General features: G+C 34.5%; 57 protein-coding genes (2 of these 57 only partly in view). 37 read left to right on the top strand and 20 right to left on the bottom strand.

The window, feature by feature from the left end; genetic code table 11:
- The 4 genes from PLI06_01995 to PLI06_02010 form a co-directional block, all read left to right on the top strand.
- Nucleotides 1-458 carry the 3' end of a hypothetical protein gene (locus PLI06_01995; protein HOI76368.1) on the top strand. It extends 523 nt beyond the left edge of the window, so only the last 458 of its 981 coding nucleotides appear in the window; its start codon lies beyond the left edge, outside the window; the stop codon is at nt 456-458.
- Nucleotides 459-468: 10 nt separating this feature from the next.
- On the top strand, nt 469-624 hold the full coding sequence (locus PLI06_02000; GenBank protein ID HOI76369.1) for a zinc finger domain-containing protein: 156 nt from the start codon (nt 469-471) through the stop codon (nt 622-624).
- An 11-nt stretch (nt 625-635) separates the two neighbouring features.
- Nucleotides 636-911 carry an elongation factor 1-beta gene (locus PLI06_02005; GenBank protein HOI76370.1) on the top strand — a complete coding sequence of 92 codons (276 nt, stop codon included), beginning with the start codon at nt 636-638 and terminating at the stop codon, nt 909-911.
- A 96-nt stretch (nt 912-1,007) separates the two neighbouring features.
- Nucleotides 1,008-1,445, top strand: coding sequence for an OsmC family protein (locus PLI06_02010; protein HOI76371.1), 438 nt, complete (start codon nt 1,008-1,010; stop codon nt 1,443-1,445).
- On the opposite strand, the gene PLI06_02015 is transcribed toward PLI06_02010, so the two are convergent.
- A complete protein-coding gene (locus tag PLI06_02015; protein HOI76372.1) occupies nt 1,440-3,029 on the bottom strand; it encodes a GTP-binding protein in 1,590 nt (529 codons plus the stop codon). The genes PLI06_02010 and PLI06_02015 overlap by 6 nt on opposite strands.
- Nucleotides 3,030-3,185: 156 nt before the next feature.
- On the opposite strand from PLI06_02015, the gene PLI06_02020 reads away from it, so the two are divergent.
- The 9 genes from PLI06_02020 (at nt 3,186) to PLI06_02060 (ending at nt 21,978) form a co-directional block, all read left to right on the top strand.
- Entirely contained in the window at nt 3,186-4,385 is a 1,200-nt protein-coding gene (locus tag PLI06_02020; GenBank protein ID HOI76373.1) for a hypothetical protein, read from the top strand.
- A 78-nt stretch (nt 4,386-4,463) separates the two neighbouring features.
- Nucleotides 4,464-9,245, top strand: coding sequence for a hypothetical protein (locus PLI06_02025; GenBank protein HOI76374.1), 4,782 nt, complete (start codon nt 4,464-4,466; stop codon nt 9,243-9,245).
- A gap of 9 nt (nt 9,246-9,254) precedes the next feature.
- The gene (locus tag PLI06_02030) at nt 9,255-13,745 is read left to right on the top strand and encodes a hypothetical protein (GenBank protein HOI76375.1); all 4,491 of its coding nucleotides are present in this window, start codon (nt 9,255-9,257) and stop codon (nt 13,743-13,745) included.
- A gap of 122 nt (nt 13,746-13,867) precedes the next feature.
- Complete coding sequence (locus PLI06_02035) at nt 13,868-14,665, top strand: hypothetical protein (GenBank protein HOI76376.1); 798 nt, start codon at nt 13,868-13,870, stop codon at nt 14,663-14,665.
- Nucleotides 14,656-15,813 (top strand): hypothetical protein, encoded by a 1,158-nt coding sequence (locus PLI06_02040; GenBank protein HOI76377.1) that lies wholly within the window; start codon nt 14,656-14,658, stop codon nt 15,811-15,813. The genes PLI06_02035 and PLI06_02040 overlap by 10 nt, the downstream gene beginning before the upstream one ends.
- On the top strand, nt 15,810-18,200 hold the full coding sequence (locus tag PLI06_02045; protein ID HOI76378.1) for a hypothetical protein: 2,391 nt from the start codon (nt 15,810-15,812) through the stop codon (nt 18,198-18,200). Before PLI06_02040 ends, PLI06_02045 begins: the two co-directional genes overlap by 4 nt.
- A 71-nt stretch (nt 18,201-18,271) precedes the next feature.
- Nucleotides 18,272-20,158 (top strand): type II/IV secretion system ATPase subunit, encoded by a 1,887-nt coding sequence (locus tag PLI06_02050; GenBank protein ID HOI76379.1) that lies wholly within the window; start codon nt 18,272-18,274, stop codon nt 20,156-20,158.
- A gap of 4 nt (nt 20,159-20,162) precedes the next feature.
- Nucleotides 20,163-21,137, top strand: coding sequence for a type II secretion system F family protein (locus tag PLI06_02055; protein ID HOI76380.1), 975 nt, complete (start codon nt 20,163-20,165; stop codon nt 21,135-21,137).
- Nucleotides 21,138-21,150: 13 nt separating this feature from the next.
- Entirely contained in the window at nt 21,151-21,978 is an 828-nt protein-coding gene (locus PLI06_02060) for a type II secretion system F family protein (GenBank protein HOI76381.1), read from the top strand.
- Here PLI06_02060 and tgtA read toward each other — a convergent pair.
- Genes tgtA through PLI06_02080 form a run of 4 tightly spaced genes read right to left on the bottom strand, consistent with a single transcriptional unit; the run spans nt 21,953 to nt 24,622 of the window.
- Nucleotides 21,953-23,707, bottom strand: coding sequence for a tRNA guanosine(15) transglycosylase TgtA (tgtA, locus tag PLI06_02065; GenBank protein ID HOI76382.1), 1,755 nt, complete (start codon nt 23,705-23,707; stop codon nt 21,953-21,955). The genes PLI06_02060 and tgtA overlap by 26 nt on opposite strands.
- Entirely contained in the window at nt 23,708-23,962 is a 255-nt protein-coding gene (locus PLI06_02070) for a MoaD/ThiS family protein (protein ID HOI76383.1), read from the bottom strand. It lies immediately after the preceding gene.
- A 23-nt stretch (nt 23,963-23,985) separates the two neighbouring features.
- Nucleotides 23,986-24,471 carry a hypothetical protein gene (locus PLI06_02075; GenBank protein ID HOI76384.1) on the bottom strand — a complete coding sequence of 162 codons (486 nt, stop codon included), beginning with the start codon at nt 24,469-24,471 and terminating at the stop codon, nt 23,986-23,988.
- Nucleotides 24,464-24,622, bottom strand: a complete 159-nt coding sequence (locus tag PLI06_02080; GenBank protein ID HOI76385.1) for a hypothetical protein — start codon at nt 24,620-24,622, stop codon at nt 24,464-24,466. Before PLI06_02080 ends, PLI06_02075 begins: the two co-directional genes overlap by 8 nt.
- Before the next feature lie 143 nt (nt 24,623-24,765).
- On the opposite strand from PLI06_02080, the gene ade reads away from it, so the two are divergent.
- Nucleotides 24,766-26,412 (top strand): adenine deaminase, encoded by a 1,647-nt coding sequence (gene ade, locus PLI06_02085; GenBank protein HOI76386.1) that lies wholly within the window; start codon nt 24,766-24,768, stop codon nt 26,410-26,412.
- Between the two features lie 167 nt (nt 26,413-26,579).
- On the opposite strand, the gene PLI06_02090 is transcribed toward ade, so the two are convergent.
- The 11 genes from PLI06_02090 to PLI06_02140 all read right to left on the bottom strand — a co-directional run bounded on the left by PLI06_02090 (nt 26,580) and on the right by PLI06_02140 (nt 34,976).
- Nucleotides 26,580-27,497: a hypothetical protein gene (locus PLI06_02090; protein ID HOI76387.1), complete on the bottom strand. Its 918-nt coding sequence runs from the start codon at nt 27,495-27,497 to the stop codon at nt 26,580-26,582.
- Nucleotides 27,498-27,569: 72 nt separating this feature from the next.
- Entirely contained in the window at nt 27,570-28,475 is a 906-nt protein-coding gene (locus PLI06_02095) for a thiamine pyrophosphate-dependent enzyme (GenBank protein ID HOI76388.1), read from the bottom strand.
- 2 nt (nt 28,476-28,477) lie between these two features.
- A complete protein-coding gene (gene porA / locus PLI06_02100; protein HOI76389.1) occupies nt 28,478-29,656 on the bottom strand; it encodes a pyruvate ferredoxin oxidoreductase in 1,179 nt (392 codons plus the stop codon).
- Nucleotides 29,656-29,943: a 4Fe-4S binding protein gene (locus PLI06_02105; GenBank protein ID HOI76390.1), complete on the bottom strand. Its 288-nt coding sequence runs from the start codon at nt 29,941-29,943 to the stop codon at nt 29,656-29,658. The genes porA and PLI06_02105 overlap by 1 nt, the downstream gene beginning before the upstream one ends.
- A gap of 7 nt (nt 29,944-29,950) precedes the next feature.
- Nucleotides 29,951-30,493: a pyruvate ferredoxin oxidoreductase subunit gamma gene (locus PLI06_02110; GenBank protein ID HOI76391.1), complete on the bottom strand. Its 543-nt coding sequence runs from the start codon at nt 30,491-30,493 to the stop codon at nt 29,951-29,953.
- Between the two features lie 98 nt (nt 30,494-30,591).
- Nucleotides 30,592-31,059 (bottom strand): MGMT family protein, encoded by a 468-nt coding sequence (locus tag PLI06_02115; GenBank protein HOI76392.1) that lies wholly within the window; start codon nt 31,057-31,059, stop codon nt 30,592-30,594.
- A 27-nt stretch (nt 31,060-31,086) separates the two neighbouring features.
- Nucleotides 31,087-32,004 (bottom strand): bile acid:sodium symporter, encoded by a 918-nt coding sequence (locus tag PLI06_02120; GenBank protein HOI76393.1) that lies wholly within the window; start codon nt 32,002-32,004, stop codon nt 31,087-31,089.
- 53 nt (nt 32,005-32,057) lie between these two features.
- Nucleotides 32,058-32,480: a hypothetical protein gene (locus tag PLI06_02125; GenBank protein HOI76394.1), complete on the bottom strand. Its 423-nt coding sequence runs from the start codon at nt 32,478-32,480 to the stop codon at nt 32,058-32,060.
- A gap of 34 nt (nt 32,481-32,514) precedes the next feature.
- Nucleotides 32,515-33,159, bottom strand: a complete 645-nt coding sequence (locus PLI06_02130; protein ID HOI76395.1) for a metallophosphoesterase — start codon at nt 33,157-33,159, stop codon at nt 32,515-32,517.
- A 144-nt stretch (nt 33,160-33,303) separates the two neighbouring features.
- Nucleotides 33,304-34,059 (bottom strand): class I SAM-dependent methyltransferase, encoded by a 756-nt coding sequence (locus tag PLI06_02135; protein HOI76396.1) that lies wholly within the window; start codon nt 34,057-34,059, stop codon nt 33,304-33,306.
- Nucleotides 34,060-34,292: 233 nt separating this feature from the next.
- Nucleotides 34,293-34,976 carry a peroxiredoxin gene (locus PLI06_02140; protein ID HOI76397.1) on the bottom strand — a complete coding sequence of 228 codons (684 nt, stop codon included), beginning with the start codon at nt 34,974-34,976 and terminating at the stop codon, nt 34,293-34,295.
- A gap of 289 nt (nt 34,977-35,265) precedes the next feature.
- Here PLI06_02140 and PLI06_02145 point away from each other — a divergent pair, with 289 nt between their 5' ends.
- The 11 genes from PLI06_02145 to fen all read left to right on the top strand — a co-directional run bounded on the left by PLI06_02145 (nt 35,266) and on the right by fen (nt 44,795).
- Nucleotides 35,266-36,060 carry a hypothetical protein gene (locus tag PLI06_02145; protein ID HOI76398.1) on the top strand — a complete coding sequence of 265 codons (795 nt, stop codon included), beginning with the start codon at nt 35,266-35,268 and terminating at the stop codon, nt 36,058-36,060.
- Nucleotides 36,061-36,359: 299 nt separating this feature from the next.
- Nucleotides 36,360-36,584: a HypC/HybG/HupF family hydrogenase formation chaperone gene (locus tag PLI06_02150; protein HOI76399.1), complete on the top strand. Its 225-nt coding sequence runs from the start codon at nt 36,360-36,362 to the stop codon at nt 36,582-36,584.
- Nucleotides 36,584-37,654: a hydrogenase formation protein HypD gene (gene hypD, locus PLI06_02155; GenBank protein ID HOI76400.1), complete on the top strand. Its 1,071-nt coding sequence runs from the start codon at nt 36,584-36,586 to the stop codon at nt 37,652-37,654. Before PLI06_02150 ends, hypD begins: the two co-directional genes overlap by 1 nt.
- A gap of 4 nt (nt 37,655-37,658) precedes the next feature.
- On the top strand, nt 37,659-38,207 hold the full coding sequence (locus tag PLI06_02160; GenBank protein ID HOI76401.1) for a DapH/DapD/GlmU-related protein: 549 nt from the start codon (nt 37,659-37,661) through the stop codon (nt 38,205-38,207).
- The gene (locus PLI06_02165; GenBank protein HOI76402.1) at nt 38,207-40,297 is read left to right on the top strand and encodes a hypothetical protein; all 2,091 of its coding nucleotides are present in this window, start codon (nt 38,207-38,209) and stop codon (nt 40,295-40,297) included. The genes PLI06_02160 and PLI06_02165 overlap by 1 nt, the downstream gene beginning before the upstream one ends.
- Nucleotides 40,298-40,328: 31 nt before the next feature.
- Nucleotides 40,329-41,153: a DUF63 family protein gene (locus PLI06_02170; GenBank protein ID HOI76403.1), complete on the top strand. Its 825-nt coding sequence runs from the start codon at nt 40,329-40,331 to the stop codon at nt 41,151-41,153.
- A 38-nt stretch (nt 41,154-41,191) separates the two neighbouring features.
- Complete coding sequence (locus tag PLI06_02175) at nt 41,192-42,232, top strand: NAD(P)-dependent glycerol-1-phosphate dehydrogenase (GenBank protein HOI76404.1); 1,041 nt, start codon at nt 41,192-41,194, stop codon at nt 42,230-42,232.
- Nucleotides 42,229-42,657, top strand: a complete 429-nt coding sequence (locus PLI06_02180) for a UPF0179 family protein (protein HOI76405.1) — start codon at nt 42,229-42,231, stop codon at nt 42,655-42,657. The genes PLI06_02175 and PLI06_02180 overlap by 4 nt, the downstream gene beginning before the upstream one ends.
- Before the next feature lie 472 nt (nt 42,658-43,129).
- Nucleotides 43,130-43,540, top strand: coding sequence for a helix-turn-helix domain-containing protein (locus PLI06_02185; GenBank protein ID HOI76406.1), 411 nt, complete (start codon nt 43,130-43,132; stop codon nt 43,538-43,540).
- Between the two features lie 78 nt (nt 43,541-43,618).
- Entirely contained in the window at nt 43,619-43,792 is a 174-nt protein-coding gene (locus PLI06_02190; protein ID HOI76407.1) for a DNA-directed RNA polymerase subunit K, read from the top strand.
- A gap of 4 nt (nt 43,793-43,796) precedes the next feature.
- Nucleotides 43,797-44,795 carry a flap endonuclease-1 gene (gene fen / locus PLI06_02195; protein ID HOI76408.1) on the top strand — a complete coding sequence of 333 codons (999 nt, stop codon included), beginning with the start codon at nt 43,797-43,799 and terminating at the stop codon, nt 44,793-44,795.
- Here fen and PLI06_02200 read toward each other — a convergent pair.
- Together PLI06_02200 and mcrC are read right to left on the bottom strand one after the other, a co-directional pair.
- Entirely contained in the window at nt 44,792-45,601 is an 810-nt protein-coding gene (locus PLI06_02200; protein HOI76409.1) for an HAD family hydrolase, read from the bottom strand. The two genes, fen and PLI06_02200, sit on opposite strands and share 4 nt — an antisense overlap.
- On the bottom strand, nt 45,573-46,184 hold the full coding sequence (gene mcrC / locus PLI06_02205; protein ID HOI76410.1) for a methyl-coenzyme M reductase I operon protein C: 612 nt from the start codon (nt 46,182-46,184) through the stop codon (nt 45,573-45,575). Before mcrC ends, PLI06_02200 begins: the two co-directional genes overlap by 29 nt.
- Nucleotides 46,185-46,423: 239 nt before the next feature.
- Here mcrC and PLI06_02210 point away from each other — a divergent pair, with 239 nt between their 5' ends.
- The 3 genes from PLI06_02210 to pheT are packed head-to-tail and all read left to right on the top strand — an operon-like array spanning nt 46,424 to nt 50,086.
- Complete coding sequence (locus tag PLI06_02210; GenBank protein HOI76411.1) at nt 46,424-46,927, top strand: hypothetical protein; 504 nt, start codon at nt 46,424-46,426, stop codon at nt 46,925-46,927.
- Between the two features lie 5 nt (nt 46,928-46,932).
- Nucleotides 46,933-48,423 carry a phenylalanine--tRNA ligase subunit alpha gene (locus PLI06_02215; protein ID HOI76412.1) on the top strand — a complete coding sequence of 497 codons (1,491 nt, stop codon included), beginning with the start codon at nt 46,933-46,935 and terminating at the stop codon, nt 48,421-48,423.
- A gap of 4 nt (nt 48,424-48,427) precedes the next feature.
- Entirely contained in the window at nt 48,428-50,086 is a 1,659-nt protein-coding gene (gene pheT, locus PLI06_02220) for a phenylalanine--tRNA ligase subunit beta (protein ID HOI76413.1), read from the top strand.
- Here pheT and PLI06_02225 read toward each other — a convergent pair.
- Nucleotides 50,064-50,630 carry an SEC59/DGK1/VTE5 family protein gene (locus tag PLI06_02225; GenBank protein ID HOI76414.1) on the bottom strand — a complete coding sequence of 189 codons (567 nt, stop codon included), beginning with the start codon at nt 50,628-50,630 and terminating at the stop codon, nt 50,064-50,066. The two genes, pheT and PLI06_02225, sit on opposite strands and share 23 nt — an antisense overlap.
- Before the next feature lie 64 nt (nt 50,631-50,694).
- Here PLI06_02225 and PLI06_02230 point away from each other — a divergent pair, with 64 nt between their 5' ends.
- The 8 genes from PLI06_02230 (at nt 50,695) to rpl12p (ending at nt 56,036) form a co-directional block, all read left to right on the top strand.
- A complete protein-coding gene (locus PLI06_02230; protein HOI76415.1) occupies nt 50,695-51,534 on the top strand; it encodes a D-aminoacyl-tRNA deacylase in 840 nt (279 codons plus the stop codon).
- Between the two features lie 138 nt (nt 51,535-51,672).
- Nucleotides 51,673-52,794 carry a cell division protein FtsZ gene (ftsZ, locus tag PLI06_02235; GenBank protein HOI76416.1) on the top strand — a complete coding sequence of 374 codons (1,122 nt, stop codon included), beginning with the start codon at nt 51,673-51,675 and terminating at the stop codon, nt 52,792-52,794.
- A 24-nt stretch (nt 52,795-52,818) separates the two neighbouring features.
- Nucleotides 52,819-53,022: a protein translocase SEC61 complex subunit gamma gene (locus PLI06_02240; protein HOI76417.1), complete on the top strand. Its 204-nt coding sequence runs from the start codon at nt 52,819-52,821 to the stop codon at nt 53,020-53,022.
- A gap of 75 nt (nt 53,023-53,097) precedes the next feature.
- A complete protein-coding gene (locus PLI06_02245) occupies nt 53,098-53,556 on the top strand; it encodes a transcription elongation factor Spt5 (protein ID HOI76418.1) in 459 nt (152 codons plus the stop codon).
- A 10-nt stretch (nt 53,557-53,566) separates the two neighbouring features.
- A complete protein-coding gene (locus PLI06_02250) occupies nt 53,567-54,046 on the top strand; it encodes a 50S ribosomal protein L11 (protein ID HOI76419.1) in 480 nt (159 codons plus the stop codon).
- A 12-nt stretch (nt 54,047-54,058) separates the two neighbouring features.
- Nucleotides 54,059-54,703 carry a 50S ribosomal protein L1 gene (locus tag PLI06_02255; GenBank protein HOI76420.1) on the top strand — a complete coding sequence of 215 codons (645 nt, stop codon included), beginning with the start codon at nt 54,059-54,061 and terminating at the stop codon, nt 54,701-54,703.
- On the top strand, nt 54,700-55,710 hold the full coding sequence (locus tag PLI06_02260) for a 50S ribosomal protein L10 (GenBank protein ID HOI76421.1): 1,011 nt from the start codon (nt 54,700-54,702) through the stop codon (nt 55,708-55,710). Before PLI06_02255 ends, PLI06_02260 begins: the two co-directional genes overlap by 4 nt.
- A gap of 17 nt (nt 55,711-55,727) precedes the next feature.
- Complete coding sequence (rpl12p, locus tag PLI06_02265) at nt 55,728-56,036, top strand: 50S ribosomal protein P1 (protein ID HOI76422.1); 309 nt, start codon at nt 55,728-55,730, stop codon at nt 56,034-56,036.
- Here rpl12p and PLI06_02270 read toward each other — a convergent pair.
- Nucleotides 56,016-56,645, bottom strand: coding sequence for an RlmE family RNA methyltransferase (locus PLI06_02270; GenBank protein ID HOI76423.1), 630 nt, complete (start codon nt 56,643-56,645; stop codon nt 56,016-56,018). The two genes, rpl12p and PLI06_02270, sit on opposite strands and share 21 nt — an antisense overlap.
- Before the next feature lie 50 nt (nt 56,646-56,695).
- Between PLI06_02270 and PLI06_02275 the strand changes: the two genes are divergently transcribed.
- Nucleotides 56,696-57,671, top strand: the 5' portion of a protein-coding gene (locus PLI06_02275) for a tetratricopeptide repeat protein (GenBank protein HOI76424.1). The gene runs 485 nt beyond the window's last position; the window shows 976 of its 1,461 coding nt (coding positions 1-976); the start codon lies at nt 56,696-56,698; its stop codon lies beyond the right edge, outside the window.

The raw sequence follows: 57,671 nt of genomic DNA on the forward strand, positions 1-57,671 counted from the left end.
TGATAAATGCCAGAAAAGTCTATGTAGTAGGGCCGATGATTTCAGATAATGTTGTAAAAAGTCTCACGTCGAAAGGAATAGCCGTAGAAAGACTTGGGAAAGATATTAATACATCAGATGTGATTGGTCTTGAAGAGGAAGGATTGAATCTCAAGGTAGACATACTTTCAATGCTAGCTGGATTATTTTCTGGAGCTCTGGCACTATTACTAATTTATAGGTTTAAGAAAGACAATTCTATTCCCGTATTTGTCTTAACGGAAGATGAGAGGAAACTTATCCAGGCACTTAAGAATGGTGAAGACAGGCAGGAAAAACTGCCGGATGCTACTAACTTTTCTAGACCAAAGGTCACAAGGCTTGTGATGGACCTTGAATCAAGAGGAATTATCTTCCGAGAAAAGAAAGGAAAGACATATAAAATAAAGCTAGATAAACCCATCAAGGATACCCGATAGGAGGATTATCATGAAATGTACATCATGTAAGAGGGAGATTACCTCAAATGAGCAGGCCGTTCAGTTTCCCTGCCCTTCTTGTGATGAGATTGTAATAAGATGCGAAAGATGCAGAGTACTTGTAAATAAGTACCAGTGCAAATGTGGAGAGTTTGTAGGCCCATAAAAGGTGTTTTGATGGCTGATTTTAATTTAAGTATCACGGCAATGATTATGCCAGATTCCCCGGATGTCGATATAGGGGTAATGAAAAAGGCAATCGAGGCTGCAATACCTTCCAATATGAAGCTTCACAAAATTGAAGAAATTCCTATTGCATTTGGTCTTGTATCTTTGAAAGTCATGTTATTGGGCAAGGATCAGGCCGGCGGAACTGACGAACTTGAAAACAACTTCACAAGTATAGCGAATGTTACTCAAGTGGAAGTAACTGACGTCAGAAGACTATTGTAGGTTAATTTTTTTATTTTATTTACAAATTGTTTCTATTCTTTTTTCTAAAACCACAACTTTTATAATGAATAAGTATTAAAAATAATTGGTGATTTAATGGGAGATGATGTCTATACTTATGAAAATACAGTCACCTGGAAGAAAGAAAAGATAGGAGACTTATCCTGGGAAGGAAAGCCCACAATAGAGATCGCAACACCGCCTGAATTTAAAGGGCATGAAGGTATAATAACACCAGAAGATCTCTATGTTGCAGCAGAGAATGTTTGTATATTTACTACTTTTCTTTCAAGGGCAAAGCTTGTCAATTGTAACTTTAAAAGTTTTAAAACAGATGCAAAGGGATTTTTAGAAAAGACAGAAACTGGTTATGTTTTTACCAAGATAGTACTAAATGTCCATGTAACAGTTGCTACAAAGGAAGATATCCCAAGGGCTGAAGAAGCTATAAAACTTGCAAAAGAAAGATGCTTCATTGGGAACTCAATTAAAACAGAGGTAGAACTTAAATCATTCATAGAGGTATCTTCATAATACTTTTTTTATTCCGCCTATTCCCTTTGATTTCGCTTCCCTGAAAATAAACTTGTCACCCTCGCTAAGATAATAACTATTATATTTAAATTTCATTTTTATTAAAGCCCTGTCTCCTGTAGACAGATACTCCTGATTGTAAATCTTTTCAAAAGTGACTGTTTCAGATACCGTCTCAAGATGTATTATCGGCTCGTAACCTTCTTTTATCCTTGTTGGGTGATTTAGTATGAACACTTCGGCTAAGAACTCTCTCACAGATTTACTTTCGCCGTTTTCATCCTTTATTACCATCCCTCTTTTTATGAGGTCGGCATCTACACCTTTAATAGCTATGCCAAGGATGTCACCGACTTCACCCTTAGCTTGAACAAGATGGTGCTGTTTTATTGACTGGCATGACACCGTTTCATATCTATCGTTTATTGGCCCTAAAAGAAGCTCCTGGCCTTTTTTCACAATGCCTTGCTTGACCCTTCCACTAACAACAGTTCCTGCACCTCTAACTTTGTAAACTTTATCAATGTACATCAAAAACGGTTTTTTGTAGAGCTCATCATTTGTTTTTTCTGGGAGATTCAAAAATAGTTCATTTAGTATATCAAGACCTTCTAAGGTAATTGAAGAAGCTTTTATTATGGGGATCAAAAATCTTTCGGATACCTTCTTTGAAATATTCTGCGCAGTTTCTTTGTCCTTAACAGTAAGGGGAACTTTCCCAACTCTTCTCAAAAGTGCCGAGACATCTGATATAACTTGTTTTGCATCTTCATAGGAAACTTTGTCTATCTTTGTTATTACTATGATAAGAGGGATATCCATTGCGAGAGCAATTCCAAGGTGCTCCTTTGTTATTGGTGTTACTCCGTCATCTGATGCAACTATCAAAAGCACATAATCTACCCTCTGCCCGAGGATCCCTCTGACAGTAGTCCTAAGCCATGGTGCATGACCTGGGCAATCAACAAATGAAATAATCTTTGTTGACCTATCAATTAGGTCGGCCACTTCTTTTTTGTTAAGGGGATTTTTTAGGTATATTCTTTCATCGCCTTTAAATCCAAACACAGAATGTGTGATCTCAGCAGTCAACCCTCTTTCTATTTCATGCGGGAGAAAATCAAGAAATATTCTGGTCTTTCCAACGCCATCATCTTCCATGCCTGTAAGTAGAGTACCGATGAGTGTCGATTTTCCATGATCGACATGGCCGATAGTGCCTATAGTGATGTGCTCTTTTATGCCTTTTTCAGAATTTGCTTCTTCAATTGTGACCCTCGCATAAAAGCCATTTTCATTATATCTTTCTATGTCAGTTATCTTAGCACCTATTCCCTCGGCAAGTCGCTTTATAACGTCAAGTGTTTTTTCAAACTCTTCTTGAGATTGACAGACAACATCACCATCATCTGATACACCTATTATATAGTAGGCCTTTCCACCGCCTGTTTTTAATCTGTACTTCATCTGGGCGGACAACCTCTCCCTTCTGTCCTTTAAGAGGTGCTCATCTCCTAGCGCTGACTTGAACTCTATGTTCTTTCTCTCACCTTTTTCAAGGACCTGGTGTATACTCTCCTTCATTCGAAAGTATTACCTGAAAATACCATAAAAAGGTAACTACTATTAAAAAATGAAAATCGGTAAGCAATATTTAGAAATATACATTTTTTCATAGAAAACCTTTAAATAGTAAAATTTATAAGTTATAATGTATATTAGCATTAATGAGATGATAGAATGGTTGGCAATGATTATGATGACCTCAAAATGGAGTATGTCAAGCTTAAGCAACAACTTGATACCTTCATGCAGATCATGCCTCGAATGGGATACAGTGGCGCTCCGGTAGAATCAAAGGAGATTGTCACAAAGCTCGACGAGATAAAAGAAATATTAAGTGCGGCGGCAGTTGAGGAAGGAGGGGTCTATGAAGACCCCATTGTCGGAAAACTTGAGAAGCTGATAAATCTCTTGGAATCAAGCATGGTGGTCGAAGGTGCAGAAGGCGAAGAGGACAAATTGATGGACTCGCTATCAAAAGTTGCCACAACAATGGAGCAGGTAGCTGAGTCAATCAGGATGAACACAGAAAAGCTTCAGGAGATGGAGAAAACCTTTAAGACGATGGGTCAGACTTATTCAACAAAACAGGAGCCACTAAAAAAGATGCAATATGAACCGGAAGAGCGGTTTGAGAGAAAGATAACAGAGGAGAAAAAAGAGCCTTCAAGCAGGGAGAAGCATGAAGCCCTGATTGATGAAACGCTAGGTGAATTTTCTGAAAGTGAATTCCTAAGAAAGGTAAACCAAGTACTTCCTGAAGAAAGGATAGAAACCATTTTTTCAAAAAAGGGTATGGAACCTAAAATGGAAACAGGGCTAATAGACGACGAGCCCTCTATGGAAGATATCTTAAGGGAGGCCCAGGAACTTGGAATTGATACAAAAGAGCTTATGAAGGATATAAAGGGAGGTAGCACAAAAACAAAATCCTCAGGATCTATATTTGCTCCCATAACTCTTTACATTCTTGGTATATTTTGGTTGGTATTTGCCGTACTATTTTTGTTCAATAATATGGGGATGCTCCCAACAAACAATCCAATTTCTTCGGTATTCAATATTTTGAGAACTGGGTTTATGGGTTTAATATTCTATATAGTAATGATGGTTACAGGTATACCGCCCATACTATTTGGAATGAAAGCAAGAACACCTTCAGGTTCAAAGGGAAGCGATAATGGTGTATTCTATGTAGTAGGTGCACTGTGGCTTGTTTCAGGAATACTGTTCCTAGTTTTCAAAGGGCTTCAAGGGCTTCCTTTACCAGACCTTGGTATAACTCTTGATCTAGGACTTTCACTGATACTAATATTCTCTTCTGCCCTTGCAATAGTTATGGGGACAGAGTTTTCAAGAAAGAAGATAGTGATATGATCTTTGAGATATTCGCAAATCAAAGGATAACTATTAAATAATCTTTTATTATTTTTATTATATACTCAAGGTATTCCTATGAGTTTTAAGCTAATAAGAAAAAGAGGGCCAGTATCAAAAAAAGCCCAAGTAGAAGTAATTACAGTAATGTTAATTCTAGCTATTACAGTCGCAGCTGTTTTTGCCGCATACCGTTTTGCTGGACCCCAAATTGAAAGGTCAAGAGATGTGTCAAGGATTACTTCAATGCAGAATGCTCTTTTAGAACTTGATAAAAAGATTAGAGAAGTCAGATTTGAAGGAGAAGGAGCTCAGCGTTATATTGACATTAATTTTGACAAGGGAAACATCAGCGTTGACCAGAACGATGATACAGTTTGGTTTTATATGGACGCACCTGGAATTGAAATTGCTCCCCAACAAATGGGAATGGATACTTATTTTAATGGAAGAAGTATTAATATTAAACTTCAATACGGTGGAGAAATAGATATTCTCTCTCGATTTGAAGTGTTGAACTTTGGACAGTATAGAATTTATATAAAGAATGAAGGTGCAAATGATGTCCTTCTAAGTCTTTCTCCAGAAATTCCTGTAACTGGGGATACTTGGACTTTGCAGGGATATGTTTATGATAATACCGAAGGTCAAACAACAGAGAGCAACCCTATAATGAATACTACAGGTGATACTATTGACCCGCCTCTTGCTAATGCCGAAATTGTTTTTATTAATGATAAGCTTGAGACAATTGCTATTACAAGAACTAGTTCTCAAGGGAGATATGCAGTAAAACTTCCTAAATCTGACGGTCCCAACGATTTGAAATTGTATGTCTGTGTCAATTTATCTTCTTATGTGATGAAGGAAATTGAAGTTGATAAGTATGTAAATACTAATCAATATGAAAAAGGTTTTATCCTAAATTCTGGGCCGTGGGAAGTAAATATGTATGATCTCATTGCAACTCCAAAAAATGATTTTGAAATTTATTATGACGATAACGACTTCTTTAACATCCCTATGTACAAATTAACAAAACAGGACATATTTGAATCAGTACCAATTGCAGTAATTCTATATACAGGTGGAACAATTTCTGGAGAGGATTATCGGTTAAATAATGATTTAGACTATCTTCTTTATGATGTAATGGATGCTTTCGATAGTTCGTCTACAAGTAACTATCACTGTAGTTATTTTGTTGTATATGGGGGTTTTGATGAAAATACATATCCAAATGGCCTCGGACTACAAAATAGTGATGGAAGTCCAATAAATTATATAGATACAGGAAACAATGTTAGGATTTACCCCATCTCTTGGCTCTTAGATCCTACCAAAAGAAAAAGCCCTTCTGATTACAGTCCATTGGATTCAACTAAATTTAGAGATATAGCAATGATCGACGGTAACCCAGATATATTAAATTATAGGGACTTTTCGCTTATAGTTGTAAGCTCAGGTGCAACCAATGATTCCAACTTATTGCCAAAACTTAATGCTTATAGGGGCGATTTGTCAAATTTCTTGGCCCTTAACAGATTATCTTTCAAGGGAGTAGATTATTCTAGGGGCCTTATCACTTTTGGTCAATTTTCTATTGTTGATGGAGTTGATCCAGATAGTCTGAACTATTTCCCTTATCCTTCTCTTGTAAATGACCTTACTCCCCCAAGGGTAACAAATGTTAACATTGTTCCAGATGGTCAGAGTGTAGGCGCTCCATTAGTTCAACATCCGTATGTATGGATTAATGGTGATGGGGGAAAGGTAAATCTATATTCCAATATAAAAGATACGAGTAGTATTATCCATGCCGGAGCTAATGTTAAAAAAGACGATGATATCGTTGCAGGAACATTTTTGTTTGATGATGGACGTGCACCGGATAGGATTTCAGGGGATAGTACTTATTCAGCAGAGTTGATACTTCAGGGGGGCTTATCAGAAGGAATTTATCAAGTTTCAGTTGAATCAACTGATGAATATGGGAATGTTTTTAATCCTTCTGATACACTCTCAACATATCAATTTGAACTGAAAATAGATACTTCTCCGGCAAATTCTTCGCTATTGACATCTTCAATACTATCTCCAACAACAAGTCCTTATACTAAACTGACTTATTCAGTTTCAGATGATTCAAGCGGAATTGATAGGTCAACTTATAACGATCAAGTCTTGAGCTATGAAGGCAATCCGTTGAGAAACGATCCTCACTCTTATTATCATTATTTAACTTTATCCGATTATTCATTTAATTATTCTGTAATAACATATGATAAAGCTCAAAACCCATCTCCACCTCTAAATATTGTAATAATAAAGGATACATCTCCACCAGATATTTCCGATCAATATATCCCTCAAGGAACAATAACTACTGGCACTCCTGAGATTAGGGTAGATTATAATGATGATGGCGCAGGAATACGCGGATCTAGATTGTATCTTGATGGGGTCAATACCAATGCAAATGTTTCTGGAAGTAGTATGATTTCGTATACCCCTCTATCTGATGAAGCCAATGGTAGCCACACAGCTTCAGTGTATATTGAAGATGATCTGGGCAACTTTTTAGTTTTTCCTTGGAGTTTTGATATTAAAATGCCTGGACCAAATTTGAATATTAATGACCCTCAACCATTTTTGACATTTACAAATAATCCTTCAAAAACAATTTCAGGAACTACATCGACAGATAGAACTATATATCTTGATATAAATGGTAGCCCTGTATTTTCAACAGCTGGTCCAAATTTTAATTTTGTAGGGGTAAGTTTAGATAATGGATTAAATATAATCGAATTGAAAGCTGATGGTTTTCCTGATGGAGACGAAAATAATACGGTTGTAACTAGGTGGTTAGTTCTTGATAATACACCTCCTTCAATTAGTATACTTGATCCTACCATAGGAAATCCTCAAAATGTAAAAACCGGAGGTAAAGCATATGTCACCTTTACATATACTGAAAAATATCCAGCTTCATACACAATCAAATTATTAAATGGCGGAACTTTTTTGGGGCAAACTTCAACTGCCATAAAAGATCCAAACGTTGATTCTGTTCAAGCGGGGGGAACTCATATAATAATGGGTATAATTGATATACCAAATACAGTTTCCGATGGGCTTTACGATATTGAGATAATAATGACAGATTTGGCAGGAAATGTAAGTCTTGCGGCAACAGCAAATGATATAATCCGGGTTAAAAATTCTGGGCCTTCCATATCGAATCCATCCCCTGCAAATAATGCACCAGCACTTCCTACGGACCCTATTTCAGTAACAATAACAGATGAATATGCCGGAGTTGATAGAAACTCAATTAGGATGTTTATATTAGGACAATCTAATGATAATGTGAGTGTTATTAATCTAGACGTAACTGATAATCTTGTTATTGGTGCAACTATGGATGGGTATGGGTATACAGTAACGTATCAACCGACATGGGCTTGGGAGAATACTAAAAAAATTAATGTTTCAGTCGAGGCATCTGATAAACTTGGGAATAAAACTTCTGACAGTTGGTATTATATCACAAGTTCACAAGTGCCAGATATAAATAATTTGTCTTTAGATAATAGAGCCGCAGAAAAAGATGAAAATGGAGATCCTTATATTGTAAGATTAAGCTTCGATGTAACTCAATGTTCAGACAATCCTGATACATATGACGCAATAAAAGAAATAAATATCTCTATAGGAAAACTTGGATATATTAAATATGTATCCGACGGAGTTGCAGGAAAGTCAAAGCTTGTAAGAACAGATGATTCTTTAGCAGGTGACCCACCTTCTATCACAGTTGATCATATAGTTGGTGGATGCACAGGGAGTAACTTATTTACGTATAACTTTAAAAACTTGAATCAAGTAACTTTCACAGTCCCTGAATATGCAGGAGACCTTAATAATAAAGTATTTATTACTGCAGTAAATAGTGAAGATTGGCAATCTACTTATGAAACGTATCTAATAACTTCAAAACAAAAATATGTTTCTTCACCAAATACATACTATTATGGGAAATACTCGTGGCTTCCAACATTCCAAGGACAAGATTTGTCTATCGGAAGGGTATCAAACGAACCAGTTGGATTGAACTATAAGATTTACGGGCAAGTGAATGATGCACATAGAAATATTCCTGTAATGTACACAGCATGGCAAAAAATAAAACATGGTAACACTATCGAAATGGATCAGTGGTCAGGTGGCCTTTACATAGACAAGGACGATAATAGAATTGAATGGGACCACGGAAGAATTCCTAGTGTATTTAAGTTTGATATTGAAGGTCGACCTGGGTCTGTATGGCCACCAGGAAAGCCATTTCAACAGAATACTTGGCTTACCCTAGACATGAATCTTGGACTATCTAATCGACAATATAACTTACAGAAATCTTCTTTAGAAAGCCCAATTGTAAATAGAATGTACAATGAATTTGCAATGTGCACTCATAATTATTTTGATATAACTGATACTGGGTGGACAAATAATAATGTCATAATCAGTCTAAAAACTTTTGAGAAGATATATCAAGAGAAGGGAGATCCATTAACAGTACCGATATCATCTAACAAGACATACTCTGGAGGAACTATTTTCGCGCCTCAAGCAGCAGGAGGTCCTGTCCTTTTAGTAAAAGAGCGAAGAAATATCTTTAATAGTCTTGAATCTACAATTGTAGTCACAACTTTGGACTTAGATAGGTATAAAAATAATAGAAATGCTACATACGGTAAAAATATGCATCCAAATGAAGTTTATTCTGGCGATGCAAGAAGATTACAACAGAATATTATTGTATATGCATGCGGCCATGAGTTATTAATTGATTGAGATGTGCACATGAAAAAAAGATGTATATTCAATAATAATTTTATTAACTCTAAAAAATCCCAAATGCATGTAGTCATGGCCATAATGTTAATTGCCATATTGCTGGCAACTGTTGTATTCTTTTGGAGAACATCTGAAGATTTTTCTCAAAGTTATTCAGAAAGTATAGATGAAAAAAGTTTTCAAAATATAGCTACATATATAGAAAATACGGTAGCCCACAACGAAATTGCTTGGATTGAAAGAACGCTTGTTCAAACAAATATGGTTATACCTTTAGCATATGATGGCCAAGAATATATTGGAGAAAACGAATTTTTTAGAATTGAATATAATACTTCAAAACCCAATCTATTATCCTTGTCTTCAAAAGACATATTGGCAGAAATTAAAGACACAAAGAACGTATACTTAAATACAAGATTTTATCTTGATGGCAGTTATAATATATACTCCAATCCAACAATTCCTGCATTAAAAGACAAAAATATAATAGGTGATTTCTTTTTATATAAGATTGAACCGATGGTATCAGGAAGAAGTCAGGAATACATAGTTCATTTGACCCCCACATTCAAATCTGCAGTAATTGGAGATGCAGGTCAACCACCTGAATCTCTGGCAAAGTCCTGTTTTCTTTTAGAATACCCTAAAAGTTATTGGAGCGAATACTATAATAGCGGGGAGAATACTTATTCAGTTTATCCTTCAAACTATTTTATAGTCAACACCAAAAAAAATGGGATTGATAATAGATACATTAATTATTATACTAATATTTTCATCCCTTCTAATTCTGATATGATTGAGTCATTGTCTGAAAGTCCTACTAAGGACATCTTAAATGACTATATAAAAAGTGGTGGTTCATTAATAATGCTTTCACAAAGTCCAACTTCAAAAAAGAAATATGATTTTCTTCCAATCAACATTACATTCGACAAAGGTAAATATGATACCATTGGAGTTTCAAAACAACACAATATTACCCAGAACTTAGAACCTTATGAAATTGCGGGAAGTTATTATTCTGCAAATGCAACAATACTCGATCCTTTTGTTGATGGGCCAGCAAATGAAATTTTATTGAGAGAGGTACCATATGCGCCATACCTCAATAACAATCCTTCCCTTATTCTTTCAACTTGGGGAGCAGGCAAGGTAGTTACAACAACTGTTCCAATAGATATTCACTCTATTGTGGATAATACCTTTAGTGTGTGTCCATGGTGGGACCCTGGTGAACTTGGCAATCCGCCTGATTGGCATTTTAGAAAACTTGTGGCAGTTAATTCTACAACAATTACCCGAGTAAATGAGCCAGTTAAAATAATAATTGATCCGACTTTTGATATTAATAAACTTGCCAAAGAGGGTTTTTTAGACCTTGAGGATACTAGTATTAATTTTGACTCTATTCGGGTAGTTGAACTTATAGGTGCAGATCCAGTTAGGGGGATATGTGGAAATGCAATCGAGATATCTAGTCAAAGTTACCCATTTAGGCCTAACCTTGAGGAATCGGGTTACAGAGCTGTACCAAAAGAATTTCACGAGCATACCATTTTTTTTGAATTAGAAGATTCAAAAGATTTAAGATTAGAGATAGAAATTCCTGTTGGAGCTCAGCATAAAGATGAACCTTTTGGGTCACCTTACGATATTAATAATCGAGGAAGTGACACAGATTTTAATATTACTATAAATGATATACCTGTTAGGGAATTATTGGAGCATTTGTCTCCTTTACCAGCATATCCAACAAATATCCCTGGATATTGGGACCCTTATGATGGTGTATCTAAAGGATATGCCAAATACAGTGTGGTCTTACCTCAAAAGTATTTCCATAAAGGTGAAAATAAAATAAGATTAAAAATGAGTGTTCCAGATAATCAAATTTATACGTGGTACCAGAATGTAATTTTTAGGCTTTATGAAAGAAGGTATCCCAACGAAGATGTATTGTTTTGGCAAGAATATCCGCCATTCTATGTGTATTTCTCTTTAGGGGTATCAGAACAAACACAAGGCATCTCAGATTCTAATACTTCTCCTGGACAAATAAGATATTATTATATCTATTTTGATATAGAAAAAAATGGAGATAAACCAACACCAGATTATAGGGAAAAACTTTCTTCACCGATACCAAAATGGTCACCTCAATTGGATAATCAGTATGCTTTCAAAAAACCCAAGTATAATGATAACTACGATATAGCGCTAGATAAATATCCTATTTTTATGAATGTTTCTTCCCCTTCAAGTGCTGATGTTGATAATAATGGTATTATAGATGTTCTAATCGGTTTAAGAGATGGAAATGTAACTGCAATAAAAGGTTCTGATGGCAGTATACTTTGGAAAAAACCTGTTGTTACAATAAATAATCCATCTAGATCTGGAAATACTTATTATAATTATGCAGGAATAGCTGGATCTCCTACAATTGGAGATATTAATGGTGATAACGATTTTGAGATTGTTGTGGGTGGTGCAACAATACAAGCTACTTTTACTCGAAATAACAATAGAATGGAAATTGATACTTTACCTTCCACCGTTTCTATACTAAGGGGACAAGATGGATTGTTATTGTGGAGCTTGGAGATAGATGGAGCATTAATGTCTTCACCAATTTTAGCAGATATTAATCAAGATGGATATAAAGATATTATACTTATTGATACAAAAATAGCCGATTTACGGTATAATGCAAATACTAAATCATTTACAAATAATCCTACAATTACAAGTACTCTATATGTTTTCAGCGGAAAAGAAATATTTAGTGGTATTAATCCACTTGATCCAAGATCACTTTTGTTGAAACATTCGGTAACGGTAGCTAATCCTCCTTATGACGCACGTTTCTTTGGGAGAAATGTATCCGGGTCGCTTGAATTTATGATTCCTAACTCTTCACCAGCCGTAGGCTATTTCAATGGGGGCGGTAATTTGGATTCTAAAGGTGACGGAGAACTTGATGTTGTATGGGGAGCTATTGATGGAGTCGTCAGAGTTTATTTTGGAAAAAGGAATTCTTCAGAGATTTATTATTTAAACAATAGTCCAGATTGGAGCACATCACTAGGAGTTCCTAGTGTTATACCAAATCCCCAAATGCCTTTGTCTTATATTTGTTCATCTCCCGCAATTGTACAGACAGACTATAAAAATGATTATGAAGATATTATAATCTCTATTGTTCGCACTAGAAATAATCAAAACTTTATCGACACAGTAATGTTGGACGGAAGTAACGGAACACCCATCTCCCGACCAATTATTACAAATGCTAATGATCCAACTAGAATAAATTCAAATGCTAATGAAATAATTGGGGGGCATCCTGTAATACATTCGCCTGAAGGTCAATCTCATAGAGGCCCTCAAGTATTTGTTCCAGTAGGATCAAACATAAAAGTTGCACATTTAGATTTTACCCACATAATTAAAGATGAAGCAATAAATGGTGGATGGGGGTCAATTCCTCAGAATAATCATACCTATGCAACCCCTGCAATTGTCGAAATAAATAATTATTCTACATATGTCAGAGAAGATGATTCCTTTTTTTCAGATATATTAATAGGAAACGAAGCAGGAGATTTATACTGTCATTCTTACAGAGATACAGATCAGAATAGTCAGAATGCCATTGTGAATAACTGGAAATACGCCCCTCTAAATCCAAGCCCTATACGTTCTTCAGTTATCGTAGATGACATAAATAATGATGGGAGATCAGAAATAGTGTTCATGACTTTTGATGGAAGATTAATCGCACTAGGTGCAGGAAATAATTACACACGCTGGAATTTTAACAGACACGACCTTAATGGAACAGCAAATACATTAACTAATCTTAACCCAATATCTTATACTTTTTCTGAACTTGAAGCAATTGAATTTGGAAATCCTACAGACCCTTATGATGATAAATTTAGATTACTATCTAAGTTTACAATTGGAGCTTCAAATAATTTCAAGACATATATGTCTGAGAAATGGATAACGATAGATACCAATAGAAATAATTTGTTTTCCGATGAGAGAGTTCTTTATGAAAAAGATCTTACAAAATTTAATATGAATACTTATGAAGGAAGGCCAATAGAAACTACATATGGCATTGAATCTATTTATGGGAACATAATTGATAACAATTTTATAATTAGTTTTATTGATAGAGGCATGATAAGACTGTTCAATAATATTATGGCATATACCTCTGCGCCAACAAAGAACATCCAAATTGAAGAAGGTATATGGGTGAATCTAGATTTACCAAATACTATTGGGTCAAGAGAATATATTATTGAAGGAACTGGAACTCATTTAACTATTTATGATCCTTATAATGCAGACGTTAAATACATTAAAGAACTTAGGGGAATGAGTATATATGGAACAATCTCAAGTTCTTCAAAAAATAAATATGTTGTTATAACTAGCTATGGCGCTTATTTGTCGCCCAACCCACAGGAGGGTTAAAAATAAAAATCTTCTTTAAATTTAAAAAATCTAGGAAAGGGCAGGATATAATTGACAATATAATAGCCCTTGGGATATTTACCATAGCTTTTCTTTATGTAGTATATATTGCTGCAAACTCATTGAATCCTTATCTTGAAAAAACTGAATATGTGGATGTCCAACTAACTGCAATTACTTCTATAGAAAAAATAATGTCTGACCCAACTTATGGTCTTGTTTCAAGAAATCATGTGTTATCCTACGACAAAATGGTTGACTTTGTAGCAAATGAAGATACTTCTAGATATCCAATATGCCCTCTTGAAACTTCAACTAATAGTTATATTTCACTATTAAGAAAACTTGGACTATTAGATTATTCAAATAAAAGATCTGTTTATGATCTTCAGATAGTGATATCTTCTACCCATACAGAAGTTAGTACTATAGCTATAATGACGCAGAGGGACAAGGATGATTACAATTATACACTTCCTGATGGCACATATCCGCCACATTTTAATACTGAACCTACGCCTTTAGGAATTAGATACTATGAGTTTTTAATTGTGGATAAAGATCAGGACGGAGAATATGATCATCTTTTCATAGACGTAAATATGAACAAAGATTTCCAAGACGAAATAATCAATGAGATCTATGGTCGTGATGAAAACAATGATCCAAAACCAGGATTTATTAAGGGTGATAATTTCATACTTGATTCTAGAAGTTATATAGTTACAGACATCTTTAAATCAGGAGATGGAGCACAGATTCTGAATATTGACGCAGCTGATATTATTCTGGGTGCAAATAGAAGTTATTCAAATATAGTTCTTGTCATATCTAGACTTGTCTTAGTGGAAGAATTTGGATACTTATCCGAAAAGAGACTTACTCTGATTATGTGGGAGGGAAATAGATTATGTTCATGAATAACAAATCTGTAATGAGAACATTTGAGGCCATAATTGCAGCAGTTATAATGATACTGGGCGTTTCATTTATACTAAGTGATGCAGGGACAACATTTTCTTCAAATCCCTCGTGGGAGGTAATTAATGCAAGAAATTCTGCAGAAGATGTTTTAGTAATATTAGAAAAAGGAGTAATCAACAATCAAAGTGAACTTGGTTATTATATCACAAATCGAGAGTTCAATGCCCTTGAAACGAAACTAAGGTCTCTTATACCATCAGGCTATGCTTACAAATTTAATATCTTTGAAATTTCAAATATAGTATATATAGGCACGCACGGCGAAGCCAGTGAAGATACTATCAAGCCCGGATTTCTTACAAATGGCTACAAAGTTGATACTCTAAAAAACGACAGTGCTATTTGGAAGTTCCATGAAACGCAAACAGGATGGCCAGGGGATTACACAATATATTTCCCCGATGGGGGTAGTGTAACGATATATGGTTTGTTAATAGTTGACCTAATCGATGAGATTCCAGGATACGATACAGTGTATTTAAAACTTGAGAGAGGAGACCCTTCAAATCCTATAGATTTTTCTACTTCAACGACAAAACTTTCAAGTAAAACTCCTCTAAAGGTAGGTGATTTAGTTTCTTTTTCATCGTATTATGGCGGTGCCACTTATGAGTATACTTATCAGATATCGAACATTGCAAGAGATGGTAATTCTATATCCTTTGTATTACTTGATGAAACAATGTACATTGATCTAATTGGAACTACAAAAACAGTCAATATCTTTAAGGATACTTTTAGATTCACTGCTCATGACAGTGTTAGTGCAGATACACTTGACATTGAAAAGAAAATCGGCGAGCCAAACCAATTTTCCACTTATACTAAAGGCTTAAGACAAGGAGACTGGACCGTTTTTGGAGATTATTCAGGGAACATTAAAACTTTGTCATATAATGGGATTAATAATAATGGCCATATAATTATCAACATTATCCCTTATAAGGAGGATATAATTATCCTAGAAAAACCTGGAGAGATGGATTCAATTATTTCTGCCAAAAGAATTGTTTCTACTATTGACACTAGCGGCAATGTTCGGGCCTATTATGTATCTTTAATAATGGGGAGGGAGAAATTTTGAACAATAAATCCCAATTTTTTATCTTTGCTGCAATCCTTGTGGTTATATCTCTTTTAGCTATTCAATATTCACTTTTATCCTACAAGCAAGTATCGCAGTCTGTAGAAGACATAAGATATTCGGATATCCCTTTTATCTCTAGCTATATTGAAAGTTCTTTTAGAGATACTTCTAAAAATGCATTCGAGGAAATATATAGAACTGGAAAACTTGATTCAATACATAATGCATTTGCAGGTATATATTCTGCACATTATGCAATCGAAGAAAAAGAATTGAATTACTACCTCTCAAGGCTTGATGTTGGTATAGAAGTAACTAAATCAAGTAGCATAACTTTCGATGATGATGTTTTATTTATTGGGCCTTCAATATTTGAAGTTGGGAATTTCAATAGAAAAATATTAGTTGATACGAGAAAAATTTCAGATTCTCCTAAAAGATATCTGATGAGTTCAGACATAGGAGAGTTTGAAGTCGCACCATTAAATAAATTAGTTGATGCTACACCTCTAAATCCTTATGTAATTCATGGGAATGGACAAATAATATACAAGGAAGGGAATTATTCGTCTGGTTCAAGAATAGTATATAGTAATAGAGCATACACTTTGGGAGAGTATAGAACTACATATGCAGGAATGAATAATATTGAAAACAGAGCACCTTTCTTAGAAAACTATTCTCTTAATATAGGAAATGATGGAAGTAACTATGTAAATATTCTAGACCAGAATGGGAATCAAATCAATGTCGACGGCGTTTCTAAATTTTATGAGGGAAATGTCTTCTTATTAGATAATTACCTAATTAAAATCACAGATATTAATTATGTCCCAAATGGGCAAAAGGATGACTATGTCAAATATACAATATTCAACATACAAGTTTCTCTTCAGGAAACTGAGAAAAGAAAACAATCATTTGATCCTAACGAAGCGCCAGGATTAAGATATGGGCTAATAGATGTATTGGCAATTAAAGAGAATGGCATCAGAACTACAGAGATTGTAACAGGGGATACAGTCATTGTTTCTTCTTCTATCCATAATGACCTTGAAAGCCCTATTACAGACAAGGATATCAATGGCTCAAAAAAACTTGGAAGTTCAATAAAGATGTGGGAAATAATTAATGTTTATTTAGTCCTTGATGAAGGAATCTTTGAATCAGAGGGTTCTAGATATAAAGTAAAAATAAATACGCTAACTAGAAAAATAGAAGGGATTTATGAATTGGATGGAACTAATGAATCACTTATTGATATTCAAAGATGCAGAAGAGATTCATTAGGAAATCTAGTATGTGTTCCTGCTTATCCGATTGAAGAAGGATTTGAATTTAATTTGAGAGGAGAAGAATATATTGTCAGGAGTATCTCTAATAATCTAGTGAGTTTTCTTAGGAGGAGTACTGATACTTTAGATTCTAAGATTGATGTTCCAGGAAAACCGGATTATGGAGAATTTAAATTAAGTAGTAGTACATATGAACTTCGTTTGGTTAGAGATGAATTTGGAAATATTGATCCATATCAAATAACTCTTGAAACCCTCTCAGGAGAAGATATATCCTTAGAAATTGGAGACCCAGTGGTATTAGGTAATTACGTTCTAGTATTGGATGGTGTTACTTTCTTAAATAAAGACGGTAAATGGCACGTTTATTTTAAGTATTTTGATATGACTCCAGAAATGAAACAATTTCCCATTGGAAAAACAAGACTTTTTTACGGATGGAATCAAGAAGAATACAAAGTGGTCAATACATGGAAGTATAGCTATAATGATACAACTGAGAAAATAATAATTGAATCCAAAAGCCCTTCTTTTTCAAGTGATACCAATGGAGCGGTAATAACAGACGATGGGATACTCGCATGCTTCTCATCCATTAACAGCGAAAACTTTTTTGAATATGATATGTATTATCCTGCGCAAAATCAATATATATGGCTTAGCGATACAAGAACATTATTTGAAGAAATAAACACTTTAAACAAATATATAAAAATCAGGATAGATGAAAACAAGAACGGAACTATCGATGACGGTGAAGGATATATTTATGTGAATGGGTCTAATAAAATTTTAGAAAATGATGTATTCTATTGTGGAGGAGTTGGATTCAAAGTAATATCTATAATTCCATACCACAAAGACGAACCTGCAAGAGTTTTACTTAAAAGAGTTCCATATTACCAATACACCCCAATCCTAGAGCGGTCAGGAAGATCTAATATCGAAGAATTTACTACTTTGTTATCCACATACAGATATAATGTAAAAAGGCCAGGCGATTACCTGCTTGTATTTACATATTCATTTGAGATTGACGGCATAAAAAAAGAAACAAGCCAGTATTATAACTTTAAAGTTTATCAATAATTTAAAATTATCTTCCAATACCGATAACTATTTATATGCATTAATAGAAACTAATAATAGAGGAATGAGTTATGAGAAAAAGAGGGGCTCTCAAATTAATAAAAAAACTCAAAGAATCTGACATTTTATTAGATAGTGAACCAAAATCTAATTATGAGAAGCTCAAGAAAAAGAGTGAAGTTGACTTTTTAAAGAAAGAAGGCGCAACATTAGGTGGATTTGGAGCAATTTCGTCCTCAGAAGATATTTTAAGTGAAACAAAGAAGGAAATATCTGAAAAAATAAAAAGTGAAGTCACAGCTCACGTTGCAAAAGAAGTCGCATCAACAGTAGGCAGTGCAACTTTTGTCATATCTGGTCCTGTTACTATCCAAGGTGGTAGACTCCCCTCAATGGAAGAAGAAAAGAGGGTAATAATGAAGGATCAAGATATACTCGTCATCCCTCAGAAATGGAAAACTCAAGATTATACGGGTTTTAATGAAAGATACCCTTTGATAGAGCCATATGCTTATGCAAGGATTAAATGGGATGAAAAAATAACTAAACTGGTATATTTAATTGAAGAACCTGAGCTCTCTGAAGATGAAAAAACTAGGCTTATGACCATTCAAGGGATAATTCAAGAAGAACTCGAAGTAGATTTCAAAAGTCTTCAAGAAAAGAGCGAATTAGTTGATTATTTGGAAAACAAGGCTTTGGAAGTTGTTGATGAATTAAATCTCAAGTTATCCCCTGACGCTTTTGAAAAAATCATGTATTATTTAAGAAGAAATTATATTGGGCTTGGCTCAATAGAACCTTTATTTCATGATGTTTTAATAGAAGATATAAGTTGCGATGGAACAGGAATCCCAATTTATGTTTATCATGCAAAATATGGATCTCTCCCTTCGAATATCGTTTTCAAATCAGATGACGATGCCAACAGCATAATCATTAAGATGGCACAAAGATGTAATAGGCATATCTCAGTTGCAGAACCTTTACTCGATGGAAGATTGCCAAATAACTCAAGGGTCCAGGCCACATTTGGAAGAGAAGTCACGCAACACGGTCCTACTTTTACTATTAGAAGATTTAAAACAGATCCAATGACACCCGTGCAATTGATTAATTACAAGTCCTGTCCACCAAGAATATTTGCATATATGTGGTTGGCGCTTGAACACTCTTATACAGCTTCCACAATTATCTCTGGAGGGACAGCAACAGGTAAAACTTCTATGTTAAACGCCCTTGCTATATTTTTGCCACCAGAAGCAAAAATAGTAACAATTGAGGACACTCAAGAGTTAAATCTCCCCCAAGAACATTGGTTGCCTGCAGTCACTAGATCTGGATTTGGCGCCTCTACTTCTGAAGGAAAGAAGCAGGGAGAGGTTGACATGTTCGACTTACTAAGGGCAGCATTAAGGCAAAGGCCTGATTACCTAGTAGTTGGTGAAATTAGAGGGGCTGAAGCTAACGTTATGTTTACGGGTATGGCTACAGGGCACCCTGGTATGGGGACAATACATGCCGATTCAATGGAAGCTTTAATCAATAGGCTTACCACAAGGCCCATTAGTCTCTCTCCAGCACTTCTTCAATCATTAAATATTTGTTTCTTATTAACTCATGCAAAAATAGAAGGAAAAGCAATCAGAAGAGTAAAAGAAGTTGTTGAAATAACTGGAATGGATTTGAAAAAAGGAGAACCTATATATCAAACTGTTTTTAGGTGGGATCCAGGGTCTGATGAATTCATATATGATGCAAAAGAGAGTAGCATAGTAAAAAGAATATCTATATCTCGAGGTATGACACAAGAGGAAGTATGGGAAGAAATAAACAGAAGATCTCTTGTTTTAGGCTGGATGGCTGAGAATAATATAGTTAACTTTAGAGATGTAGGAGATATAATAAAGGTATATATGAGAGATCCGGATTCAATCTTAGAAAAAATAAAAAGTTGAGCCTATGCTGGGCAGAAAAAAAGAGAAGGACATTGCAGTCCAAGAAATCGAAAGATACGAAAAAAGGGGCTTCTTCATGAATTATGGAAAGATGGCCCATAAAAGATTTGGTTTTTTGGTAGACAAAAGGCTAAAAAGTTTTGAAGAACTCCATGGCCCTTTAAGAAAAGGTGATATACCCTTAAATCTTGGTGCTTATGTCAGTGCAATGATTCTTAGTACTGCAATTGCCGGTATTATTGCTTTAGTAGTATCGATAATTATTGTCCCTCTGTTTTTGGGAAATTTTATAAATGAAATTATATCCCCTGGAAAGCCTGTTGATTTTGTCTTTAACTTAGTCTTAATTATTTTAATTTCAATTCTAACTGCCGTTACAACTTTTCTAGTGTTCTGGGTTTATCCATCGTTTAAAGCTGGAGAAAGATCAAGAAAAATTAATCTTGCACTTACAAACGCTGTCAATACAATGGCAACAATAGCTGGAACAGGGGTACCCCCTGCCGTTATCTTTTGGTCGCTTGTAGAGTTTAGGCGATATGGCGAAGTATCAAGAGAATCTGAAAAAATTTTAAATGATATTGAAAACTTTGGACTCGATTTAGTTCAAGCTCTTCAAAGGGCGGCTAACAGATCTCCTTCTCCTCTCTTCAGTGAACTTTTATGGAAGATGATAGCCACCATAAGAACAGGTGGAAATCTCAAAGAGTATTTGTATCTTGAAGGAAATAGATTAATGGAAGTTGAAAGAATGAAAACTGAAGCTGCAATTGAAACTATCGGTTTAATAGCAGAAACTTATGTTACAGCTTTAGTTGTAGGGCCAGTATTTATTATTATCATGACAACAATTATGGGTATAATGGGAACCCCAATGTCGCAGGTAAATTTGATTAATAATATTGTTGTATATTTTGGGCTGCCTATAGGCTATGCTATATTCATAATAGCGGTGGATCAGGTGGCTCCAAAGAGATAATGCAGGTGAAAAATTGAGGAAAAAAAATTATAACGTGTATGTAACGATTGGCAGTATAGCTGCAGGGATTATTCTTAGCTTGATGGGATTTTTCATTTTAAACTTAAGTGAACTAGCTATTGCAGGTATAGCCGTTGCGGTTGGCCCTTACCTTTTCTTAAAAATGAGAGAACAAGCATGGATTACTGAAATAGAAGATCAGTTCCCTGAATTTCTAAGAGCACTTGCCGATTCTCAAGCTGCAGGAATGACCCTTCCCCAAGCCATAAAGATGGCGCAGGAGGATGATTACGGGAGACTTACCGATGAAATAAAGATTATGGCTTCAAAGATATCTTGGGGGGTCCCATTTGATGAGGTCTTAACATCTTTTTCAGATAAGGTAAAAAGTGAAAATGTACAAGGTACGGTATCTCTTATTGTTATCGCTCATCATGCTGGGGGAAATATCATAAAGATTTTGGAATCTGCGGCAGAAAGCGCAAGAATGATGAGGGGTCTTGCAAAAGAGCAGGCTTCTAAATTAAGCCAGTATACAGGCATTATTTATATTTCTTATCTTGTATTTCTTTCAGTAGTTTTCTTACTTCAGACCCAGTTCGTTGAAATATTCTCAGAAATAACACTTCCAACTGCCAAAGAGTCAATAAATAAAGAGGCATTTAAGACTACATTTCAAAACATGCTTATCATACATGGTGCTTTAGCAGGGCTCATGATTGGAAAGATGACAACAAATTCTTTATTTTCCGGGATCAAACACAGTATTATTTTAACTGCAATTGGATATCTAACATTTAGATTTATTATCGGCTCTAGTCTTCTATCTGGTCTTCTTTGATATTATTTTTTTCTATTCCCCATCTTGTTCTAACGGCCATCCCTCTTTCAAAAGCTTTAACCTCTCTCGGAGAAAGCATTAAAGTTCCTGTTCCTAAAAGATTGTCATTTGAATCCACAATAAGAACTTCTTCATATGCCCTAAGATTTTTATCAAGATTAATAACAAACTTTGAAAATACATTTGCACCGTCTTTAATGAAAGGTGCAGCTTCGTCATCCACAATTATTCTGTATTTGGGATATGGGATTATATCCTTCAATCTTTTTAGACCCTCAATATTTGGAGTAAATAATCCATCTCTAGCCCTTATAGTTGCAAGCATAGTTCCATTTTTATCAAAGACATAACGGATCATTCCAGTTTTTGATCTCTTAACAACGACATCATGGAAAAGTTTTTCTCCAACGTTTGGGCCAAACTGATATTCCGCAATTACTTTTACTATATCCTCGTCATTTAGTTCAGAGTCCCCTCTATCTTTTCTTTCTTCCTCCATTTCACATTGGCCAAAAGGATAAGTAAACTCAAGTTCTTTTGGGAATTTTCCAAAGAAGAGATGCTCATCGTATTTTTTAGATTCTATGTTTTTTATTCTTTCCTTAGTTCTTTGCATTATTGGCCTTAAATTGGATTCTGCACCAGTATAGAATATCGAAGACCTTTTCGTAAAGGGGTCATATTCTTCTAAAAGACCATAATAATCTTTGATTCTCCTATATGCGAGTAGTAATCTCGGATGACTTCTAATCCTAGTTTCAACAAGTTCAAATAAATTTCCTTCATGTACGGCTTCCTTGATTATTTTGATTTCTTCAAAAGTTGCATGCAAGTTATGGCTTGAAAGAAGTTCTAATCTTTTTTGATCATTTTCATTAATTAGCTCTTGAGCAGTATATTTCCTGCAAACTGGGCAGTTACATGGTAAATATTTCATTTCATTAAGTTTTTTTGTACCATAAGAAGTTAGATATCTTGAATCCTGTGCATAGAGAACATACGCCGCGGAATCAAAAAGGTCGCAACCCAAAAGAACCGATAATGACAGTAACATTGGGTGTCCAGCACCAAAAAGATGAACTGGCCTTGAGGGTGAAAGACTTCCTTTTACCGTTAGGATAATATCCACCAATTCACTAAATCGGTATTCCATCATCAATGGAACAACACCGCCTATTGGATTCACTGTAAAAGGTAATTTACTCATCTCCTCTGCCGATTTTTTTCTTAGATCTAGGTGAGTTCCCCCTTGGATTGTTCCATTTAGGTCTAGGTCAAATCCGATTGCTTCTCTTGCCCTTTCTAGAGTTATCTCTAGGTCTGAAAGAGTCTTTCTGTGAGGTTCATCGGGATGAGTTGGTATATCAAGAAACGTTCCGATATCAACTCCAATGTCTTTTTGAAATTGTAGTATCTCTTTGTTTTCTATTTCTATATCGCCATATGCGGCCATCTGAAAAGAGCCGGAATCAGTTTCTATAACTCCGTTAAAATCGAGCATTTTGTGAACTCCTTTTTCAAGAGAATCTTCTTTGAGTTTTGGAGTTCTGTAAATAATATATGAATTTGTGATTAGCATTTCTGCCCCATAATCGGCCATATCTTTTGGGGCAATGACTATCTTATTGGGATTAATAACTGGCATCAGTGTTGGGGTCTCAACTTTTTTTTTGCCTATCGATAGTTTTCCTATTCTGCCTAATCCATCTTTTGCTTTTATTTCAAACATTTATCCGCCCCCTACTGGAGAAAAAAGAGCTATCTCAAATCCTTTTGAAACTAGAGTTTCATCTCTACCTGTAAAAGAATAGTCCTTTCCATTTACTATAATCCTTATCTCATCCTTTAAAAAAGATTCCTTCAATAGAGGATATTTTTCTGAAAGAAGATTCTTTAGGTTGCCAATTTTAATTGATTCAACTTCAATAATTTCTTCTCTTTTCAAAGTGATATCTTTTAAATCTCCAAAATAGAGAACCCTCATACTATTTAATATACCAAGTGATTTTATAATCTTAACTCAAAAGGCATCCTTTCTATTTCTATTTTTCTCTTAAGAGGATCAATTATCTCAATACCTTCTTTTCTTGATAATATATAAAGTCTTGATAAAGCCTCTGTAGAGCAAAGAAGATGCTGATTTGGATGAGTACCCGCCTCTATGCAAGAATCTAGAATTATTTTATCCCCGCATCCAAAGACCAATTTAAGCCTCTTGGAAGCAGGATGGCCCTTTTTTAGGATTATAAGTGGAAAAGCTAACTCCCGCAGGGAGTATAATGCTGATATCATGATTGCTTTAATTTTTGTGTCTTTTGCGAAAGAGGAAACAGCAAGAATATCATCATTTCCCGTTCCAAGAACTATCTCTTCTTTATCAGTTTCCAACAAGAAGGATTTACCTTTAGATTTTACTATCCCTAAGAAGTAATCTTTATGGGATAGGAACAATATCTCCTCATCGCCCAAAGGAAGAAATAAATTATTATCCAATTTTTATAACCTTGTCTGAAGAACATTTTGGGCATTTTGGATTTTTTCCAATTCCTTTATACTGTGTACCGCATTCGGTACAAACATAGCCTTCTGGACCTTCGGGCATATCTACATCAAAACTTCCACCAACACTGCAAATATCAATCACCAAAGCCTGATAATGATTTTGTTCTTATATATATTTTGATGCGCCCTTGCTTTATCAAGATAACATGCAATCCATAATATCTCTATTTTGTAGATATCTCAAAGCAATTCAAAAATTTTATATATTGTCTTGATTTTTAGATTATGGATTTCATGGATAAAAATGTGAATGTTATTTCTGGAAATATTGTAGATCCAATTAATCATGAAATATACCCTGGCAAAATAACAATTTCAAACGATAAAATCTCTGAAATTCAAAGAGACGATAATATTTATTCTAATTTCATTATACCGGGATTTGTAGATTCTCATATACATATAGAAAGTTCAATGTTAATCCCTTACGAATTTTCTAGAATTGCAGTTATCCATGGAACTGTAGCAACTGTTTCAGATCCTCATGAAATAGCCAATGTCTTAGGAATAAAAGGAATACAATATATGATTGAGAATTCTAAACTTTCTCCTCTAAAATTTTATTTTGGGGCATCCTCCTGCGTTCCGGCAACATCTTTTGAGACTAGTGGCGCTTGCCTTAGAGCTAGAGAGATTGAAGAGATATTTAGTAATGACAATGTTAAATTTTTAGGAGAGGTAATGAATACATTTGGTGTCATAAATAATGATAAGGATCTAATAGAAAAAATAAATGTCGCAAAAAAATATTCTAAAAAAATTGATGGACATGCTCCAGGATTATCCGGAGAAGTACTGGAAAAATATATTAGCAAAGGGATTACTACAGATCACGAGTGTGTTCGTAGAGCTGAAGGTCTTGAGAAGATAGAAAAGGGGATGAAAATACAGATTAGGGAAGGTTCTGCTGCAGAAAACTTTGAAGCTTTAATCCCTCTTGTCGATACACATTATGATTCCTGCATGTTTTGTAGTGATGATAAACACCCGGATGACTTGGTTAAGGGGCACATTGACCAGATGGTTAGGCGGTCAATAAATTACGGCATCGATATTTTCAAAATATTAAAGGTTTCTTCTGTAAATCCTGTTAAGCATTATGGGCTTGATGTTGGGCTGCTTCAAGAAGGTGATCCGGCTGACTTCTTAGTTGCAGATAATCTAAAAGAGTTGAATATCCTTGCAACATATATTAATGGAAATGTCGTTTCCCACAAAGGTAAAACAAACATTGAACACAGGAGTTTTGAAACGATAAATAACTTTAAAGTAGAAAAGAAAAAGATATCAGATTTTTGTTTATCTTATAAAAGTGGCAATATAAACGTTATTGAAGCAATTGACGGTCAACTTATTACAAATGATATAAGCATTGAACCAAAAATAGTCAATGAGAATTTAGTATCTGACATAGAAAGAGACATATTAAAAATCGCCGTTGTGAATCGTTATAAAGATTCAGAAGTTCCAATTGGATTTATAAGAAATTTTGGCCTAAAAAAAGGGGCAATAGCTTCTAGCATAGCCCATGATTCCCATAACATAGTTGTCGTTGGTGTTTCTGACGAAGACATATGTAACGCTGTGAACATGATTATCGAAAATAGGGGTGGCATTGGATGTGTTTGTGGAGAGAATAAAATCTTTTTAGAACTCCCCGTTGCTGGCATAATGACATTTGAAGAATATTCTAAAGTTGCAGATAGCTACAGGCATGTTACTAACTTTGCCAAGTCTTTGGGATGTACATTAAACGCACCTTTCATGACTCTATCTTTCATGGCATTACTAGTTATACCAAAAATAAAGATTGGAGATAAAGGATTGTTTGATTCTGAAAAATTTAGATTTATTGATTTGTGCGTAAGCTAATATTTAAATATAATTTTTAATTATTGCTTATTTATTAGAATATAAATTAGGATAATAATTATTTATTATGTATATATACAAATGATTTATGCCTTTATAATCCTAGTATAATAATGTCTATTACCCCTTTATTTCTACTGGAAGTTCCTCCAGTTAAATAATAATTTCTAGTTGTGCTGTTTTTTGTTTGATCTATTGACATAAAAACTCTTGTCTATATAATCCAAATAGATATCTCTATCTCTCCCAGTAAGCTCATCTTCTGTTATGTAAAGATCTTTGTTTTTTCTGATATCAACCCTAACAAATCTAAGCCTGTTCTTTTTGTAGAATCTTTTCTTTCCTATTTCATCAAATATTTTTTGATTTATCTCCATTGAAGTCCTTTCTATATGAAACGCCATATTTTGGTAACTTATAATTGTATAGATGACCAAGAAGATAATTGGAGGGAATAACATGAGGAGGGCCAAATTAATAAAATTAGAAGTTGGAACTGAAAGTGTAAGTAATATTATGACTGAGGAAAGGGAGGCAAGTAAAAGCCATCGTAAATATCCGAATTTATCTCTGCCCACGGTGTTGAGTTTTCTTGAGAATTCATTTATTTCATTTATTGTATCAAAAAATATCCTGTAGTTTGTTGAATCTTTATTACTTATTATTTCCGTTTCCTCTAAAAGACAATATAGATTTCTGTAGTAAGGCTCTTCAATATACCCTTCGCTCCAACCGCACAACTCTTTAATAATGGCTATATCGCTAAGTTTTTCGTATACCTTTTTTGAAAGAGTTTCGCTATTGGTGAATGAGCTCGATATATCTATAAGTGAAATGCATCTTGAATGTCTTGAAATATGATAGTCTCTAATCATAATATATCTTCCATAACGTGAATTGAAGTAATGGCCTACTAAAAACGAAAAAAGTAAAGTTGTCACAGTCAGCATATAGCCTTGAGAATCTCCATCAAGGTAATTTAGTGGTATATTGATTTTGATAAGTATAAATAGGGCCCAACTTAATAAGAACAATATTGTTATTAATATTGATACTAAGTAAGGCCTAATATGTAGAAATCTCATCAATAAACACATCTAAGATATTTTTAATATACAATAGTAGCATATGTTCTATAAAAATCTTGCTTTAATATTCTATAATTTTTGCCTGTTACTGCATTCTTCTTTATCTTGAAGTCTTTGCCATTGTTTATCTATGATCGTTTGAACTTCTTTAACGAAATCCTCTGACAGATGTCTGAATCTTCCCTGTAGTTTATAGTATTCAATGACTTGCTTTGTCTTTTTCTTATAATTTATGGTGTAGGTGCCATTTTCAATTTCATATAAGGGGAATATTCCAGTCTCTGTTGCAAGTCTCCCTATTTCTAGGCCAATTTCTGGTTGGTACCTCCATCCAGTCGGGCAAACAGAATAAGCGTGGATATAAGAAGGTCCTTTGATGCTTTTTGCCTTTTCTATTTTCTTAATGAAATCCATTGGATAAGAGGGATTAACTGTAGCTGCATAAGGAATATTGTGCGCTGCTACTATTTCCATCATATTCTTCTTATTTCTAGTTCTCCATCCCCCATGCTTCCCAACTGGATTTGTAGTAGTTGTAGCACCCATTGGAGTGAGACTAGAGGTCTGCATCCCGGTGTTCATGTAAGCTTCATTATCATAGCATACATACATAATTTCATGACCTCTTTCTATGGCACCAGAAAGTGCCTGAATCCCTATATCGGCGGTGCCACCATCGCCTGCAAAGCCAACAACTGTGATTTTTTCTTTTTTACCTTTAATCTTCAAAGCCGCTTCAACACCTGAAGCTGTAGCAGCAGTCGTTTCAAAGGCATTATACAATAAGGGTATACCTAAACAGGTATCAGGAAAAGTTCCTGGTATTGCCGCAAAACAACAAGCAGGTATGTTCATTATTGTGTTTTTCCCCAAAACTTTTAGGAGATATCTAGCAACTAGCATAGCTCCACATCCGGGGCATGCTGTGTGACCGGAATAAATAAATTCTTCAGTGGGTATACCTGCTCTTTTCATAATTACACCTTAATATCAATCCATTCAACTGGATTGTCAATTTTATTATTCTTTAAACAATTGAAACAATTATCATAAACTCTGCTAATGGTGTCCATAGTAATATCTCTGCCACCTATCCCAAGAATAAAATTCTTAATCAGGGGCGAATTCTTTACCCCATACAGAGATGCTTTCAACTCAGAAAAAATTGCACCTTCGTGCCCAAAAGAGAATGATCTATCAATTACCCCTACAAAAGAGACCTTTGATAATGCTTTATTTAGTTCCTCTGAAGGAAATGGCCTAAACATTCTCAATCTAATAAGCCCAACTTTTACTCCTTTTTTTCTAAATAAATCTACAGTTTCTTTAACAGTTCCAGCAGCCGCACCTGAAACAATCAGGACAACTTCTGCGTCATCAACATTATAAAGTTCCAGTGGGCCAGTATATTTCCTTCCAAATTCTTTATAGAAATCTTCTTCAATTTGATTCAATTTTGGTATTACTCTGTCCATGGCTTCTTGTATTTTGTACCTGAATTCAGAATACCACTGGTGAGGCATTGAAAGAGACCCAATGCTGAGTGGGTTTTCTATATCTAGCGAGTACAAAGGATCATATTGTGGAAGAAAATTATCGACTAAATCTTGATCAGGGATATCAACAATCTCGGAGGTATGGGATAAATAAAAAGCATCTAAGCCCACCATGGCTGGCAAATGGATTTCTTTGTCTTCGCATAATTTGTAGGACATTATTACGGTGTCTAGTACCTCTTGGTTACTTTCAGCATAAAATTGTATCCATCCTGTATCTCTTTGAGACATCATATCTGTATGTTCAACCCATACATTCCAAGGTGGGGCCAAAGCTCTATTTACATTTGCCATGACTACGGGGGTTCTTGCGCCAGAAGCCCAATGAAGGAGTTCATGCATTAATACTAATCCTTGGGAGGATGTAGCTGTAAATGTTCTGGCTCCTGTCTGAGAAGCTGCGATGCATGCGGCCATTGCAGAATGTTCTGATTCCACGTGAAGATATTCAGCTTTGAGCTCTCCGTCTGAAACAAATTGTGCAAGTTTCTCAACGATAATTGTCTGAGGTGTTATGGGATAGGCGGCTATTACTTCTGCCCTAGAAAGCCTTGCTCCCCAAGCAGCTGCTATGTTGCCAGTCATTATCTTCTTTACCATTATTTTCCCTCCCTCCCCATTCTAATCGCAGTTTTAGGGCATTCGTGAGCGCATATCCCACATCCCTTACAGTAATCATAATTAATAATAGGGAATCCTTCTTCATCAACATATATGGCTATATCGGGACAACATCTCCAGCAAATGCTGCATTTGATGCATTTGCTTTTATCTACCTCTGGTCTAAAGACCCTCCAGGTTCCAGTTTTTTGATTAAGTGACGGAACATTCGACACAGAGGCTTCGGGTAAATCCTTTATTGATGATAATTTTTCAAATTTTTTCATATGATCATTACATTATAGTTTTATTATAGGCCTGAGTTGCGGCCTTAATGTTCTCCTCTTTTTTAGAAGGAATATTCTCCTTTATCGCTAATAATATAGATTCAAGCATAACTTCTCCGGATATTTTGGCAAACGAGCCAAGAATAGAAGTATTTACAATAGGTGCCATTTTCGAGCCCAGTTTGTTTTCTAATGCAATTGATGTTGCATCAACAGTTGCTGTCTTAAAAGAAAGATTGTAATCTTTGGGATCTTTGTCGGAATTTATGAGAACTACTCCTCCTTTTCCCAGACCAGAAGTTACATCTGTGACATCCATTAGTGTTGGGTCAAGGACAACAATATAATTTGGGGTATAGACCTGACTTCTTATTTTAATGGGATTTTTATCTATTCTTGTAAACGAAGTAACGGGTGCACCCCTTCTTTCAACACCAAAGTATGGAAAAGCTTGGACATATTTTCCTTCTCGAAAAGCTGCGTCGGCTAGAATATTTGATGCGACTACAGCGCCTTGCCCACCTCTCCCATGAAATCTTATTTCTATCAAAAAATCCCTCTAGATTATAATGATTTTATATTTTTAAAAAGCTTTTTACTGCTAAGTACGAAGATAAATAAGTTAACTTATAAAATAAGGTCCATTAACTAAATTAACATTTTTTCATAATCCTGGACAATGTATTTTTTGCCTTTCTGAATTACTTTATGGCCCTCTCTTTCCAAAAGCTGTTTCTGATAGTTAATGCCACCAGGGTAATTTTCATTTATTATCCCTCCTGTTTTTAGAGTTCTCCAATAGGGGGTAATATCTGCCTTCCCCTCCAAAGCGGCCTCATTTGCAGCATGAGCACTAATCCATGCAAAAATTCCAGTAGTCAAAGGGCACCCTATAGACGCATTGTGTTTTTCTGCAAGTTTTTTCCTAATTTGATCAATCGTAATTAGCTTTCCTTCTGGAACAGTTCTCATTATTTCATTGACTTCAATAGGGGCAGGAATAACAACTGTACCCTCCCCCCATCTTTTAGACATCTTCTCGGTTATTATTTCAACTTTTGGCAAATCTTTGCTATCTTCTAATTTTTCTCTCCATGATTTATTTCTTGTACTCATCTTAATTCCTGTATACCATCATTGTTTTTATTTTAAATAATTTATTGATTTAGATCTTAGTTTTTTTATTTCATAATAAAGTGGGGAAAAAAGCTGTTCAACAATATAGTAAACAACTGGGAAGAACACAACTTCAGGCTCGAAAAACGAAACAACAATTATTGCAAGGCTTATATTCTTAAAAAAAGACGGTATAAAAATTGATTCTTTTTCTTCCATTTTCAATTTTAAGATATTAGAGGAGATTGTCATAAATAAAATTATAACGATGATGAAAAATAGGGATAAGAATATTGAAAGAAATAAATAATCTTTTACTAAGTCGAGCCTTTCAACGCTTTTGGAAACTGCGATGTATATTATGATTCCCATAACAAAAAAAGAAATATTTGAATTCAAAATTTTTGTAAGTTTTTTCCTGACAATAATTGAAATCAACACAGGGATGAAGATTATTAGTGCCATCTCCAAGAACATCTTTTGGGCGTTGACGTTTATTTCATCCCTTAGAATTAGATATATGTAAGTTGGAGTTATTAGAGGAGATGCTAGTATAGTTGTTACTATCAAAAGTAAAGTAATCTCAACTTTCCCGCCTAGCTCTTTGGACCATACTAGAGTAGACCCTGCGGCCAGAGGCACAGATCCTGTGATGAAAATTCCAATAAATAATGGAAAATTGATTAAATTCATTTTGAGGAGGGATATCCCTATAATAAAGAATAGTACCGGGATGAAAGCATAGCATGTGAAGAATCCCAGCAAAAAAGGCTTTAAGAGTTCTATGTATTTTTTATAAATCTTAAAATCGACTTTAATTGTGGATAAGAAGATTAGGATGCTTTGTAGAAGTGGCACTATTGGGGATATCTCTTTTCCATATGAAGGAAAATAGATGCCGAGTACTATAGAAGAAATAATTATAATTAAAGGAATCCCAAACATCAAGGATTATAAAATAGATTAATATTAAAGTTTATTGTAGGTAAAAGTCTTATCTAATATCTGAATTTTTTATCAATTAGACTCCTTGCATATAAAATTCTTTCATCCATTCTTTTTACCATATGATCCCTTAGAAACGGGCGGAGTCTTTTTTTCATTTTGACATACTCGCCTTCAATATCCTGAAAATTACTAATTACTTTAGGATCACGTACTCCTCTCGAGTTTTCAAGGAACTTTACAAAATTCTCAACCCTTTCCTCATAAGCATCCCAGATCATTTTCATCCCAAATAGTTCATCTTCCACTACTACCTCTCCTTCGGAGTAATAAGGAACTGAACTAACGTCTTTTCTTGGAATTGGTCTTTTGGCAGGATCTTTTGGGATGCCTTCCTTCTTTGGGGCATAAAAGAAATAGATTACACAAAGGATTGCTATTAAAACAACTGCACCTATCAGAATCTCGTAAATCATGCAATTAATTTATTTTACCTGTATTTAAATATATTTAATCGATTTCTTTTAGTTCGACTTTTACCACTTTTGCATCTATTCTTATCGTTCCGTAATAACCTTCTTTTAAAGGCCCAGGATTTAGCAGTTGAGTATTGCCAATAGAATCAATTGCTCTTGATTCATGAACGTGCCCAGAAACTGCAACAAGCGGCTGCATTTTCTCTATGATACTTCTAACTGATGTACTTCCTATTGATTTGCTATTCCCAATCCTGTCCAATTTAGTTCCATATGGCGGTACGTGAGTTACTAGAACCATATTCTTAAAGGAAAGTTTTGAAAGTCCTGCCATTATTTGATCTTCCTCATACTCAGAAGGAGTTCCAAAAGGAGACTTATTTGATCCCCCAAATCCCCCTATAGCATAATCTGCTACTTTGACTTCCTTTTCATGGAGTGAAATCCCTAATGATTCTATATGGTCCTTGACTTCACTTTTGTCGCAGTTTCCAAAAATAGTATAGAATTGGATATTTGGTATAAGTTCCAATACTTCTTTGGCCTCTTTTTCTCCGCCAAATGAAGTGATATCCCCACAACAGAGTAAAAGGTCAAATTCTCTTATATCAATAGAATCAAACAATTTCTTTAAAGAACTTTTCTTTCCATGTATATCCGTTATTGCACAAATATTCATAAAACAGAAGTCAATAATTTCTATTTAAAGATTTTGAAGGAGAAGGTAATAAAAAGCATACTGGCGATATGGCTGAAATAATACCTCCTCCTCAACTCACAATCAATAATTGTATTTTTAAATCTTGCGTAATGTAGGAATAACTCAATACTCGGCAATTACCAACATCTCAAAATCTTCAGTTGTTAATTTATCTTTTCTGCTAAACGCTCCTTGCTTGCAGCCGTATATATCAACTTTTTTAAATCCCAATGATTTTAATAACCATGTTATTTCAGAGGGAACATAATATCTTTCATCACACTTGATCTTCTTTTTATTTCCATCGTCATCTGTAAACTCTAATACTGATTTATCTCTGAAGGTCATTAAATCAAATGTATTCTCCAGATTTTTTCCATCGACAGAATTGGAGTTGATAAAATCTTTAACAGAATGAAATAGTGGGAAAAGACCATTTAGAGTAGTCAAGATTAATTTTCCCCCATCCTTTAAGGACTTAGCAGCATTTTGAAGAATCATAAAGTTCATTTCATCGGTCTCCATTAATGGAAATCCACCTTCACAGATGATGAGTGCAAGATCAAATTCTTTTTCAAATTTTAAATCTCTTGCATCTGCTTTAATGAAATCAACTTTTACTTTAGATTCCTTAGCCTTTTCTATCGCTCTCTCCAACATACATTCAGAAAGGTCAATCCCAGTTACATTATATCCTCTTTTTGCAAGTTCTATAGAATGCCTACCTGTACCGCAACCGATATCTATAATTTTCTTAGATTTATCTTTTTTAATTTCTTTTTCAATGAAATCTATTTCTCCCATTGTTCCTTTAGTATACCCTTCTGTTTCGTAAGTTTCAGCATAATTTTGAAATAATTCTTCGTACCATTTTGCCATGAATAAATTCATTCTACTTTTCTTTATATTATTTTTGTCAATTTCCTGAAAAGTAAAATCTCGTCAATTAAAATAATAATTCTCGGATAGTAGTCTAATATGTATTAATGAGTCTTTTATGCTACCCAGAATTTGATAATACAAAATGGGTCTAATCCTATCTGGATAATTATGTCTATAGATTTACCAAAATTTAAAAAAAATATATTAAAAAAATAAATAATTTTTTAAATTTATTTTTCTTTTCTAAAGCACATAAACCAGTCAAGACAGTATTTGCCTTCTTCTTTTTTCTCCATCCTTTCTTTAGCCACGCCACAAGATCCGGGAGGCGGAATTATTACGTCGTCGCCCGGTTGCCAGTTGGCCGGAGTTGCAATTTGTTCTTTGTCTGATTTCTGCATTGCAAGAAGTAATCTCTTGATTTCTTGCATATTTCTTCCATTTGATAGCGGATAATAGAGCATTGCCCTTACTTTTGCTTTAGGATCTATTAGGAATACCGCCCTTACCGCCTGAGTTGTAGATGCATTTGGTTGGACCATTCCAAATTTCTTTGAAATATCCATCTTTAAGTCTTCTATTACGGGGAACATAATTTCAACATTTTTCATGCCTTTATATTCGATCTTTTCTTTTATAGTTCTTAACCAAGCTATATGGGCATAAATACTATCTATCGATAATCCTATTAACTCACAATTTAAATCTTTGAGTTCTTTCTGCATTGATGCAAAAGTCATAAATTCAGTTGTGCATACGGGAGTAAAGTCTGCCGGATGACTGAAAAATATCACCCATTTACCCTTGTAGTCTTCTGGAAAATTTATTTCTCCCATTGTAGTTTTTGCTTTAAATTTAGGTGCGTCATCACCTATTAATGGCATACTCATTTGTTGTTTAGATTCTTCTTCCATTTATTCACCAACTCAACATTTTATTTTATGTTGCTAGATTTATTGGAAATTGAATATATATAACTTTATACATTTTGAAATATAATCTTAAAGATAAATAATTTAAAGAATATTAGTTTTTATATAATAATTAATATTAATTAAAGATTCTCTTATTTTCCTAAATATTTTTTTTAATAAAGACTTAGTAATCATTCAGCTTAACTTAATAAACTATGAATTAAATCGATAAGCAAATGTTTATATATTAACTACCAATTTATTTTGGCAATTATAACGGTGATTTATTGTGAAAAAAATAATAAAGATATTTCTGATTATCTCTGTTCTTGTATTTACCACGATTTCTGGTGTTATGGGAACAAAAGTTCTTTCTGAAAAAATGATAACTAGCGATACACATAATCAGCAGCGTCCTGCAATATACGGCGACATAGTGGTCTGGGAGGATACTAGAGACTACAATACTACTGGAAATGACATCTATGGTTACAATCTAAAGACTAAGGAAGAGTTTGCCATATGCACAGAGGAAAGAAATCAAACGAACCCAGCCATATACGGCGACATCGTCGTCTGGATGGACAATAGAAGTAGTCCTAACTGGGACATCTACGGCTACAATCTAAAGACTGGGGAGAAGTTAACGATATGCAAGTATGCAAGTGCTCAGCGATATTCTGCAATATACGGCGACATCGTCGTCTGGATGGACTATAGAAGCGATAACTGGGACATCTACGGCTACAATCTAAAGACCCAGCAGGATTTCCCTATATGCACAGCTGTAAATACTCAGTATTTTCCTGCAATATATGGCGACATCGTCGTCTGGGAGGATAAGAGAAGTGGGACTACAGATATCTACGGCTACAATCTGAAAACTAAGCAGGAGTTCCCTATATGCACATATACAAGTGCTCAGTCTTTTCCTGCAATCTACTGTGACCGGGTGGTATGGGAAGACTCTAGAAACGGTAACGCCGACATTTACCTTGCATATCTAGACGTCGTATGCAGAGAATCAAAATCCCTTCCAATGCAACAGTTCATGAAGATATTGGGCCTAGGCAAGGAAGAATAGATTTATTTTATTTATTAAAGCTCTTTTCTTGGATAAACCATTTCGTTTATTTTAATCTTATATTCCAATTCCCTATAACATTAGTAAAATCATTCAGTTAAAGTTAATAAACTATGCTAGTTAATAAGTAGTTTATGATTTTTTGTTAAGCTCTATAGTCAAATCTATAAATAAATGATCTTATACAAAAAGAAAAAATCTTGAAAACATTTAATAATCTATTTTATAAGTGAAGTCTAATCAATAAAATAAATCTATACAAAGAAAGACTTTTTAATCGATATACTGAGGTAAAAATCATGTGTCTTGCAGTTCCAGGTAAAGTTATTGAAATAAAAGACAGTGTCGGAATAGTTGATTTCAACGGAATTAAAAGAGAAGTAAGATTAGACCTTGTAGATGTTATTATTGGAGACTATGTAATTGTCCATACTGGATTTGCAATTGAAAAAATGGACGAGAGAGAAGCTCTGGAATCTTTGGAGATCTGGAAAGAACTCCTAAAAGCTCAGGAGGATTTTTAGTGGATTTGTACAAAGACCGTAACGCTTCAGATACACTAATAAGAAAAATATCTGAAATCTCTAAAGACTTGGGTGAAATAAAACTGTGCCATGTTTGTGGAACGCACGAGCACGTGATTACTCATTATGGCATTAGAGCTTTGTTACCAGAAAACATTCAAGTTGTTTCTGGTCCTGGGTGTCCAGTTTGTGTAACAACACAAGGTGAAATTGAAGCCGCTGTTAAAGTTGCCGAAAAAGGGGCTATTGTAACTACGTACGGAGATATGATACGGGTACCATCTAAACGTTCTTTGTCAGATGCAAAAGCATCTGGGCTTGACATTAGACTGGTATATAGTATTAATGATTCAATTAATCTTGCTATATCCAATCCTAATAAAAAGATTGTTCATTTTGCTATTGGATTTGAGACCACCTGTCCAACAACTGCAGTTGCAGTTCTTAATTCTCCAGATAATTTTTTTGTTTTATCGGCACACAGGGTAGTTCCTCCTGCTATGGATTTGTTATTGAGCAGCGGGAAAATAAATCTTTCAGGATTTATAGATCCAGGGCACGTTTCTACGATAATCGGAACAAAACCATATGAGCCGATATCTAAAAAATTTCATGTGCCTCAAGTGATATGTGGATTTGAACCTAACGATGTACTTATGGGAATTTACCTCCTAGTAAAACAAATTAAAGAAAAAAGAGCTGAAGTTGAAAATGAGTATGTTCGTGGTGTAAGGACAGAAGGCAATACTAAAGCCCAAAAACTTATGGAAAAGGTATTTGAACCCTGCGATATACGCTGGAGAGGATTTCCAGTAATACCAGAATCGGGGCTCTCTTTAAAAAGTGAGTTTTCCAACAAAGACGCATACAAGGAATTTAATATTGAGATAGAGGATATCCCTGAAGAGAAAGGGTGCAGCTGCCCGGAAGTTTTGAGGGCAGAAAAAATCCCAAGCGAGTGCCCATTATTTGGAAATATATGTACGCCACAAAGTCCTAGAGGCCCATGCATGGTTTCTAGAGAGGGTGCTTGTTACATATCCTTTAAATATGAAAAATCTTTTAGGTGAAGATATGGCAATAAAAGAAAATCCAACTTGTTCCTTTAATAAGGAGTGTAGATATCCAAATATTGACAAAGAAAGTTTTTGCGATGAAATGTCTTCAGTGATTGGAGATGTGAGAATTGGAAAAGAGGTCTATGTCGCACCTTTTGTATCTTTAAGGGCGGACGAAGGCACCCCCATAATTATAGGGGATAAGAGTAACTTACAAGACGGCGTTATAGTCCATGCTTTGGAACATACATCTGTAGAAATTGGTAAAAAGACTTCAATAGCACATGGCACTGTAATTCACGGCCCTACAAAAATAGGAGATAATTCTTTTGTAGGATTTAGGGCAGTAGTTCATAGCTCAGAAATTGGAAAAGAATGCTTCATAGGTCACGGTGCAATAGTTGTAGGTGTAAAAATTGGCGATAATAAATTTGTTCCACATGGGGCCGTAATAACAGAGCAAGAAAAAGCTGACAAACTAGCAGATTCAACTAAAGATCAATTCAAGTTCAACGAAGAAGTATTATGTGTAAACTGTGAATTCGCAAGGGGGTACAGGCGTTAATGGATATTTGCCAAATTTTAGGGGAAAAAGGTCTTGAAAAGGCTTTAGAATATTATTCAGAAGATGAATTAAAAAGCATAATAGAAAAACTAGAACTTGAAAAGCTATTAAAGGTCCCTGGATTTGGTAAAAAGAAAATATTACAGATCCAAAAAGAAACATTTGAAGAGATTACTGGTAAAAAGTATGAAGAAGTTCTTTTTGGGGACGCTTGGGAGATATATGAAGAGATAGTGTCCATCCTAGTTTCATACCCTAAAACAGAGAGGTCAAGAAATAGATTCTATCTTTATATGCCTCTTAGAGATAAGGAATTGATTTTAAAGAGATTAAATTACTGTTACAAGGCAAAAAAATTTGTAGAGGGTCTAACTCAAGAAGAAATTAATAAAATATTAGGCTATTTAGATGGTATATCTGATTTGAAAATCCCCTCTCTCAAAAAATTTAGAGACAGAGTTTTAATAACAGACGACGAAGAACTATCAACGAAAACAAAATCAGAATATTATGATTCTATATATCTTACATCGCCTCATGAGGCAAGAGGGATCAGAGATGATTATCCATTGATATTTTACTTGTATGGAAAAAATTCATCTCTTTATGACACACTCTCTGAAATATCCGATTTTTCAATCAATATCGATGATTTCTCTATTCGAGATATAGTTCCTGAGTTATTCATTGAACGCTTCATTGATAATTCTGAAAAAATTGAACTGATACTTGATATGTATAAAGTTCTTTTTGAGATTAAAAATAGCCGGGATATAGCTGCTGACGATGGTGCAAAATTATCTGATTACGTTCAAAAACTCCAAAAAATATCGGATAGAGTGGACTCTTTTTCTAAAGGAAATTTTCCCGACGAGAGGCTAAATAAGCTAAAGGAAGCGCTAAATCTAGAGGAAATGGTTAAAACAATAGAGAAGGATATTAATGAAAGATTTTCTAAAATAATTGAAAGCCAGGATATTGGTATCGCTGGTAAGGATATATTATCAATGCTCTCGGACATAAAACATTCTGATCCTTTGAAAGCTTTTCAGACTTATATTCCAAAACAACTTGAGGAAGCATATAGAAAAATAGTCAAGGAATCTGTAGAAAGCCTGAACCAAAAAACAGGTTTAGATGTTTCAGGATTATTCCCTGAAGAAGTATCTTTCCCAATAGAGGCAAACAGAAATGAATTATTTGAAATCAAAGAAAATATTAGAAAAGAAATATCAAGAAGGGAATTTGAACTAAAAAAAGAAATGATGGACATCTCAGAATTATGGGATTTCTTGAATCATAGAGTTGAGGAATGTTACGACATTGATTTCTTTGTGGCTATGGGGAGATTTGCCGTTGAAAAGAATCTTCTGATGCCAAAAATATCTGAAAAAGGATTAAGTTTTAGAAATGGTAAAAATGTTTTAATTCAAAATCCCATTCCAATTAATTATAAGATTGGGACTACAAATGATACTATGGCTGGAAATGAAAATGTTATTATATTGACAGGTGCAAACTCAGGAGGTAAGACCACTCTTTTGAAACTTGCACTTGCCATTCAGATTCTTTTTCAGATGGGGTTCTTAGTTCCTGCTGACGATTCATATGCCTCAATCTTTGATGAAATTGGATTCTTATCAAAGCACAGAGGAGAGTCAAGAGGAGCATTTGAAACAAGTCTAAAAAGGCTTGTACCGCTTGCAATTGAAGAAAAAAAGAGATTGTTGCTTGTAGACGAACTCGAAGCTATTACAGAACCTGGCTCTGCAGCTAGGATTATAGGGACATTCCTAAATTTTTTGAGAAATTCTAATACCTTGTGTGTTATAGTTACGCATCTTGGTGAAGATATAATCTCTTCGATTAAATCGATAGAAGGTAAATTGCCAGAAGACATGAGAGTTGACGGTATAGAAGCAAAAGGATTGGATGAGTCATTAGAGTTGATTGTTGATAGACAGCCAGTATTCTATAAAGCTGGAAAAAGTACACCTGAGCTAATTGTCGAAAGACTTTCCAAAACTACGGAAGGGAAAGAAAAAGAAATATACCAAAAGATGGTTGATATACTAAGGAAAAAACCATAAAGCTTTTTAATTAATTATTTCGTGTCTTTGTATGGGAGTTTATCAGCCTCAAGACTATGTTATATACATAGGAATTCTTCTCGTTCTATTGACACTTGCATTGAAATTTCTTTTCAATAAAATAAGAATTGATAAAACCTTCATAATTGCAATTTCTCCTTATATGATAATGGCCATAGCCATAAGAGTCTTGGCAGACGTCGGATTTTATGAAAGATCAAAACTTTGGAATATTACACCAGGGGTATACATAGTTGCGTTTGTTCTAGCATTTACTATGATATTAATTGGATTTCAACTTGAAAAGAGAAATATCCTATCTTATTGGAAACTTCCATTTGCAGTTGGAATTATGGGCACTATTTATTTTTTAGCTAATTTAATTCCTTTTTTTAACTATCCCTTGAGGATTATAGTTCCTCTTTTGATGGCGGCTGGAATCACATTGACAGTATACATAATATCACCTCTATTCTACAAATCTATTAGAGAGTTTGAAAACACAGCAATACTATTTGGGCATTTGCTGGACGGGTGCGCCACATTCATTGCTATTGATTATTATGGATTTGGAGAAGAACACTTGTTACCTCTTTTTTTGATAAATCTCACTGGCACTGCTTTAATCATGATACCCTTAAAATTATTATTAATCCTTGTAGTAATCTATCTACTTGATACTCTATACAAAGAAGAGAGAAAAAACTTCAAGGAAAAGGAAGTTACCATATTTAAATATAAATTTATGATTACAACATTGATGATGCATAATTTTTACCTTTCAATAAAAGTACTGGTTTTCATACTTGGATTCGGACCAGGATTCAGAAATACATTATTGCCTTCCCTTTTTTGATTCAAAAGACTTATTAATAGTATAAAACACTTATTTTTATGGAAAATCCTATCCATATCATCAATCTTTCAAGAATGGTTGTGATGGGCTCAGACCTCTGGAGCTCAGTTAAAACAACAGTTGAAAAGTTAGGGTACAAAAATCCCGTTGTTCTTGATGATCCAATAACAAGAGGGATTGTCGGAAAAAAAGTATCTGATGATTTGAACTGTGACCATTATGAAGTTAAAACTGCTTCAATGGCTGAAGTAAATTCTATTGCAGATATTCTGAAAAAAGAAAAATATGATATAGCTGTTTCAATAGGCGGGGGATCAGTTATAGATGTTGGAAAACTGGCGTCCTTTAATATCTCTATTCCTTTTATTAGCTATCCAACAGTTGCATCTCACGATGGGATAGCTTCGTCTAGAGCATCTATTAAGGATGGTGAAAAAAAATTATCAATAGAGGCACAACCTCCTATTGCAATAATAGCCGATACTAAGATAGTGTCCCAAGCTCCATATAGATTCCTAGCGTCTGGGTGTGCGGATTTGATATCTAATTATACAGCTGTTTTGGATTGGCAACTCGCCCATAAATTAAAAGGCGAATATTATAGTGAGCATGCAGCATCTTTATCATCAATGAGTGCCAAGGTGACGATTGACAACGCCGATGTAATAAAAGAAGGTTTGGAAGAATCTTCCAGAAAAGTCCTGAAAGGACTTATATCTTCTGGAGTCGCTATGAGCATAGCAGGATCCTCTAGACCTGCTTCAGGTGCAGAACACGCATTTGCGCACGCACTAGATATGGTTGCGGAAAAACCTGCAATGCACGGGGAACAGTGCGGAGTTGGTTCTATAATGACTATGTATCTACATAGAGAAGACAAGTATAAAACAATAAAGGAAGCGCTTGAAAAGATAAAAGCCCCTACAACTGCTGAAGAACTTGGAGTCACAGATCTAGAATTAATAAAAGCACTAACAATGGCACATAAAATTAGAGATAGATATACAATACTTGGTGAGAGTGGGCTTACTGAGAGGGCAGCTACTAAACTTGCTAAAGTTACGGGGGTAATAGATTGATTCTTACCCTCCTCCCTAAAAATCTTGCAAAACCAGGATTTTCTTTTGTAGCGGGGAAGGGGGATGATGAGTGCAAAGGATGTAGATTTTATAAAACATGTGTTGATAATCTAAAACCTGGAAGGATATATACCGTTTCTTCAGTAAGAAATATTGAGCATCCTTGCAAAATTCATGATTCAGGAGTTAAAATAGTTGAAGTAAATGAATCCCAAATTGAAGCTGCAATCCCTAAGAAATTTGCAATTGAAGGTGCAACAGGAGTATTTTCATTTTCTTGCAATGAAAGATGCCAATATCATGATTTTTGTATTCCAGATGGAATAAAGATCGGCGATAAATTTCATATTATTACAATTAAAGAGAAAATAGAATGTCCACTAAACAATAATATCGTAAGAGTAACCCTGAAAAGAAAAGATTAGTATACAAACCTAAATGAACTTGACTTTTCTCCCTTTAATAATATATCCAAGACTATTATTGGTATCATTACTGCTAAGGGCGTAATTGATTTAGCCTTCTTTTTCATTTTTATCACCTTTAGTTATTATTGTAACTCAATAGTATATAAATCTTTCTATTTATTGTATTATAATAATTTAGAAAATATTTTTAATGATGAATATTAATATCTATAGTCAATATGGTTGAACTTTATCTTATCTAATTAATAGGAATACTATAATCTAATCGATAGTTATTATATAATAAAATTAATACTAATAAGTAATTTATTAATCTTGAATTTAACTGTTATTTATCATTAGTATAAGAATTAAAATTCAATATACAGGGATATTTTTAGTAGTGCTTTAAATTAAATCAATTTTTTTGAATACTGATAGTAGTAACATTTATATATATTAACGTTAGAGATAATGATGGTGAGCATCAATGGAAGAAAATGCCGAAGAGGCCATTATAGAGTATCTTAAAGGTGTAAAAATTGGCGCTACTCCTTCAGAGATTGCCGATAATCTTAATATGTCTAGAGCCACCGCTGTAAAATATCTTGAAATAATGAGGGCTATAGGGCTAGTTGATTATAGACGGATAGGTATGGCAAAGGTTTACTTTGTCGCAACAAAGCTCTCATATGCACAGCATGTTCTTCTTAGAAAAACAAGAGATTTAATTGAGTCAATAAAAACTGCTGATGAACATATACAAGTATTGGAAAAAGTTCTAGCGATTCATATTAGTATAATGCAAACTTATAATGCCGAGGATAGGGAAAAATTCATTAAACTATTCAATAATATTATTGACAAGATAAAAAAAGGGGAGAATACGGTAGGCAAATAAACTTTTCTTGCAAAAAATCTGCTCCAATTTTATTTATAACAATAAAATTTATAATCCCTTTATATTCATTCAAGCATGGTGGAGTCGTTGAACTATACAAAATATGAAAAAGTAAGAATTATTGGGGCTAGAGCCCTTCAGATATCTTTAGGGGCACCTATATTACTTGAAACATCTATTCTTGACCCTATTAGAATTGCACAAGAAGAAATGAAGAAGGGAGTAATTCCAATAACTGTTGTAAGGGATTAGCCTTATGGGCGTAAACCTGGGTGAAATAGTCCCCAAACAAAAAATTGATATTTCGGATTTAAATGGTAAAAGTGTAGCAATTGACGCTTATAATGCACTTTACCAATTTTTAGCTATTATAAGGCAGAGGGATGGGACTCCATTAAAAAATTCAAAAGGAGAGGTAACATCTCATCTGTCCGGTCTTTTTTATAGAACTGTTAATTTCATTGAACAAGGGATCAGGCCCATATATGTTTTTGATGGTAAGCCACCTGAATTAAAGTTCCAAACAATTGAAAAAAGAAAAGAAGCCAAGGACGAAGCAAGAGATAAGTACATCGATGCCAAAGCCCGAGGAGATTTTAAAGAAGCAAAAAAATATTCCCAAATGACATCTTCTTTGAAGGGAGACATGGTAACTAGTTCTAAAGAACTTTTAGATTCTATGGGTATTCCATATATTGAATCGCCATCAGAAGGTGAATCTCAGGCTGCATATGTTGTTTTGAAAGGCGATGCGGATTTATCTGCATCACAGGACTACGATTCAATACTCTTTGGGGCTCCCTCTTTAGTAAGAAATCTGACTATTTCTGGAAAAAGGAAGATTCCAGGCAAGGATTTATTTGTTGATGTTGTGCCTGAGATTATAACTAATGAAAATGTACTTAATTCGCTCAATTTTTCAAGAGAACAATTGATTCAAGTTGCCATACTCATTGGAACTGACTATAATCCTGGCGGAATAAAAGGAATTGGTCCCAAAAAAGCCATAGAAATTGTAAGAGATGGGAAATTTGGGGAATATGGAGAATTTGATCAAATAATTAATCTCTTTTTGAATCCAGATGTTTCTGATAATTATAAAATCTCCTTTCAAAAGCCAGAAAAGGAAAAAATATTAAAGATACTATGTGACAGATACGAGTTTTCAGAACTTAGAGTAGAGAAAGGAATAGAGAGAATTGAATTCTCTCTAGAAAATACTCTAAAACAAAAAACTCTCGATATGTATTTTTAAATCTTAAATCTCTTTAAGATGTTTTCAATTTCTAGAGGCTCACTTATTGTGTAATCAACTATAGTTTTCAAATCGTTTTTTCTTTTAGCTTCACTTTCTAGTATTAAGAAACTTAAATCTGCTTCTTCGAAAGCTCCTTTATCATTAATATCATCGCCTACCATTATTACTTGTTCGTAGGTCTTTTTTAGATTTGATATAATTTTTCTCTTACCTTCTGGGTCTACTTGAGGAAAAACGAAATTATCCAATATCCCAAGTCTTTTTGCAAGGGGGTATACTGAACAGGGATTGTCTCCCGTGGCAAGATAAATATCCATCCCTTCTGATTGGAGAAAGTCAAATAATTGAAAAACCCCTTCTTTTATCTTACCTGAAGAAGCGACTATATGAGTTATTCTTTCTCTTTCGGCGTCCCCAACAACTCCACATCCAACCAAGGTACAAACATCATATTGCTTTTTTAGTTTTTTTATTGTTTCGTTAACTTCTTCGATAGTTATATCTTCTGCCCATTTGAGAATTTTTTCTTTTTCTATTGTGGCATTCGTGCCTTTAAATACTACTTCGAATCCTATATTTAGGTCTTTAATCAAGTGCCCAAGACTTTTTTTAGAATCTTCTTGCAAAAACGTGCATCTTGGATCTGTAGTTATTGTTACAAGAAAAAGGTTTGGATTATCTTCAATTAATTCTATACAGGATTTGTGGTAAATAAATTCATTTTTTTCCAAATCCTTTGATACTCTTTTAGTATCAACAAGTGTTCCGGATTTATCAAATACTATTGCTATCATGGTGGACATTTCTTTTTACTTTGGAGATAATTTCATCAAGTTTCTCTTGTGGGCAACTTTGGCCCCTTATAATCCCACTTATTATCTCGACTACTCTCCCTTTTGTAGTTCCATTATCATTATTAATAGTTTTTACGCCTATTTTTTCAAAATCTTCAAGGGTAACGGGGGCTTGGCATGCAATTATTGCGTCAATAGGGGCAAGATCTAGAATGAATTTGGCCTTATAGATTACATGGGTCCTAATATTCCCAAGATGTATTATTGCAAGCTTAAATTCATTTAATATTTCAACTTCCTTTTCTTCAATACCGAATAGAACACTTACCCCCGAAGAAGGAGCTTCTGGGGGAACTCCATTTCCAGCGTTTAATACCATAACACTTGTCTTTATGCCAGCTTCTCTCATGGCATAAGTTATCTCGCATATTGGTTTTGTTATATGTCTTCTTCCAGGGCTCATTGCTATCGCTATAATATCCCTACCTGCATCTGCAAAAGTGCCTCTTTGTGCTAGCCCCCCACCAAGGCCCATTCCTCCGCCCATTCTGCACTGGACCATATGCGTATTTCTTCCAATCATAAAAATCAACTATATATTCAGTTTATTTTTTATTTTAAAACTTTCCTATTGATTTGATATTTTTTACTTTATTAATTTACTTGATTATCTGTATGCCAAGAGGCCAAACAAGCATACTTAAAGGAATAGCAACAATAAGCATTGTTAAATGCGTTTTCTTTAATTCTTTGCATATCTTTTAAAATAACTATTAGAAAAGATTTATAAATGACTATTCATCCGTTATGCAGATTAGAAGGTGATTTTAATTGGCCGAAGAATGTAAAGACCAAGAGAGAAAAATAGACGCCGTAATGACTGTTATGAACGCATGGGTTTATGGTATAGAAAAGACAGCAAATAGTTTTTTTGGCAAACCTGAAGCATTTTATAGACAATGGATTATTATTTCTATCCGACCTTTTATAGCCAAATGGAAAGAGCTTGGGGCAGAGTTTAAATATGGTCTTGAAGGATTTGACGCTGCTAAGATGTATGTAGAAGAAGTTTCTAAAACTGGTTTTATGAATAGAAAAGATCATGAAATCGAAGGTAACAGTGAAAGCTTTGTTTATACCGTAAATAAATGTCCTTACAATGAACATTGCAACATGCTAGTTTCTGAAGACAAAGTAGAAAAATTAGCATGTAACAGAGCAATGGCAATTATAGGTGCAATAGAAAACTCAAAACCAGGAGAATCAAAAAAGTGGGAATACAAACCACAGTTCAAAAATGGTGGTCCATGCGTTATCGAATTTAAGAAGAAGTGAATTCAATGCTCTCAAAGCAAGAGAAGATTATTCTAAAAGTATTGGGTGACTTAAAAGGGGAATCAAATCCTGAGGAAATAGCTAAGATTTCACAATTACCCGAAGTCGCAGTAATGAGAACTCTTCTTTATCTGTCAAGTAAGGAGTTAGTAATAGTTGATGAAAAAGGCGTTTCTAACTTGTTACTAACGAATGAAGGTAAAACAAGTTTAGCAAACGGACTATTAGAAAAGATATTCATTAAAGGAATAAAAGATAAACTCCCATTAGGTGAAATTGGACTTTCTGAAGAAGAAAGAAATATTGCCATTGGAATGGCAAGAAGAAATGGGTGGATATCTATAGAGAAAAATAATAATTCGCTATCATTCTCTTTGACAGATAAAGGAAAAACTGTATTAAACGAAAAAACTTCTGAAGAGATTGCATTAGAAGATATCTCTAAGAAAAAATTAGTAGACGATAATCTAGTAACTCTTCTTGTTAAGAGAAAACTTGTTGAAAGGAAATTAGACACTGTCAGAAAGATATACCTGACTGAATTAGGAAAAAAAGAATTATCAAAAGGAATAGAAATAACAGACGAGATTTCTGAATTAACTCCAGACATGTTAAAAAATCAAAACTGGAGGGATGTTACTTTAAAAAGATTTGATGTTTCATCGGATGTCAAAGTATTCTACCCTTCAAGAAAACATTTTGTTAATCAGGCAATTGAGTATATCAGAAAAATCTGGCTTGAGATGGGATTTAAAGAAATGTCAGGTCCAATGATAGATACTTCTTTTTGGGTTTTCGATGCATTATTTCAACCTCAAGACCACCCTGCCAGAGACATGCAAGATACATTTTTTATTGAATCTCCAAGATTTGGGCAAATTGATCCAAAATTTTCTAATAAAATTTGTGCTATGCATGAACACGGAGGCGACATAAACTCCAAGGGTTGGGGATATAAATGGGATAAAAAAATCAGTGAAGAATATGTCCTAAGAACCCACACTACATCTCTTTCTGTAAGAACTCTCAGTACTTTAAAACCTGAAGATTTACCTGTAAAATTTTTCTCAGTTGGTAAAGTATTTAGAAATGAAAAACTTGACTGGAAACATCTTTTTGAGTTTTATCAAACTGATGGTATAGTAGTCGATGAGGATGCTAATTTTAAACACCTTCTGGGTTACCTCAAACGTTTCCTAAACAAAATGGGACATTCAAAAATAAGATTTAGACCTGCATATTTCCCATACACAGAACCAAGTATCGAAGTAGACATTTATAATAAAAATAAAGGTGAATGGGTAGAACTCTTGGGCGCAGGTATTTTTAGACCTGAAGTAGTTGTACCTCTCTTGGGAAAGGATATACCGGTACTTGCATGGGGCCCAGGATTTGGTAGAATTATGATGGAATATTATGGATTGACTGACATCCGACAGAAGTATATGAACGACCTCGACATGATGAAAAAATTACCTATTTGGATGAAAGGGTGATAAGATGCCGACAGTTAATTTTGATAAGAATGAATTCATATCCCTACTAGGAAAAGATGTTGATGATAAAACATTAAGTGATAGGATATCTATGATTGGCACTGACCTTGAAAAAGTAAATCCTGAGGTAGTAGTTGAAGTTTTCCCAGATAGGCCAGATTTGTTATCGATCGAGGGATTTACAAGTGCACTTAAAGGTTTTATGGGAATTGAGAAAGGGCCCATAGATTTCAAAGTTCATAATTCCAGTTACGGGGGTAAAGTTGACCCTAAAGTCAAATCTGTCAGGCCTTTTGCAGTTGGTGCAATAGTCAAAGGAATTAAATTTGATGATGATACAATTAGGTCATTAATGCAGATACAGGAAAAACTGCATATTACTCACGGTAGAAATAGAAAAAAAGTTGCAATAGGTGTGCATGACCTAGATAAGATTAAATTCCCCATTAAGTATACAACAATGCCAAGAGACTTCTCTTTTATACCTTTAGAATTTGAAAAGAATCTAACTATTGATGAAATATTAAAGACCCACCCAAAGGGAGTTGCATACTCTCATCTATTGTCAGAGTTTGAAGAATGCCCTATATGGGTAGATGACAATGGCCAAGTTTTGTCAATGCCACCAATAATAAATTCAGACTATACAAAAGTCACAGAAAAAACAAAAAATTTATTCTTAGATATTACGGGTACTCACAGAAAAAGTATTGAATACGCTTTGAACATAATATTGATGGGACTTTTCATTAGGGGTGCGGAGATATACTCTCTAAAATTGAACGACGAAGGAAAAGATTTAATTTATCCAAACCTTAATAGGGAAAGACTTGAATTGGATCTTTCATATTCTAATAAGATACTAGGATTGAATTTATCTGAAGCTGAAACAGCAGACTTATTAATGAAAATGCGATATGGCATAGCTTCAAAATCTAAAGATAAAATTATTGTGGAAATTCCGCCTTACAGAGCAGATATTTTACATCCAATAGATTTAGTTGAAGATGTGTCTATTGCCTACGGATTTGAAAACTTTATTCCCGAAATCCCCAAAATTGCAACAATTGGCCAAGAGAATTCTATCGAGGTATTCATAAGAAAGATAGAAGAAGTGATGGTGGGATTTAATTTCTTCGAAGTAAAGAATTACATCCTCTCTAATGAAGATGTTTTGATTACTAAAATGCTTGACAATAAAAGAAAACTTGTAAAGACAAGGAATGCTGTAAATACGGAATTTGACACTGTTAGGAGTAGTCTCTTGCCCTTGCTAATAAAGACATTAGTTTCAAATTCACACTATGAATACCCTCAGAATATATTTGAAGTAGGGGTAGTTGTTCCAGATCAAAACTTAATAGAAAAGCAGTATCTTTCTTGCACAATATGCCACCCCAAGGCCAATTTTTCTGAAATAAAGGGAATATTTAATGGCCTTCTTTCTTCTTTCGGGCTCCAATATTCTGTAAATGAAAAAGAGTATCCTTATTTTATTGAAGGAAGATCTTGCGCTCTAGAAATCGATGGGTCAAATATAGGCAAAATGGGAGAATTAAATCCTGAAGTGTTATATAATTTCAAACTAGAAATGCCAGTTTCTGCATTTGAGATTGACCTCTCAGCTTTATTCGCTCTTTTCAAAGAAAAGATACAAGGGTAAGAATTATTCCTGATATTAGTGGTATGGATAAATTATCATTTACTTTTATTAGATATCCTTCTGCAAATGTAGCAGCAAGTGCACCGCTTATAGCCATAAATGGATTTAAAATAAGAAGTCCGACAAGAAGGCACGATACAAAGCAGGCAAGACTGCCTTCCACTGATTTTTTTCCACCCATATATTTTATTCTCCCATACCTCTTACCGATTATAGCCGAAAAAAAATCACCTACAGAATTGAAGCTTATAGCTGCAATGGCAATATTTTTTTCGAATAGAAGAACTGTAAAAAATGAAGAAATGATAAAATACGTTGCAGCTGACAAATCAACTTTTTCATAATCTCTAACAGTTTTTCCAACAACTTTTGGGATAAAATCATTTCCAAAATTGTATCTTAACCTTAAAAATTCCACAAATACGAAAACAAGAACTAGAATGGACATTCCAAATATTGCCTCTTTTTTGTCAAAGAATAAGTAGCTTATTGGGATCAACAATCCTATCTCGTGAAATATTTTCCTTTTGAACTCAGAATCCATAGTAATCCTCATTAAATTTATAAACATTATAAGTGGGGTTATTTTTAATGTTTGGGGTATATAGATGAAACTAATAATAAGTTCAGAATTAGATATGGCTGGAGAAAATATACGAGAGAACTTAATTCAAAATTATCCCTTTGAAAAACTGGAAGGTAATACTTTTTATGATAAGAATAAAGACTCATTACTTGTAAAAATAAAAAATGAAACTATTTATACAGATTTTCCAGAAAATATAGTACAAGAAGAAGTTAAAGATTATAATTTAAGCGCTATTGATTCAATTTTTTTTGCAACAAGACATAAATCTGTTACCAAAATACCAACTTTAACTTGCCACACACCAGGAAATTTTGGTAACGCGGATTATGGTGGTAAAGACGGCCAAGTTTCTCCGTCTAATCCGGTATTTCAAAAACTAGTATTAAACGAAATCATGGATTTATCAAAAGACCTTGAAATATCTTTTGAAGTTTCCCTTGAAGCTACACACCACGGGCCATTAACAGGGCTTCCTACAACTTTTATTGAGATTGGAAGCGATGAAACATATTGGGGGGTAAAAGAAGCTGGTGAAGTTATATCTTCAGCAATTTACAAATCGCTTTCTTATAATGAAAATAAATATTCTTTCAGAATCGCCGCTGGAATAGGCGGGGGTCATTATTGCCCTAAATTTACTGAAATCATGTTAAATACCGATATTGCAATAGGCCATGTAATTGCAAAGTATAATACTCCAGTCACGGATTCAATTCTTTATGAATTAGTAACAAAAAGTGGGCCACTGGACGTTGTTCTTTTAGATTGGAAGGGAGTTAAGGAACGGTCAGATTTAAAAGACAAACTTACTAGTAGAAGTATATCATTTGTAAAAACAAGTGATATTGTAAAAGAATAAGGATTACCACTAAAGCGAAGCATTATACATAGCATTATTAAGCAAAAGCTTTATATACTATTAACCTATATAGATAACAAATAGGAGTTTTATGTTACCAATAATAAGTAGCTACATTAACGATAAAGGGGGAGTTAAATGAGATCTGTTATTGAAGATGCCATTGAGAGGGCGGTAACAGAAAAAGATATTGTTAAGGATCATCGCTATACTTCTGTGGATGAGGAACTTGAAAGAGTACTTAGAGAATCAAGAGCCAAGATAAAAGTAGTAGGAACAGGTGGAGCTGGCTCCAATGCAATTGACAGATTAATGGAAATTGGAGTAATTGGAGTTGAAGCAATAGCAGTTAATACTGATGCCCAAGATTTACTAGATACTAGAGCAGACAAAAAAATATTGATTGGAAAAGAAGTCACTAGAGGTTTAGGAGCAGGCAACGATCCAAAAGTTGGAGAAGAGTCTGCAAGAGAAGACGAGAGGACAATTAAAGAAGTAATAGAAGGAAGCGATATGGTTTTTGTCACCTGTGGATTAGGTGGAGGAACGGGGACTGGTTCTGCACCAGTAATTGCCGAAATTGCTAAAAAAATGGGGGCACTAACTGTTGCAGTTGTGACTTTACCTTTCACAGTTGAAGGTTTGAGACGACAAAGAAATGCCGAAAAAGGACTTGAGAGATTAAGAAAAGTTAGCGATACTGTAATTGTCATACCAAACGATAAATTGCTAGATATAGCACCTGGTTTACCCATAAACGCGGCTTTTAAAGTTTCTGATGATATACTGATTAGAGCTGTTGGCGGAATAGCTGAATTAATTACAAAACCTGGATTAGTAAACGTTGACTTCGCCGATGTTAGATCTGTAATGAAAGAAGGAGACGTTGCAATGATCGGAATGGGAGAATCCGATACGGAGAACAGAGCTAAAGAAGCAATAACTGAAGCTTTGAGTAGCCCTCTGATAGATGTAGATGTAACCGGTGCCAAAGGCGCGTTAATTAACATCACTGGAAGTTCAAATATGAAACTAGAAGAAGCAGAGAAGATCGTAGAGCATGTAACAAATGAACTTGAGCCAGATGCCCAGATTATTTGGGGTGCAATGATAAACGAAGAAATTAAAAATGGACTTAGAGTAATGGTAGTTCTTTCAGGAGTCAAATCACCTTACATATTCGGAAGAAAAGAAACTGAGATGCTTATAGAGAGCGAAACACCCGTTAGGGGAATCGATCTTGGAATAGAATACATTTAAAAAGGATTCTCATTAATTAGCCTCATGACAGAGGCTAATCTAAAGAAAAAGGAAAGAGCAAGAAGTTGGATTTCCGAATACACAAGAGTGCTAAAACTTGCTAAGAAGCCTGGCAGAAAGGAATATTCGCTTACATCTAAAGTAACTGGAATTGGGATAGTACTTATTGGGATAATTGGTTACTCAATAAAATATCTCTCAGTTTTAATCCAAAGTCTTGGAGCATAAATTCCTTCTAAAAAGGCTAAACTTTTTAAATCTTTGAGTACCTTTGATTTTGTTGTTATTGTGGGTGAGAATGTAATGGATGATGACGAGAATCCAATCTTTGCATTAAAGGTAGCTGTTAATCAAGAACAGAACGTAGCAAAGATGATAGAGGGAAAAGTAAAAACTAACAACCTTAAAATTTATGCAGTCTTAGCACCAGAAACCTTAAAAGGGTATGTTTTCATTGAGGCGAGTGATAAAGGGGCTGTAGAAGAAGCCATTCAAGGCCTTCGAAATGTAAGAGGGATTCTTGAAGGTAAAATCGCCTTTGATGAAATAAGTCATTTCTTAGAGGCTAAGCCATCGGTATCTGGTCTTGCAAAAGGTGACATTGTAGAATTAATAGCAGGGCCATTTAAGGGTGAAAAAGCTAAGATTATAAGGGTAGATAAAGGCAAAGAAGAACTTACAGTTGAGCTTCTTGAAGCAATGGTGCCTATACCCGTTACCGTTAAAGGAGATTATGTCAGAATTATAGAGAAAAAGAGCTAGTGGTGATATAATGGGAAAAGAGAGATCTGTTACCTCACTTGTTGATGGAGGAAAGGCTACTGCCGGTCCACCTTTAGGACCTGCTTTGGGACCACTTGGTATTAATGTGGGAAAGGTTGTCGCCGAAATAAATGAAAAAACGAAAGATTTTCAAGGAATGAAAGTCCCAGTTAAGATTTTTGTTGATGACAAAAAGAACTTCAGAGTTGAAGTTGGTGTTCCTCCCGCATCCGCATTAATTCTAAAAGATCTTAAATTAGAAAAAGGATCTTCTACACCATCTTCAAGTAAAGTTGGAGATATTAGTATAGATGCACTTGTTAGAATTGCTAAGATGAAGGAACCTTCTTCATTATCTCCTGATATTGCAGGAGTGGTTAAAGAGATTCTAGGAACATGTGTTTCTATGGGCGTAACTTGTGAGGGCAAAGACCCCAGAGTAGTCCAAAACGAGATAAAAGAAGGAAAATACGATAATATAATTAAATAAGGAGGAATCGTTTTGAAAGAGGCTGTATTACGAGCAGTGAAGAAGGCAAAGGAAACTTCAAAGCCGAGAAACTTCACACAGTCAATGGAGATGAGTATAAATCTTCAAGGACTAGACATGAAAAAAACACAAAACCGAATCAAAGAAGACTTTGTTTTACCTAACGGAAGGGGCAAAGATGTGAAGATTGGGATCTTTGCTTCAGGGGATATGGCATTAAGAGCCAAAAAGGAAAACTTGTCTGTATTTGATCAAGAAGACATAGAAAAATTCGCAAAGGACAAAAAACTTGCAAAAAAAGTTGCAAATACTCACGATTTTTTCATAGCGCAAACAGATTTCATGACCTTAGTTGGAAAATCATTAGGTCCAATATTTGCGCCAAGAGGAAAAACACCTGCACCTTTGCCTCCAACTGCTTCGCTTGAACCTATATTAAATAAACTGAAAAAAACAGTTAAAATAAAAAGCTACAATCAGTCCGTCATTCATATGTTCGTTGGCTCCGAAAAAATGGACGATGAGATGTTAGCGGAAAACATTACAGAAATTGTTAAGTTTTTTGAAAAGAAACTTGAGAAAGGATTCGATAACATAAAATCAATTTACATAAAAACTTCTATGGGGCCTGCAGTAAAGCTGGAGGATTTTAAATGAAGGGAAGAGTAGCAGTTAAAGGGGACGTAGCTGAATGGAAAGCAGAAGAAGTTAACTCCCTAAGAGATATGATTAAGTCTTCTCCTGTAGTAGGAGTTGTTGAACTTCAAGGGATACCTGCAAAACAGTTACAGAATATAAGGGAAGAACTAAGAGGCAAAGTTACTTTTAGAATGTCAAAAAATAAGTTAATGAAGATAGCTCTTGAAAAAACTGAAAAAGAATCCCTAATGGACCATATTAATGCAGGAGCAGCTTTCGTTTTTTCTAATGAAAATCCTTTTAGAATTTACCGACTTTTACAAAAATCAAAAGCACCAGCACCAGCAAAACCAGGTGACGTTGCAAAAAATGATATAATAATCCCTCAAGGAAGTACAGGATTGCCACCAGGGCCACTTGTAAGTGAGCTTCAAACTCTTGGAGTCCCAGCTAAAATTGACAAGGGTACGATATCTATTGAAAGAGATGCAGTACTCGTAAAGCATGGAGAAATAATATCCAAGAAAATTAGTGACATTCTTTCTCAGCTTAAAATTGAACCAATGGAAGTTGGTGCAGATTTGGCGGCTGCTTATGAAAATGGACTATTATTCAAAAGAGATGTTCTAACTATCGATGACGCCCAAACTAGAAATAACGTAATAAAGGCATTTTCAAATGCTTTGGCGCTATCCTTTGATAGAAGAATATTTACAAAACAAAGTGTAAAACTATTAATACAGCAAGGTGCACTTAAAACAAAATCCTTGGCAATTGGTGCAAATATAGTTTCTCCTGAGACTATTGGGCCAATAATGTCAAAGAGTGTTGCCCAAGCTCTCAGTCTATCCAAATTGTTAAATGGCGCTGCGTTGGACGATGAACTTAAAAATAAGCTCAACGTATCTCAATCGTCAGCCCCTGCTGAGACAAAAGTAGTTGAACATAAGGTTGAAGAAAATAAAGATAATAAAGATAAAGATGGGGAAGCCGGATTAGAAGGTCTAGGTGCCCTATTTGGTTAATTAATGGAGGTGTGATTATGGAATATGTATATGCTGCGATGATCCTTCATGAGGCTAAGAAGGAAATAAATGAAGCGAATTTAAACAGTGTTTTAAAAGCCGCTGGAGTAGCAGTCGATGAGGCCAGAATTAAAGCTCTTGTATCTTCATTGGAAGGTGTGGATATTGAGGATGCTATAAGCTCTGCTTCAATGCCAGTTGCTCAAGCACCTGTAGCTGCACCAGCAGCCGCTTCAGACCACAAAGCTTCTGAATCAAAGAAGGAAGAAAAGAAAGAAGAAGCAGAAGAATCGGCACTTGAAGGTTTAGGCGCTCTCTTCGGTTAATTCTGTATCTTCTATTTTTAATTTTCTCTTTTTAAATCCTTTACATATGATGTAAGTTTCACGGCTTGCTGATCTTGATGACTCAGGCTTTGATATTTTAACGTAATAAAAATCATTTTTTATATCGTCTACTAATTCTTTAGTATATTCTCCTTGAAATAATTTTATGAGTAGATTTCCTTTATATTGTAACAAATTCGTGGATAATTCTAAGGCTCTATAACAAAGATCAATAGACTTTTCATGGTCTAAAGATCTAATCCCTGATGTGTTAGGGGCAAGGTCTGAAATAATGGCGTTAAATTCTTGTTTAATATCCTTAATCCTCTCTATAGTTGAACTATCAAATATATCTCCTTGGACAAAAAAAGAGTTGGGGAATTTTTCTTTCACGTTTTTCAAATCAACCCCCACTACTAACCCTGTATCTCCTACTAATGTTGATGCTATTTGCATCCATCCGCCGGGAGCAGCCCCTAGATCTAATACACTATACCCTTTCTTTATAATATTGAATTTTTTGTTAAGTTGAATAAGCTTAAAAGAGGCTCTGGACTTATAACCCTCTTTCTTGGCCATTCTGTGATACCCATCTTTCTGCTGATACATAATCAATATTATATAAAAACTCTTTTAAATGTATATTTTCCCCTATGACTGTGTCAAATTTGCTTGAATCTGCATCTTACTGGAATACAAAGGGCATAATTCTAGATAGGATGGGAAAGCATAAAGATGCATTAGTCTGTTTTGAAAAGGCGAGGGCAATTGACCCTCATGATGCAGACGTCATAACTAACATTGGTATATCATTTGATAAACTAGGAAAACCGGAAGAAGCCTTAAAATTCTATGATATGGCTCTTCAAAAAAATGAAGACACTAAGACTCTTTATAATAAAGGTATATCTCTGTCAAAAATTGGAAATTATTCTGAAGCAATAAATTGTTTTAAAAAAGTTCTAAATGAAGAAAAGAATAATAAAAATGCAATCATAAATCTTGCTATTGCACTACAAAAAATGGATAGACTAGATGAAGCCATTTCAATTCTAAAAGAGTGGGGGGAATTTGACTACATTTATACAAGAGCCCAGTTAATGCTTGAAAATGGGAAAAAACAGATTGAAGACTCAATAAATCTATTGCATATGTGTTTGAATGAGAATTCTGAAAGTATTCCTTCTCTTGAGAATATTTCTTATGCTCTAAAGATGCTAGGTATGGAAGGAGAATCCCTAAGATACTTAGAAAACGTTAGGCAGCTTTACTCTGAAAGAAGAAAAGTAGAAGATAAAATCAAAACTTTGAAAGAATTATTGGTGGATTCTTTATCTAATTATGAAAAAATAGGAGAAATTTTAATAACAAAAAAAGGATTAGGCAAAAATTATAATTTTTATAAAGATATCTTTGAAGGGCTTTATCAAGATATTCTATTCATCGATGAAGATCATTCCTCATTTTTGGATAATTATGGAAAAAGATCAATATCCTCCTCTAACGTATATATCAAAGAGCTTCTAGTCCGGATTAACAATTTAAGTGAAAGCCTCACCATATTGAAGCTTAAAATAGAAGAGGATATTGGTAGACCAAGTCTTAGATATATTTTTTATATATTGAACCCATTAG

Origin of the sequence: Methanofastidiosum sp., from assembly GCA_035362715.1 — an archaeon.
GTDB lineage: Archaea > Methanobacteriota_B > Thermococci > Methanofastidiosales > Methanofastidiosaceae > Methanofastidiosum.

Coding starts and splice junctions, on each gene's coding strand:
- PLI06_02000 (HOI76369.1), top strand. CDS start 469: ATGAAATGTACATCATGTAAGAGGGAGATTACCTCAAATGAGCAGGCC.
- PLI06_02005 (HOI76370.1), top strand. CDS start 636: ATGGCTGATTTTAATTTAAGTATCACGGCAATGATTATGCCAGATTCC.
- PLI06_02010 (HOI76371.1), top strand. CDS start 1,008: ATGGGAGATGATGTCTATACTTATGAAAATACAGTCACCTGGAAGAAA.
- PLI06_02015 (HOI76372.1), bottom strand. CDS start 3,029: ATGAAGGAGAGTATACACCAGGTCCTTGAAAAAGGTGAGAGAAAGAAC.
- PLI06_02020 (HOI76373.1), top strand. CDS start 3,186: ATGGTTGGCAATGATTATGATGACCTCAAAATGGAGTATGTCAAGCTT.
- PLI06_02025 (HOI76374.1), top strand. CDS start 4,464: ATGAGTTTTAAGCTAATAAGAAAAAGAGGGCCAGTATCAAAAAAAGCC.
- PLI06_02030 (HOI76375.1), top strand. CDS start 9,255: ATGAAAAAAAGATGTATATTCAATAATAATTTTATTAACTCTAAAAAA.
- PLI06_02040 (HOI76377.1), top strand. CDS start 14,656: ATGTTCATGAATAACAAATCTGTAATGAGAACATTTGAGGCCATAATT.
- PLI06_02050 (HOI76379.1), top strand. CDS start 18,272: ATGAGAAAAAGAGGGGCTCTCAAATTAATAAAAAAACTCAAAGAATCT.
- PLI06_02055 (HOI76380.1), top strand. CDS start 20,163: ATGCTGGGCAGAAAAAAAGAGAAGGACATTGCAGTCCAAGAAATCGAA.
- tgtA (HOI76382.1), bottom strand. CDS start 23,707: ATGTTTGAAATAAAAGCAAAAGATGGATTAGGCAGAATAGGAAAACTA.
- PLI06_02070 (HOI76383.1), bottom strand. CDS start 23,962: ATGAGGGTTCTCTATTTTGGAGATTTAAAAGATATCACTTTGAAAAGA.
- ade (HOI76386.1), top strand. CDS start 24,766: ATGGATTTCATGGATAAAAATGTGAATGTTATTTCTGGAAATATTGTA.
- PLI06_02090 (HOI76387.1), bottom strand. CDS start 27,497: ATGAGATTTCTACATATTAGGCCTTACTTAGTATCAATATTAATAACA.
- PLI06_02095 (HOI76388.1), bottom strand. CDS start 28,475: ATGAAAAGAGCAGGTATACCCACTGAAGAATTTATTTATTCCGGTCAC.
- porA (HOI76389.1), bottom strand. CDS start 29,656: ATGGTAAAGAAGATAATGACTGGCAACATAGCAGCTGCTTGGGGAGCA.
- PLI06_02105 (HOI76390.1), bottom strand. CDS start 29,943: ATGAAAAAATTTGAAAAATTATCATCAATAAAGGATTTACCCGAAGCC.
- PLI06_02115 (HOI76392.1), bottom strand. CDS start 31,059: ATGAGTACAAGAAATAAATCATGGAGAGAAAAATTAGAAGATAGCAAA.
- PLI06_02120 (HOI76393.1), bottom strand. CDS start 32,004: ATGTTTGGGATTCCTTTAATTATAATTATTTCTTCTATAGTACTCGGC.
- PLI06_02125 (HOI76394.1), bottom strand. CDS start 32,480: ATGATTTACGAGATTCTGATAGGTGCAGTTGTTTTAATAGCAATCCTT.
- PLI06_02130 (HOI76395.1), bottom strand. CDS start 33,159: ATGAATATTTGTGCAATAACGGATATACATGGAAAGAAAAGTTCTTTA.
- PLI06_02135 (HOI76396.1), bottom strand. CDS start 34,059: ATGGCAAAATGGTACGAAGAATTATTTCAAAATTATGCTGAAACTTAC.
- PLI06_02140 (HOI76397.1), bottom strand. CDS start 34,976: ATGGAAGAAGAATCTAAACAACAAATGAGTATGCCATTAATAGGTGAT.
- PLI06_02150 (HOI76399.1), top strand. CDS start 36,360: ATGTGTCTTGCAGTTCCAGGTAAAGTTATTGAAATAAAAGACAGTGTC.
- PLI06_02160 (HOI76401.1), top strand. CDS start 37,659: ATGGCAATAAAAGAAAATCCAACTTGTTCCTTTAATAAGGAGTGTAGA.
- PLI06_02165 (HOI76402.1), top strand. CDS start 38,207: ATGGATATTTGCCAAATTTTAGGGGAAAAAGGTCTTGAAAAGGCTTTA.
- PLI06_02170 (HOI76403.1), top strand. CDS start 40,329: ATGGGAGTTTATCAGCCTCAAGACTATGTTATATACATAGGAATTCTT.
- PLI06_02175 (HOI76404.1), top strand. CDS start 41,192: ATGGAAAATCCTATCCATATCATCAATCTTTCAAGAATGGTTGTGATG.
- PLI06_02185 (HOI76406.1), top strand. CDS start 43,130: ATGGAAGAAAATGCCGAAGAGGCCATTATAGAGTATCTTAAAGGTGTA.
- fen (HOI76408.1), top strand. CDS start 43,797: ATGGGCGTAAACCTGGGTGAAATAGTCCCCAAACAAAAAATTGATATT.
- PLI06_02200 (HOI76409.1), bottom strand. CDS start 45,601: ATGTCCACCATGATAGCAATAGTATTTGATAAATCCGGAACACTTGTT.
- PLI06_02215 (HOI76412.1), top strand. CDS start 46,933: ATGCTCTCAAAGCAAGAGAAGATTATTCTAAAAGTATTGGGTGACTTA.
- pheT (HOI76413.1), top strand. CDS start 48,428: ATGCCGACAGTTAATTTTGATAAGAATGAATTCATATCCCTACTAGGA.
- PLI06_02225 (HOI76414.1), bottom strand. CDS start 50,630: ATGGATTCTGAGTTCAAAAGGAAAATATTTCACGAGATAGGATTGTTG.
- PLI06_02230 (HOI76415.1), top strand. CDS start 50,695: ATGAAACTAATAATAAGTTCAGAATTAGATATGGCTGGAGAAAATATA.
- ftsZ (HOI76416.1), top strand. CDS start 51,673: ATGAGATCTGTTATTGAAGATGCCATTGAGAGGGCGGTAACAGAAAAA.
- PLI06_02240 (HOI76417.1), top strand. CDS start 52,819: ATGACAGAGGCTAATCTAAAGAAAAAGGAAAGAGCAAGAAGTTGGATT.
- PLI06_02245 (HOI76418.1), top strand. CDS start 53,098: ATGGATGATGACGAGAATCCAATCTTTGCATTAAAGGTAGCTGTTAAT.
- PLI06_02250 (HOI76419.1), top strand. CDS start 53,567: ATGGGAAAAGAGAGATCTGTTACCTCACTTGTTGATGGAGGAAAGGCT.
- PLI06_02260 (HOI76421.1), top strand. CDS start 54,700: ATGAAGGGAAGAGTAGCAGTTAAAGGGGACGTAGCTGAATGGAAAGCA.
- rpl12p (HOI76422.1), top strand. CDS start 55,728: ATGGAATATGTATATGCTGCGATGATCCTTCATGAGGCTAAGAAGGAA.
- PLI06_02270 (HOI76423.1), bottom strand. CDS start 56,645: ATGTATCAGCAGAAAGATGGGTATCACAGAATGGCCAAGAAAGAGGGT.